General features: G+C 74.2%; 55 protein-coding genes and 1 pseudogene (1 of these 56 only partly in view). 24 read left to right on the top strand and 32 right to left on the bottom strand.

Annotated elements, in window-relative coordinates; translation table 11 throughout:
* From ABZS66_RS21550 to ABZS66_RS21540, 3 genes are all read left to right on the top strand, one after another.
* Positions 1-930, top strand: part of the annotated coding region (locus ABZS66_RS21550) for a glycoside hydrolase family 16 protein (protein ID WP_354760238.1) (this coding region is incomplete at its 5' end). 923 nt of the annotated region lie to the left of the window's left edge; 930 of its 1,853 annotated nt are in view.
* 9 nt (positions 931-939) lie between these two features.
* Positions 940-2,127 (top strand): NAD(P)/FAD-dependent oxidoreductase, encoded by a 1,188-nt coding sequence (locus tag ABZS66_RS21545; RefSeq protein ID WP_354760236.1) that lies wholly within the window; start codon positions 940-942, stop codon positions 2,125-2,127.
* Positions 2,128-2,188: 61 nt separating this feature from the next.
* Entirely contained in the window at positions 2,189-5,044 is a 2,856-nt protein-coding gene (locus ABZS66_RS21540; protein WP_354760234.1) for a LuxR family transcriptional regulator, read from the top strand.
* Between the two features lie 37 nt (positions 5,045-5,081).
* Here the strand turns inward: ABZS66_RS21540 and ABZS66_RS21535 are convergent, their stop codons facing one another.
* The gene (locus tag ABZS66_RS21535) at positions 5,082-6,014 is read right to left on the bottom strand and encodes an alpha/beta hydrolase (RefSeq protein WP_354760232.1); all 933 of its coding nucleotides are present in this window, start codon (positions 6,012-6,014) and stop codon (positions 5,082-5,084) included.
* 57 nt (positions 6,015-6,071) lie between these two features.
* The gene (locus ABZS66_RS21530; protein ID WP_354760230.1) at positions 6,072-6,761 is read right to left on the bottom strand and encodes an SGNH/GDSL hydrolase family protein; all 690 of its coding nucleotides are present in this window, start codon (positions 6,759-6,761) and stop codon (positions 6,072-6,074) included.
* 66 nt (positions 6,762-6,827) lie between these two features.
* Here ABZS66_RS21530 and ABZS66_RS21525 point away from each other — a divergent pair, with 66 nt between their 5' ends.
* Genes ABZS66_RS21525 through ABZS66_RS21515 form a run of 3 tightly spaced genes read left to right on the top strand, consistent with a single transcriptional unit; the run spans position 6,828 to position 9,849 of the window.
* On the top strand, positions 6,828-7,940 hold the full coding sequence (locus tag ABZS66_RS21525) for an alpha-hydroxy acid oxidase (protein WP_354760228.1): 1,113 nt from the start codon (positions 6,828-6,830) through the stop codon (positions 7,938-7,940).
* Positions 7,940-9,211 carry a PLP-dependent aminotransferase family protein gene (locus ABZS66_RS21520; RefSeq protein ID WP_354760226.1) on the top strand — a complete coding sequence of 424 codons (1,272 nt, stop codon included), beginning with the start codon at positions 7,940-7,942 and terminating at the stop codon, positions 9,209-9,211. The genes ABZS66_RS21525 and ABZS66_RS21520 overlap by 1 nt, the downstream gene beginning before the upstream one ends.
* A complete protein-coding gene (locus tag ABZS66_RS21515; RefSeq protein WP_354760224.1) occupies positions 9,208-9,849 on the top strand; it encodes a 4'-phosphopantetheinyl transferase superfamily protein in 642 nt (213 codons plus the stop codon). The genes ABZS66_RS21520 and ABZS66_RS21515 overlap by 4 nt, the downstream gene beginning before the upstream one ends.
* Here the strand turns inward: ABZS66_RS21515 and ABZS66_RS21510 are convergent.
* From ABZS66_RS21510 to ABZS66_RS21435, 16 genes are all read right to left on the bottom strand, one after another.
* Positions 9,813-10,592 carry a 2-hydroxy-acid oxidase gene (locus ABZS66_RS21510; RefSeq protein ID WP_354760222.1) on the bottom strand — a complete coding sequence of 260 codons (780 nt, stop codon included), beginning with the start codon at positions 10,590-10,592 and terminating at the stop codon, positions 9,813-9,815. The two genes, ABZS66_RS21515 and ABZS66_RS21510, sit on opposite strands and share 37 nt — an antisense overlap.
* Entirely contained in the window at positions 10,589-10,876 is a 288-nt protein-coding gene (locus tag ABZS66_RS21505; RefSeq protein ID WP_354760221.1) for a phosphopantetheine-binding protein, read from the bottom strand. Before ABZS66_RS21505 ends, ABZS66_RS21510 begins: the two co-directional genes overlap by 4 nt.
* A 21-nt stretch (positions 10,877-10,897) precedes the next feature.
* Positions 10,898-11,821, bottom strand: a complete 924-nt coding sequence (locus tag ABZS66_RS21500) for a 3-oxoacyl-[acyl-carrier-protein] synthase III C-terminal domain-containing protein (RefSeq protein ID WP_354760219.1) — start codon at positions 11,819-11,821, stop codon at positions 10,898-10,900.
* Positions 11,818-13,155 (bottom strand): condensation domain-containing protein, encoded by a 1,338-nt coding sequence (locus ABZS66_RS21495; RefSeq protein ID WP_354760217.1) that lies wholly within the window; start codon positions 13,153-13,155, stop codon positions 11,818-11,820. The genes ABZS66_RS21500 and ABZS66_RS21495 overlap by 4 nt, the downstream gene beginning before the upstream one ends.
* Entirely contained in the window at positions 13,148-14,776 is a 1,629-nt protein-coding gene (locus ABZS66_RS21490) for a class I adenylate-forming enzyme family protein (protein WP_354760215.1), read from the bottom strand. The genes ABZS66_RS21495 and ABZS66_RS21490 overlap by 8 nt, the downstream gene beginning before the upstream one ends.
* A gap of 22 nt (positions 14,777-14,798) precedes the next feature.
* A complete protein-coding gene (locus ABZS66_RS21485; protein ID WP_354760213.1) occupies positions 14,799-15,767 on the bottom strand; it encodes a transketolase C-terminal domain-containing protein in 969 nt (322 codons plus the stop codon).
* A complete protein-coding gene (locus tag ABZS66_RS21480; RefSeq protein WP_354760211.1) occupies positions 15,767-16,732 on the bottom strand; it encodes a thiamine pyrophosphate-dependent dehydrogenase E1 component subunit alpha in 966 nt (321 codons plus the stop codon). The genes ABZS66_RS21485 and ABZS66_RS21480 overlap by 1 nt, the downstream gene beginning before the upstream one ends.
* Position 16,733: 1 nt before the next feature.
* Positions 16,734-17,543: a DUF3050 domain-containing protein gene (locus ABZS66_RS21475; RefSeq protein ID WP_354760209.1), complete on the bottom strand. Its 810-nt coding sequence runs from the start codon at positions 17,541-17,543 to the stop codon at positions 16,734-16,736.
* A 19-nt stretch (positions 17,544-17,562) separates the two neighbouring features.
* Positions 17,563-18,477: a phytanoyl-CoA dioxygenase family protein gene (locus tag ABZS66_RS21470; protein ID WP_354760207.1), complete on the bottom strand. Its 915-nt coding sequence runs from the start codon at positions 18,475-18,477 to the stop codon at positions 17,563-17,565.
* Positions 18,474-19,565, bottom strand: a complete 1,092-nt coding sequence (hppD, locus tag ABZS66_RS21465) for a 4-hydroxyphenylpyruvate dioxygenase (protein ID WP_354760205.1) — start codon at positions 19,563-19,565, stop codon at positions 18,474-18,476. Before hppD ends, ABZS66_RS21470 begins: the two co-directional genes overlap by 4 nt.
* A gap of 21 nt (positions 19,566-19,586) precedes the next feature.
* On the bottom strand, positions 19,587-20,852 hold the full coding sequence (locus tag ABZS66_RS21460; protein WP_354760203.1) for a beta-ketoacyl-[acyl-carrier-protein] synthase family protein: 1,266 nt from the start codon (positions 20,850-20,852) through the stop codon (positions 19,587-19,589).
* Entirely contained in the window at positions 20,849-21,370 is a 522-nt protein-coding gene (locus tag ABZS66_RS21455; protein ID WP_354760201.1) for a hypothetical protein, read from the bottom strand. Before ABZS66_RS21455 ends, ABZS66_RS21460 begins: the two co-directional genes overlap by 4 nt.
* 82 nt (positions 21,371-21,452) lie before the next feature.
* The gene (locus tag ABZS66_RS21450; protein WP_354760199.1) at positions 21,453-22,592 is read right to left on the bottom strand and encodes a beta-ketoacyl synthase N-terminal-like domain-containing protein; all 1,140 of its coding nucleotides are present in this window, start codon (positions 22,590-22,592) and stop codon (positions 21,453-21,455) included.
* A complete protein-coding gene (locus tag ABZS66_RS21445; protein WP_354760245.1) occupies positions 22,589-22,792 on the bottom strand; it encodes an acyl carrier protein in 204 nt (67 codons plus the stop codon). Before ABZS66_RS21445 ends, ABZS66_RS21450 begins: the two co-directional genes overlap by 4 nt.
* Positions 22,793-22,839: 47 nt before the next feature.
* On the bottom strand, positions 22,840-23,118 hold the full coding sequence (locus tag ABZS66_RS21440) for a phosphopantetheine-binding protein (RefSeq protein ID WP_190249864.1): 279 nt from the start codon (positions 23,116-23,118) through the stop codon (positions 22,840-22,842).
* The gene (locus ABZS66_RS21435; protein ID WP_354760197.1) at positions 23,115-24,617 is read right to left on the bottom strand and encodes a class I adenylate-forming enzyme family protein; all 1,503 of its coding nucleotides are present in this window, start codon (positions 24,615-24,617) and stop codon (positions 23,115-23,117) included. The genes ABZS66_RS21440 and ABZS66_RS21435 overlap by 4 nt, the downstream gene beginning before the upstream one ends.
* A 597-nt stretch (positions 24,618-25,214) precedes the next feature.
* Here ABZS66_RS21435 and ABZS66_RS21430 point away from each other — a divergent pair.
* The 5 genes from ABZS66_RS21430 to ABZS66_RS21410 are packed head-to-tail and all read left to right on the top strand — an operon-like array spanning position 25,215 to position 29,299.
* Positions 25,215-26,120 (top strand): methyltransferase domain-containing protein, encoded by a 906-nt coding sequence (locus tag ABZS66_RS21430; protein ID WP_354760195.1) that lies wholly within the window; start codon positions 25,215-25,217, stop codon positions 26,118-26,120.
* A 2-nt stretch (positions 26,121-26,122) separates the two neighbouring features.
* The gene (locus ABZS66_RS21425; RefSeq protein ID WP_354760193.1) at positions 26,123-26,392 is read left to right on the top strand and encodes a phosphopantetheine-binding protein; all 270 of its coding nucleotides are present in this window, start codon (positions 26,123-26,125) and stop codon (positions 26,390-26,392) included.
* Positions 26,389-27,555, top strand: coding sequence for a glycosyltransferase (locus ABZS66_RS21420; protein ID WP_354760191.1), 1,167 nt, complete (start codon positions 26,389-26,391; stop codon positions 27,553-27,555). The genes ABZS66_RS21425 and ABZS66_RS21420 overlap by 4 nt, the downstream gene beginning before the upstream one ends.
* On the top strand, positions 27,552-28,316 hold the full coding sequence (locus ABZS66_RS21415; RefSeq protein WP_354760189.1) for an ABC transporter permease: 765 nt from the start codon (positions 27,552-27,554) through the stop codon (positions 28,314-28,316). Before ABZS66_RS21420 ends, ABZS66_RS21415 begins: the two co-directional genes overlap by 4 nt.
* A 23-nt stretch (positions 28,317-28,339) precedes the next feature.
* Positions 28,340-29,299, top strand: a complete 960-nt coding sequence (locus ABZS66_RS21410; RefSeq protein ID WP_354760187.1) for an ATP-binding cassette domain-containing protein — start codon at positions 28,340-28,342, stop codon at positions 29,297-29,299.
* Positions 29,300-29,361: 62 nt separating this feature from the next.
* Here the strand turns inward: ABZS66_RS21410 and ABZS66_RS21405 are convergent, their stop codons facing one another.
* Entirely contained in the window at positions 29,362-30,603 is a 1,242-nt protein-coding gene (locus ABZS66_RS21405) for a condensation domain-containing protein (RefSeq protein ID WP_354760185.1), read from the bottom strand.
* Positions 30,604-31,596: 993 nt separating this feature from the next.
* Here ABZS66_RS21405 and ABZS66_RS21400 point away from each other — a divergent pair.
* Complete coding sequence (locus ABZS66_RS21400) at positions 31,597-32,928, top strand: condensation domain-containing protein (RefSeq protein ID WP_354760183.1); 1,332 nt, start codon at positions 31,597-31,599, stop codon at positions 32,926-32,928.
* Between the two features lie 44 nt (positions 32,929-32,972).
* Here the strand turns inward: ABZS66_RS21400 and ABZS66_RS21395 are convergent, their stop codons facing one another.
* The 8 genes from ABZS66_RS21395 to ABZS66_RS21360 all read right to left on the bottom strand — a co-directional run bounded on the left by ABZS66_RS21395 (position 32,973) and on the right by ABZS66_RS21360 (position 41,361).
* On the bottom strand, positions 32,973-34,370 hold the full coding sequence (locus ABZS66_RS21395; protein ID WP_354760181.1) for an FAD-binding oxidoreductase: 1,398 nt from the start codon (positions 34,368-34,370) through the stop codon (positions 32,973-32,975).
* A 12-nt stretch (positions 34,371-34,382) separates the two neighbouring features.
* Complete coding sequence (locus ABZS66_RS21390) at positions 34,383-34,961, bottom strand: HD domain-containing protein (RefSeq protein WP_354760179.1); 579 nt, start codon at positions 34,959-34,961, stop codon at positions 34,383-34,385.
* The gene (locus ABZS66_RS21385) at positions 34,961-35,605 is read right to left on the bottom strand and encodes a hypothetical protein (protein ID WP_354760177.1); all 645 of its coding nucleotides are present in this window, start codon (positions 35,603-35,605) and stop codon (positions 34,961-34,963) included. Before ABZS66_RS21385 ends, ABZS66_RS21390 begins: the two co-directional genes overlap by 1 nt.
* Before the next feature lie 75 nt (positions 35,606-35,680).
* Entirely contained in the window at positions 35,681-36,025 is a 345-nt protein-coding gene (locus tag ABZS66_RS21380; protein WP_354760175.1) for a hypothetical protein, read from the bottom strand.
* 53 nt (positions 36,026-36,078) lie between these two features.
* Complete coding sequence (locus ABZS66_RS21375; RefSeq protein ID WP_354760173.1) at positions 36,079-38,097, bottom strand: SIR2 family protein; 2,019 nt, start codon at positions 38,095-38,097, stop codon at positions 36,079-36,081.
* The gene (locus ABZS66_RS21370; RefSeq protein ID WP_354760171.1) at positions 38,097-39,374 is read right to left on the bottom strand and encodes a YqgE/AlgH family protein; all 1,278 of its coding nucleotides are present in this window, start codon (positions 39,372-39,374) and stop codon (positions 38,097-38,099) included. The genes ABZS66_RS21375 and ABZS66_RS21370 overlap by 1 nt, the downstream gene beginning before the upstream one ends.
* 10 nt (positions 39,375-39,384) lie before the next feature.
* Complete coding sequence (locus tag ABZS66_RS21365) at positions 39,385-39,741, bottom strand: hypothetical protein (protein ID WP_354760169.1); 357 nt, start codon at positions 39,739-39,741, stop codon at positions 39,385-39,387.
* Positions 39,742-39,846: 105 nt separating this feature from the next.
* Entirely contained in the window at positions 39,847-41,361 is a 1,515-nt protein-coding gene (locus tag ABZS66_RS21360) for a CYTH and CHAD domain-containing protein (protein ID WP_354760167.1), read from the bottom strand.
* Between the two features lie 210 nt (positions 41,362-41,571).
* On the opposite strand from ABZS66_RS21360, the gene ABZS66_RS21355 reads away from it, so the two are divergent.
* The 3 genes from ABZS66_RS21355 (at position 41,572) to ABZS66_RS21345 (ending at position 44,743) form a co-directional block, all read left to right on the top strand.
* Positions 41,572-41,802: a hypothetical protein gene (locus ABZS66_RS21355; protein ID WP_354760165.1), complete on the top strand. Its 231-nt coding sequence runs from the start codon at positions 41,572-41,574 to the stop codon at positions 41,800-41,802.
* A gap of 62 nt (positions 41,803-41,864) precedes the next feature.
* A complete protein-coding gene (locus ABZS66_RS21350; protein ID WP_354760163.1) occupies positions 41,865-43,973 on the top strand; it encodes an alkaline phosphatase family protein in 2,109 nt (702 codons plus the stop codon).
* Positions 43,970-44,743 carry a methyltransferase domain-containing protein gene (locus ABZS66_RS21345; RefSeq protein WP_354760161.1) on the top strand — a complete coding sequence of 258 codons (774 nt, stop codon included), beginning with the start codon at positions 43,970-43,972 and terminating at the stop codon, positions 44,741-44,743. The genes ABZS66_RS21350 and ABZS66_RS21345 overlap by 4 nt, the downstream gene beginning before the upstream one ends.
* Before the next feature lie 16 nt (positions 44,744-44,759).
* On the opposite strand, the gene ABZS66_RS21340 is transcribed toward ABZS66_RS21345, so the two are convergent.
* Together ABZS66_RS21340 and ABZS66_RS21335 are read right to left on the bottom strand one after the other, a co-directional pair.
* The gene (locus ABZS66_RS21340; protein ID WP_354760159.1) at positions 44,760-45,350 is read right to left on the bottom strand and encodes a VTT domain-containing protein; all 591 of its coding nucleotides are present in this window, start codon (positions 45,348-45,350) and stop codon (positions 44,760-44,762) included.
* Positions 45,347-46,282 (bottom strand): MBL fold metallo-hydrolase, encoded by a 936-nt coding sequence (locus ABZS66_RS21335; protein WP_354760157.1) that lies wholly within the window; start codon positions 46,280-46,282, stop codon positions 45,347-45,349. The genes ABZS66_RS21340 and ABZS66_RS21335 overlap by 4 nt, the downstream gene beginning before the upstream one ends.
* A gap of 122 nt (positions 46,283-46,404) precedes the next feature.
* Here ABZS66_RS21335 and ABZS66_RS21330 point away from each other — a divergent pair, with 122 nt between their 5' ends.
* On the top strand, positions 46,405-46,644 hold the full coding sequence (locus ABZS66_RS21330) for a YlcI/YnfO family protein (protein WP_354760155.1): 240 nt from the start codon (positions 46,405-46,407) through the stop codon (positions 46,642-46,644).
* Positions 46,644-46,946, top strand: coding sequence for a type II toxin-antitoxin system PemK/MazF family toxin (locus ABZS66_RS21325; protein WP_354760153.1), 303 nt, complete (start codon positions 46,644-46,646; stop codon positions 46,944-46,946). Before ABZS66_RS21330 ends, ABZS66_RS21325 begins: the two co-directional genes overlap by 1 nt.
* A 1-nt stretch (position 46,947) precedes the next feature.
* Here ABZS66_RS21325 and ABZS66_RS21320 read toward each other — a convergent pair whose 3' ends face one another.
* On the bottom strand, positions 46,948-48,327 hold the full coding sequence (locus tag ABZS66_RS21320) for a condensation domain-containing protein (protein ID WP_354760151.1): 1,380 nt from the start codon (positions 48,325-48,327) through the stop codon (positions 46,948-46,950).
* Positions 48,328-48,447: 120 nt separating this feature from the next.
* On the opposite strand from ABZS66_RS21320, the gene ABZS66_RS21315 reads away from it, so the two are divergent.
* Genes ABZS66_RS21315 through ABZS66_RS21290 form a run of 6 tightly spaced genes read left to right on the top strand, consistent with a single transcriptional unit; the run spans position 48,448 to position 52,773 of the window.
* A complete protein-coding gene (locus ABZS66_RS21315; RefSeq protein ID WP_354760243.1) occupies positions 48,448-49,107 on the top strand; it encodes a response regulator transcription factor in 660 nt (219 codons plus the stop codon).
* Positions 49,104-50,447, top strand: a complete 1,344-nt coding sequence (locus ABZS66_RS21310; protein ID WP_354760149.1) for a HAMP domain-containing sensor histidine kinase — start codon at positions 49,104-49,106, stop codon at positions 50,445-50,447. The genes ABZS66_RS21315 and ABZS66_RS21310 overlap by 4 nt, the downstream gene beginning before the upstream one ends.
* A gap of 45 nt (positions 50,448-50,492) precedes the next feature.
* Positions 50,493-50,849 (top strand): hypothetical protein, encoded by a 357-nt coding sequence (locus tag ABZS66_RS21305; protein ID WP_354760147.1) that lies wholly within the window; start codon positions 50,493-50,495, stop codon positions 50,847-50,849.
* Positions 50,846-51,925, top strand: a complete 1,080-nt coding sequence (locus ABZS66_RS21300; RefSeq protein WP_354760145.1) for a hypothetical protein — start codon at positions 50,846-50,848, stop codon at positions 51,923-51,925. The genes ABZS66_RS21305 and ABZS66_RS21300 overlap by 4 nt, the downstream gene beginning before the upstream one ends.
* A 24-nt stretch (positions 51,926-51,949) precedes the next feature.
* Positions 51,950-52,351, top strand: coding sequence for a MarR family transcriptional regulator (locus tag ABZS66_RS21295; RefSeq protein ID WP_354760143.1), 402 nt, complete (start codon positions 51,950-51,952; stop codon positions 52,349-52,351).
* Positions 52,348-52,773, top strand: a complete 426-nt coding sequence (locus ABZS66_RS21290) for a hypothetical protein (protein WP_354760141.1) — start codon at positions 52,348-52,350, stop codon at positions 52,771-52,773. Before ABZS66_RS21295 ends, ABZS66_RS21290 begins: the two co-directional genes overlap by 4 nt.
* Here ABZS66_RS21290 and ABZS66_RS21285 read toward each other — a convergent pair.
* Positions 52,770-54,218, bottom strand: a complete 1,449-nt coding sequence (locus tag ABZS66_RS21285; protein WP_354760139.1) for an MFS transporter — start codon at positions 54,216-54,218, stop codon at positions 52,770-52,772. The two genes, ABZS66_RS21290 and ABZS66_RS21285, sit on opposite strands and share 4 nt — an antisense overlap.
* A gap of 84 nt (positions 54,219-54,302) precedes the next feature.
* On the opposite strand from ABZS66_RS21285, the gene ABZS66_RS21280 reads away from it, so the two are divergent.
* Positions 54,303-55,259: an Lrp/AsnC family transcriptional regulator gene (locus tag ABZS66_RS21280; protein ID WP_354760137.1), complete on the top strand. Its 957-nt coding sequence runs from the start codon at positions 54,303-54,305 to the stop codon at positions 55,257-55,259.
* Between the two features lie 272 nt (positions 55,260-55,531).
* Here the strand turns inward: ABZS66_RS21280 and ABZS66_RS21275 are convergent.
* Positions 55,532-55,760, bottom strand: a pseudogene (locus tag ABZS66_RS21275) (class E sortase); the annotation flags it as partial.

Below are 55,760 nucleotides of genomic sequence, written 5' to 3'. Positions count from 1 at the left end.
GCGACCGCCGCCAAGGGTTCGCCCGATGCCGAGGTCACCGTCCGGCTCGCGGACGGCACCGCGCCCCGCCTGCGCCTCGCGGGCGCGACCGACGCGCGGGCCCGCCACGCGGTCGTGCTCGCCAGCACCGAGGGCTCCACGGTCGCCGTCGCGGTCGAGGCCGCCAAGGGCGTCGGCGGCGTCTCCGCGATCAGTGCGATCTTCGCCCGTACCTCCACCGAGCCGCTCCACGAGGAGTTCACCGACGACTTCGCGGGCCCGGCCGGGCGCCCCGACCCGAAGCGCTGGCAGTTCCAGACCGGCGCCACCGGCTGGGGCAACGGCGAGCTGCAGAACTACACCGACCGGCCGGACAACGGCGGCCGCACCGGCGACGGGCAGCTCGCGATCGTCGCCCGGCAGGACGGCACCGGCTACACCTCGGCCCGGATGCGCAGCGTCTTCGAGGCGCGGTACGGGCGGGTCGAGGCCGAGCTGCGCGTGCCGTCCGGGGCCGGGCTGCTGCCCGCGTTCTGGATGCTCGGCGCCGACGTGGACCGCGCCGGCTGGCCGCAGGCGGGCGAGATCGACATCATGGAATCGCTGGGCGACGCCGAGCCCGGCATCGTGCACGGCGCGGTCCACGGGCCGGACGGAACGATCCGCGGCTGGGAACGCACGTGGATCGCGCATCCGTCGGGCGGTCCGGCCAAGGGCTTCCATCGGTACGGGCTGGAATGGTGGCCGGGCGTGCTCCAGTGGAGCGTCGACGGGGTGGTCCAGGGCGTGCTGCGGCCGGAGGACCTCGGCGCGAAGGAGCGCTGGGTGTTCGAGGCGCCGGCGTTCCTGCTGCTCAACCTGGCCGTCGGCGGCCGCTGGCCGGGCAACCCGCCGCCGGCCACGGTGTTCCCGCAGACGATGTTGGTCGACGCCGTGCATTGGTGGCGTTAGGGTACAAAGGTGACCTTCGATGCCATCGTCGTCGGTGCGCGCTGCGCCGGTTCGCCCACGGCCATGCTGCTCGCCCGCCAGGGCCGGCGCGTGCTCCTGCTCGACCGCGCCGGCTTCCCCAGCGACGCGCTGTCGACGCACCTGATCCACGTGCCCGGGATGGCCTACCTCAGGCGGTGGGGCCTGTACGACGCGGTGGTGGCGACCGGCGCACCGCCGCACGAGCGGTTCACGATGGACTTCGGCGCCTTCGTCATCGACGGCCCGCCTCCGCCGGTCGACGGGGCTTCCCAGCCGTACTGCATCCGCCGCATTGTTCTGGACAAGATCCTCGTGGACGCCGCCCGCGCCGCGGGAGCTTCAGTTCGCGAACACTTCACCGTCGACGGGCTGCTGCGTGACGCGGACGGGCGGGTCACCGGCGTGCGCGGCGAGGGAGAGGAGCTCGGCGCGCGGATCGTGATCGGCGCCGACGGGCTGCACTCGACAGTGGCCCGCGAGGTGGGCGCCGGCACCTACGACGCGACGCCGGCGCTGACCGCGGGCTACTACGCGTACTACCGGGGCGTGTCCGGCCCCGGCGCGGAGATCTACCAGCTCGGCGACCGGGCCGTGGTCGTGTTCCCCACCAACGACGATCTCGCCTGCGTGTTCGTCGCCTGCCCGATCGCGCAGTTCCACGACTTCCGCCTGGACGTGGAGGGCAGCTACCGCGCGGCGATCGACCGGGTGCCGGAGTTGGCCGCCCGGGTCGCGGCGGGCGAGCGGGCCGAGCGCATCCGCGGCACGGCCGACGTGCCGAACTTCTTCCGCGAGTCGGCGGGCCCCGGCTGGGCGCTGGTCGGCGACGCCGGGTACCACAAGGACCCGTGCACGGCGTCGGGCATCACGGATGCGTTCACCTGCGCGTCGATGCTGGCCGCGGCGGTGCACGACGGACTCGCCGGCGGTGATCTCGACGGGGCGGTCGCCGGCTACGCCCGGGCGCGCGACGAGCGGTTCCGCCCGGCGCTGGGCCTGACCTGCCAGCTCGCGTCGATGGAGCCCCCGGCGCCCGAGATGGCCGCGCTGCTGGCCGCGGTGGCCGCGTCGCCGGCCGAGACGACGCGGTTCTTCGGCATGATGCAGGGCAGCACGCCGGTGCCGGAGTACCTCTCGCCGGCCAACATCGGGCGCATCATGTCGGGCGCATCCTGATCGGGTACTTCCCTTTCGTGTTACTTGCGCGTAACACTGGGGCATGGTTTCTGCATCGAGAGTGCCGAAACATTCGCTTCGCGGCCGCGACCGCGAGCTCGCCCTGGTCCGCGCGCTGCTCAGGGCCGCCGCCGACGGCCACGGCGGCGCCCTGGCGCTGACCGGCCCGCCCGGCTCGGGCCGCTCGGCGCTGCTGGCCGCCGCCACGATGCCGGGCACCACCCGCCTGACGGTGACCGGCTGCCCCGCCGAGACCACGCTGCCCGGCGCCGCCGTACACCGCCTGTTCCCGCCCACCTCGCCGCCGGGGCCATCGGCGCCTGCCTCTGCCGGGCGATCGACACCCGCCTTCGCCTGGCCATCGATGCTCGTTTCCGCCGGGTCGTCGACGGCTGGCTCCGACGGGCCGTCCGTCCTCGCCGAGCTGCGCCGGCGGGCCGCCGACGGGCCGCTCGTGTGCTGTATCGACGACGTGCAATGGTTGGACCGGCCCTCGCTGGCAGCCCTTGCCTACGCGGCACGGCGGATCGGCGACGACCCGATCGCGCTGCTCCTCGCCGGCGACCCCGGCGACGACCCCGTGCTGGACGACGTCGAGCAGGTGCCCCTCGAACCGCTCGACACCGCCACCGCCCAGCGCCTCCTGCGTGACCTGGTGCCCGACGGGCTGCAGGGTGACGTCGCCGGCGTACTCGTCGAGGCGGCCCGCGGCAACCCGGCCGCGCTGGTCGCCCTGGCCGGCGCGCTCACCGCCCCGCAGCGCCGCGGTGAGGCCGAGCCGCCGATGGAGCTGCCGGCCGACAGCCCGCTGCGGGTCAGCCACCGCCGCGCCCTGGCCGCGCTACCGCACCCGACCCGGTCCGCGCTGCTGCTGATCGCCGCGGACGAGTTCGTACTGCCGGAGCGCCCGGTGCCGGTCACCCGCTGCGTGGCCGCGGTGGAGGCGTCGGGCCTCACGGTGGACGCGCTGGAGCCGGCCGAGCGGGCCGGCCTGGTGCGGGTGGACGCCGGCGCCGTACGGTTCCCACGCCCCCTGTTCGGCGCCGTCGTCTACGCGGACGCCACGCTCGCCGAGCGCCGGTCCGCCCACCGCACGCTGACGTTCGCGTCGCCCGCGTGGGAGGCCTGGGACGCCGAGACGGTACTGCGCGAGACCCTGCACCGGGCCGCCCTCGCCGACGGCCCGGACGGAAAGCTGGCGATGGAACTGGCCGCCGCCGCGCCGCCCGAGCACGCCCTCGCCGCCCGCGCGCTGCGGCGGGCCGCCGAACTGGCCGCGGACCCGGTGGACGCCGCCCGCCACCGCGTCGCCGCCGCCGGGCACGCGTGGCGGGCCGGCTTCCCGCACCGGGCCCGCCTGCTCCTACGACCGGGACCAGCGGGCCTCCCGGCCACCGCGCCGATGCCAACCCCCGCGGGCCAGCCGACGACCGACGGCGTCGCTCAATCGCCACCGGGCCCGTCATCGGGCGCGGCGCAGGTTGTGGTGTCGGCGGAGCGGGAGTTCCTGCTCGCCGAGATCGAGCTGCGGGCCGGCGTGGTCGCCGACGCGTACCAGATGATCCGCACCTCGGCCGAGTGCACCGACGCGGCCGTCGCGCCCGGGACCGTCATGCTCGCGGCCGAGGTGCTGTGCGCGTCCGGGGCCGGGGCGCGGTTCGCGGGTGTGCTGCGAAGGGTCGCGCCGCACCATGAGCCCTGCGTCGCCGAGCTGCTGAGCCGGCACTTCGACGGCCTGTCGGCGATGTTCGGGGGCAACCCGGCGGCGGCGGTACCACCGCTGCGAAAGGTTCTCACATTGGCCGGGCGGATGCGTGATCCCGCGGTGCTGCTGCGGGCGGCCGTGGCGGGGCTGTTCATCGGGGACGACGCGCAGGCGCACCGGCTGGCGCACCGGGCGGCCGGGCTCGCCCGCGACGCCGGGGAGCTGGCGACCGTCCCGCAGGCCCTGGAGATCGCGGCCTCCGCCGACCTGGCGCTCGGGGGGTTCGAGGCCGCGGTGTCGACCGGGCTCGAAGGGCTGCGGCTGGCGCGGACCACCGGGCAGGACAACCTCGCCGACAACCACCTCGGCCTGCTGGCCGTGCTGGCCGCCATGGTCGGCGACCGGGCCGGGTGCGTCGCGCGGGTGCACGCCTCCCGGGCCCGCTCCGGCGTCGACGTCGACAGCCCGTCGTGGGCGCTCGGCGCGTGGGCGCTGAGCCTGCTCGACGTCGCCGACGGGCGGCACCAGGCGGCGCTCACCCGGCTGGCCCGGACCGAGGTGGGGCGGGGCAGCCTGGTGGTGCAGGCGGCCGGGGTACCGACGCTGGTCGAGGCCGCCGCCGGTGTCGGCCGCCCGGAGCTCGCCGCGCACGCGCTGCGGGTGTTCGAGGTGTGGACCGCGTGCACGGCGAACCCGACGTGGCTCGCGCTGGCCGCCCGCTGCCGGGCGCTGCTGGCCCCGCCCGGCGAGGCCGAGGCCCACTACGCCGAGGCGCTGCGGCTGCACGTCCTCGGTGACAGCGACTTCGCCCGCGCGCGCACCGAGCTGCTGTTCGGCCAGTGGCTGCGGCGCGGCCGCCGCCCCGCCGCGGCGCGCCAGCACCTGGAGCGGGCGCTGGAGACGTTCGAGCAGTTCGGCGCGGCGCCGTGGGTCGAGCGGGCGGGAGCCGAGCTGCGGGCCGCGGGTTCGCCGGTCGCGAAGGGCCCGCCGGCCCGCGCCGACGCGGTGCTCACCGCGCAGCAGCGGCGCATCGCCGGCCTGGTCGCCGACGGCGCGACGAACCGCGAGGTGGCCGCGGCCCTCTACCTGAGCCCCCGCACGGTCGACCACCACCTGCGCAACATCTTCGTCCGCCTGGGCGTCCGCTCCCGCACGGAGCTGGCGAAGATCTGCCGCACCGGCGACTTCACCGATGCGACCCCGGGCCGCTGAGGGTGCGGGGCACGCCCATTGCAGCGCCCGGCCCGGGTCAGGTGCCGAAGAAGCTCCGCAGCTGCTTCGCCGCCTGGGCCTGGGCCAGGCGGGCCGCGTCCAGCGTCCCCGCCATCGTGAAGAAGCCGTGGGCCATGCCTTCGTACCGGGTCACGGCCACCGGCACGCCCGACTCGGCCAGCCGGCGGGCGTAGCGTTCGCCCTGGTCGCGCAGCGGGTCGTACTCGGCCGTGATCACCAACGCCGGCGGCAGGCCGCGCAGCGTCTCCGCGCGCAGCGGGGACGCGAGCGGGTTGAACGCGTCGTCCGGGTCGGTCAGATAGTGCGAACGGTACCAAGCCACCGAATGATGGTTGAACATGTACCGATCGTCGTTCTCCCGCATCGAGTCGTCCTCGGCGGCCTGGTCGGTGTTCGGGTAGATCAGCAGCTGGCCGGCCAGGACCAGGTCGCCCGACTCCTGCGCCATCAGCGTCAGGGCCGCGGCCAGGTTGCCGCCCGCGCTGTCGCCGCCGACCGCGATCCGCGCCGGGTCGGCGCCCAGCGCCGCCGCGTTGTCGTGCACCCACTCGGTCGCCGCCCAGCAGTCCTCGATCGCGGCCGGGAACGGGTGCTCCGGCGCCAGGCGGTAGCCGGGCACGGCCACGATGCAGCCGGCGGCGTTGGCCAGATGGCGGGCCACCCCGTCGGCCGTGTCGATCGCGCCGAGCACCCAGCCGCCGCCGTAGAAGTACATCAATACCGGGAGACGGTCACCAGCCGGTCGGTACACGCGCAGCGGAATCGAGCCGGCCGGGCCCGGCACGACATGCTCGGAGACGGCGTGGACCGGCTCCGGGGCGCCGCCCGAGGCCCGGATCGACGCCAGGTCCGCGGCCCGCGCCTCGGCCAGCGACATCGTGTACAGCGGCGCGACCCCGTCGCGCTCCTTCTGGTCGCGAATCGCCTGCAGCTGCGGGTCGAGTGGCATGCGTCCTCCTTCAGCCTTCCGGCCGGGTCCGGAGCCGGCAGGCCCCGACCAGGTCGGTCAGGTAGCTCGGGCCAGGCGACGGACCACCTCCGCCGCCGCGATGGCGTGGCTGCGACCGTTGCCGTGCAGACCGTCGGAACCGGTCAGGACGTCATCGTCGCCGATCGCCGGATGGTTGGCCAGATCCACGTGGATCGTGCCGAGCTCCAACGCCAGCGCCGAGAGCCGCCGGCCGAGCAGCGCCATGCGGCGGGAGAAGGAGGGACCCAGCCACGACGGCAGCGACGGATAGACCGGCATCACGAACAGCGACACCGTGACGACCTCCGCGCCGGCCCGCTGCAACGGGCGGACGATCGCGGTCAGGCCGGCGTCGACCGCGTCGGCGCGGGCCTCGTAGCCGGGGCGCATCGCGTCGTTCGCGCCGCAGATCACCATCGCCAGGTCCGGCGCGAACGCCAGCGCGGCTGAAAGTTGCGTAGCGTGCACCTCGGCCACCCGCAGGTTGCGCCGCCCGAGGTTCAGGTAGGCCAGCTCGGGCCGCACGGCCGCCAGCTCGGCCCGCACCCGGTCGGGGAACGCCAGCGGGTGATACCCGTCCACCGGGTCGGTCAGCCCCTCGGCCACGCTGTCGCCGAGGACCGCGAAGCGCCGCCAGCGGTGCCGGGCGAGCAGGCGCGCGGCCTCGCCGTCACGAAGGCAGTGCGGGTCGAGTGACTCCAGTGTGTGCGCATATTCCGGTGCCATGTAAGCCTTTCGGCTCATGTGTTCGTCGCGGGGTACCGATAGGCTAACGCCTATGGGGCGGCTGCGGTGACACAAACTCGGACCGGACAGCCGTTCACCGCAACGGATTATCAGCAGCTCGCCCGTGACCTCGTCGATCCCGACGTGTGGGACTTCATCGAGGGCGGCGCCGAGGCCGAGCGCACCGTCGCGGCCAACCTCGAGGCGTTCGACCGGGTGCGGCTGCGGCCGCGGATGCTGGCCGGGGTGTCCGAGGTGGACACATCGGTGGAGCTGCTCGGCACGCGCTACGCCACACCGATCGGGATCGCGCCGACCGCCTACCACCGCCTGGTCGACGTCGAGGGCGAGGTGGCCACGGCGCGGGGCGCGGGAGCCGCCGGCGCGCTGTTCGTGGTCGGCATGTTCGCCAGCCGGACGCTGGAGGAGATCGCCGAGGCGTCCTCTTCGGAGCTTTGGATCCAGTTGTACTGGCTGCGGCGGCGCGACGTCATGGAGGCGCTGATCGGCCGGGCCGAGCGGTGCGGGTACGGCGCCGTGATGCTCACCGTGGACGTCCCGCGGATGGGGCGGCGGTGGCGCGACATGCGCAACGGGTTCGCCATCGGCGGCGACGTCGCGGCGGTCAACATCGACCCCGGCGTGATGGCCTCCGCGCACGAGCGCGACGCCGGCAGCTCGGCCCTGGTCCGGCACACCGCCCAGCAGTTCGACGCAAGCGTCACCTGGGCGGACCTCGCCTGGCTGCGCGGCCGGACCCGGCTGCCGCTGGTGCTCAAAGGCATCCTCACCGCCGAGGACGCGCGGCTCGCGGTGCACCACGGCGCCGACGCCATCGTGGTCTCCAACCACGGCGGCCGCCAGCTCGACGGCGCCGTGGCCGGCCTCGACGTGCTCGCCGAGGTGGTGGACGCGGCCGGCGGCTGCCCGGTGCTGTTCGACGGCGGGGTCCGGCGGGGCGTCGACGCCCTCGCCGCGCTGGCCCTGGGCGCCCGCATGGTGCTGCTCGGCCGCCCGCCACTGTGGGGGCTGGCGGCCGGCGGCGCCGACGGCGTGGCCGGGCTGCTGCGCACGACGACCGAGGAGCTGGCGCACGCGATGGCGCTGGCCGGCCGCCCGGCGCTGGGCGCCCTCGACCGCTCCGTCGTGCGGATGTCGACGATCGCAGGAGGCGCCTGATGGTGGAGCTGGCCCGGGATTCTCTGCACGTGTCGGTCGTCGACCCGGTGTCGGCGTCGATGAACTTCCTCAACGAGGTCGCCGGCCGGTTCCCCGACGCGATCTCCCTGGCGGCGGGCCGGCCGTTCGACGAGTTCCACGCGGTCTCCGACATCGACAAGCATCTCCAGGCGTACCTCACGCACCTGCGCGAGCGGGGCCTCGGCCCGGCCCGCAGCCGGCAGCTGCTGACCCAGTACGGGCGGACCAACGGCCACGTCGGTGACCTCATCGCCCGCATGCTCGACGTCGACGAGAACATCCAGGTGCCGGCGGCCGCCGTGATGGTCACGGCCGGCTGCCAGGAGGCGATGGTCGTCGTGCTGCGCGGCCTGTGCGCGCGCCCCGGCGACGTGGTGCTCGCCGCCGAGCCGTGCTACGTCGGGCTGACCGGGGCGGCGCGCATCCTCGGCATCGAGGTCGTGCCGGTGCCCGAGTCGGCCGACGGGCTGCGCCCGGAGACGGTCCGCGAGGTCGCCGCGCAGACCCGGGCGAGCGGTCGCGAGCCCAAGGCGCTCTACCTGGTGCCCAACTTCGCCAACCCGTCCGGCGTCTCGCTGCCGGTCGCGACCCGCCGGGCGCTGCTCGACGTCGCCGCCGATGCCGGCCTGCTGATCCTGGAGGACGACCCCTACGGCCTGTTCGGCCTCGACGACGAGCCGCGCCCCACGCTCAAGTCGCTCGACGCCGACCAGCGCGTTATCTACCTGGGCTCCTTCGCCAAGTCGTACTTCCCGGGCGCCCGCGTCGGGTTCCTCGTCGCCGACCAGCCCGTGGTCGACGCCGCCGGCCGGCGCACCCTGCTCGCCGAGGAGCTGTCGACGGTCAAGAGCATGCTCACCGTCAATACCTCGGCCCTCTCGCAGGCCGTCGTCGGCGGCATGCTCATCGACAGCGGCTTCAGCCTGCGCGCCGCCAACCAGGCGAAGATCGCCTTCTACCGGCAGAACCTGCGCACCCTCCTGGCCGCGCTGGAGCGGGAGTTCGCCGGCGGCCCGATCCGCTGGAACAGCCCCAGCGGCGGCTTCTTCGTCGTCGTCGACGTGCCGGTCGACGCGAGCGAGGACCTGCTGGAGGTCTCCGCCCGCGAGTACGGCGTGCTGTGGACCCCGATGCGCTTCTTCTACGTCGGCGGGGCCGGCACCCACGCGATCCGGCTGTCGTGCAGCGCCCTGGAGCCGTCCCAGATCGAGGAGGGCGTCCGCCGCCTGGGCGCCCTGCTGCGCGGATGACGACGGTCGAGCTCCACCTGGTCGACGCGGCGACGACCGCGACCGACCTGGAGCTGCTGGACGAGGCGGAGCTGCGGCGGTACGAGAGCATGCAGCACCCGGTCGACCGGCACCGCTTCGCGGTCGCGCACGCCGCCGTCCGCCGGATCGTCGCCGTCCGCCTCGGCGTCGATCCCGCCGAGGTGCGCTGGACCAGGGGGCCCAACGGCAAGCCGGAGCTGGACGGCGGCGCGGTGCGGGTCAACCTCTCGCACTCGGGAGACCTGATCCTGGTCGCGCTCACCGCGGCGCGGGCCGTCGGCGTCGACCTCCAGCAGGTGCTGCCCACGCTCGACGTGGCCGCGATGGCGACCCGGTTCTTCCCGCCCGGCGAGGCGTCGCTCGTGGCCCGGGACGGGCCGGAGCGGTTCGCCGAGCTGTGGGCCCGCAAGGAGGCGGTCGTGAAGGCGGCGGGGGACCGGCTGACCCGGGGCCTGAGCCTACCGGTCGCGGGTGACCCGCCGCCGGTGGTCGAGCACGACGGCCGCCGGTATACGCTCGCCGACGTCGCCGCGCCGCCCGGCTTCCGCGCGGCCGTCGCTCTCGCCGGTCAGTCGCCGTTTCAGGTCGCGGCCCCGAACACGCTCACGCACAGGTAGCGCAGGAACGGGTCGTAGTCGGCGACCGCGATCCGGCCCGCATCGGGCGACCACACCTCGGCGAGGGTCGACCAGACCCCGGTCATCGGCTGGTCCGGGTCGGCGTGCAGGACCTTCTCCGCCTGGACGTCCACATCGGACAGCCCGCCGCCGAGGATCACCGTGGCCGGGGCGAGCCGGTCGAGCTCGGCCAGCACGTCACCGGGTGCCGCGCCGGGCCGCAGGACCGTCTCCACACCATCCACAGTGGACGCGCCGAGCGTCAGTGCGACCCCGGTGTGCGTCGCCGGGCGGAGCACGGGCACGCCGGGGTCGTACGGCAGCTCGGCCTGCTCCACCACGAGCAGCACCGCCCGGGCGTGGCCGCGGAGCAGGCGCAGGCCCGTGTAGGCGCCCGCGCGGCCCTGGTCGGAGACGGCGAACGCCATCGGGTCGCCCGGGCAGACGTGGCTCAGGTAGGTCGCGGTGGCCCGGCCCGGCTCGACGTCCGGGATGTCGTACGCGAGCACCAGCGCGTCGGCGAGCGCGTCGTCCCCGAGGTCGGCCAGCAGCGCGACCGCCATCTCCCCGTACGACTGGCCGGCGACGGTGGCGGTGCCGAGGGCCAGGCCGTACGGGGAGAGCAGGTCGGTCAGGTAGGTCGCCAGGCGGCCGGCGTGCGCCGGGTCGGCGGCCACCGCGGCCGGCGCCGGGAACCGGCGCGCGACCGCCCGGCGCAGACCCCAGCCGGCCGGCGGCGTCATTCGTCCTCCGCCAGCAGGTTGCCGGCGACGTAGTCGGCGAGCGTGCCCACGGTCTCGAAGTTGTCGCGGCCCAGGTCCTCGACGCTGATCTCGCGCTCGAGCCGGTCCTCCAGCTCCAGGACCAGCTCCAGGCCGGTGGTGGAGCTCATGCCCAGGTCGTCCATGAGCGTGGTGGTCTCCGACGCGCCGGCCACCTCGCGCTTGAGCACGCGGGGGAGCAGGTCGCAGATCGTCTCCACGACCTGCTCGCGCAGGACGGGGTCGATGGTGGCGGTGTCGGACATGCGAAAGGCCCCTTCCAGGACTCAGTGTTCGAAGACCATGGCGGCGAACGTGGCGCCCCGGCCGGCCCCGGCGGCGGCGACCACGTAGCGGTCCCCGGGCCGCAGCAGCCCCCGGGCGACGGCGGTGCGGTGGTTGACGAACGCGTCGGCGCAGAACACGTGGCCGTAGTCGGCGACGTGCTCCAGCAGCACCCGGTCGAGCGGGTAGCCGATGCGCTTGCAGGTGCGCTGCCACGCGACCACGTTGACGTTGTGCGGCAGGATCACCGCGATGTCGGCCAGCTCGAGGCCGGCCTTCGCGACGGCGGCGGTGACGGCCTCGCCGAGCGCGTCGTGGTAGATGCGCTGGAACTCGCCGGCGACCTCCTCCAGCGCACCGTCGAACTCGCCGCGCAGCCGCGCCACGTAGGACAGCAGCCGGTCCCGGTCGCCGGACGCCGACACCAGGCAGGCGGCCGCGCCCTCGCCGAACATCGACGTCTCCGGCACGAACTGCGCCTCGCCGGTGAACGCCTTCTCCCCGGTGAGCACGACCGCCAGGGACGAGGGGTCGTCGGCGAGGAGCCGCCCGGCCAGGTCGATCGCGAGCAGCCCGGACGCGCAGGCCTGCTGGCCGACGGCGAACGCCTGCGCGTGGCCGAGGCCGGCGTCGCGGCACACGTCGTGCAGCGGGTTGTGCGGGTACGGCACCACGACCGGGAACGTGCGCGCGTAGAGCACGTACCGCACCCGCGCCGCCTGCTCGCCGGTCAGCGCCAGGTCGGCCAGCGCGGCCCGCAGCAGGTCGGTCAGCGACGACCCGGGCGCGTGCGCGGCCTGCCCGATCTTGTGGTACCGCCGGAACACCCGCACCTGCATCGGGGTCAGCTCGAACCGCTCCGCGAGCGCCTCGACCGGTACCCGCCCCTCCGGCACGTGGGTCCCCACGGCCACCAGCGAAGTCATGCCAATGCCTCCCGGATCGCCAGGGTCTCGGCCGTCCGCACCAGCGCCTCGGCGCCGTCCGTGCCGAGCCGGGCCGTGTCGGTGAAGACCGTCAGCAGCCAGGCGCCGCCCGGCGCGTCGTCGACGTCGACGCTCAGCGGGTCGAACGGGTCGTCCTGGGCCACGGTCCACCGGAAGTCGCCGCCGGGCGCCGCCCGCAGCGCCTCCGCGGCCGGCAGCCCGCCGGAGAAGCCCTGCCGCGTGGCAACCCGCCGGTCGTTGAACCACAGCCCGGCCTCGCCGTCGACCGCCAGCTCGGCCGCGAGGGCGGTCACGCCGTCGGGGTCGAGGTAGGCGTACTTGTAGGCGCCCACCGCCGCCGAACCGACCCGGCGCAGCGCGTCGGCGAACGGCACGCCCGTCACGTCGGCGGCGCAGATGCCGCGCTGCGCGACCATCGCGACGACCGTCTCGAAGCCGCGCCGGAACCGGTTGCTCACCATCGGCCGCAGCACGACCGGGTCGCCGCCGGACTGGGCCAGCGCGAGCGCCAGGAACGTCATGAGCACCTGCGACGAGTCGGCGCCGGTCCGCTCCGAGACCACGTGGGTGGCCAGCGGCAGGGCCGTGGACCGGAACTCCCCCCGGCGGAACCGTGGGCCATCCACTGTGGACAAGACGGCGGGCGGGGGGAGCCGGCGCATGATTCGCCCCCAGTGCCGCAGCGCGGCGGCGTGCTGCCGCTGCCCGGCCGGCGACGCCTGCCAGCGGGCCTGATCGAGCGGCTGGGTGCCGGTCAGCGGCGCCGCCGAGGCGGGGTCGGCGGCCTCGCGCAGGAACAGCCGCCCGCCCAGCCCGTCGGTGACCAGGTGGCACATGACGGTCGACAGGTGCGTCGGCACGCCGCGGTGGCGCACCACGCCCATCCGCACCGGCCAGTCCTCGACCGCGTCGTAGGGCCGGGACCGGTCCTGCGCGTCGATCGCGACCACGAACGCCGACGGGTCGGCGCCGTCGGGGCAGTCGTAGACGTCGAGCCCGATCGTGCCGCGGTCGGCGACCGCCTGCAACGGCCGCCCGTCGTGCGTGTACCGCAGCCGCGTGCGCATCGGCTGGTACCGCCGCATCGCCCACCGCAGCTCGGCCGCCACGTCGTCGAGGGTCGTGCCCGGGGCGAGCCGCGACCAGCCGCCGATGGGCAGCCAGGAGCGCTGGCGCACCATGGTCCGCCAGATCTCGCGCTGCCCCCAGGACAGCTCCCCGGTCCCCGCGCCGTCGCCCGAGAACCGCACCGGGATCCGCGCACTCGGCCGGATCCCGGTGTCCGCGAACGGCGGCGTCGCCGTGTCAGGCATTCGCCAGCTCGGCGAGGTGGCGCTGCCGCATGAGGAACTTGCGCACCTTGCCGGTCGGGCCGACGACGATGTCCTCGTCGGGGAACACGACGACCTTGCGCAGGGTCGCGGCGACCGCCGGGCTCAGCGCGCCGCGGACCGCCTCGGTGTGGTCGCGGGACGGGTCGGCGCCGGCGTGCAGCGACAGCAGGACGTCGGCGACGACCGTGCCCTCCGGCGTCGTCACCGCCACGACCGTGCAGTCGCGCACGTCCGGGATCGCCCGCAGGATCTGCTCCTCCGACATCGCCGTGTAGAGCCAGTTGCCGCCGCCCAGGTCGACCGAGTCGACGGCCCGGTCGACGTGGTAGTAGTAGCCCTCGGCGTCGCGGAACATGAGGTCGCCGGTGAGGTAGTAGCCGCCGAGCCGGTTGCGGTAGGTGTTCACGTGGTCGTTCCAGTAGCCGGGCGCGAGGGTCGGCGACTTGAGGCCGAAGTGGCCGACCGCGCCGACCGGCACCTCCTTGCCGGTGGCGGTGTCGAGGAGGGCGACGTCGGCGAACACGTGCGGGACGCCGACGCACCGGCCGTACCGCTCGGTGTCGGGCCGGTGGGTGATGTGGAACGCGGAGTGGCCCATCTCGGTCGAGCCGAGCCCGTCGACGAAGTGCGAGCCCTTGACCCGCTTGACACCGTCGCGGGTGACCACGTTGCGGGAGCCGGCGTTCACCAGGTGCCGGATGTGCGGCTCGTGGGCGCAGTCGCCGGTGTTGAACCACAGCGACACCGACGCCAGGTCGTGCTGGTCGAAGTCGAAGCGGGCCAGCTCGGCCCAGGTGACGGCGAAGCCGAACACGCCGGTCGGCTTCCACCGCTCGATCGCTTCGAGCACCGCCGCGCCGTCGTCCTGCCGGGACAGGAACAGCAGGTCGGAGCGGTTGCTCAGGGCGTGGTTGATGGTCATGATGCCGGCCGCGTGGGGCGCCGGCAGCGCGCTGAGGATGCGCTCGGTGCCCTGCGCCCGGGGGCCGCTGAGCCGGATCCGGCGGGTCGCGTGGAACAGGCTCGCGTGCGAGTGCACGACCGCGGTCGGCATCCGGGTGGTGCCCGACGAGTGGGTGATCGCGATCGGGTCGTCCGCGTGGTGGCGGAACGGGGCCGGCGCGGTGGCCGGGTCGCCGGTGCCGGTCTCGGCCACGTCGTGGACCGCGATGCCGAGGTCGTGCCCGGCCAGCCGCTCCAGGTGGGCGGCGTCGGCGAGCAGCGCGACGCCGCGCAGCTTGCGGATGTACTCGGCGGCGATGTCGCCCGGGATGTTCGGGTTCATGAGCGCCGGGATCGCGCCGAGCCAGGTCAGGCCCATCCAGTTGAGGAAACAGTCGGCCGCCGTCGTCACGTAGATCGCGACCGGGTCGCGGCGGCGGATGCCGGCCGCGTGCAGCCAGGCGGCCCGGGCCGCGGCCCGGTGGTACAGCTCGCCCAGGGTCAGCCCCTGCCAGGCCGGGAAGCCGTCGACCGGCGTGTCGAACGCCATGCCCGGCCCGTCGAGCGGCGCGCCGTGCTCGATGAGCTTGTGCAGGACGTTGCCCGCGCCGACGCCGGGATCGGCGGCGAGCGCCGCCCGGATGCTCGTGGACGCCATGGATGTACTCCCTCTGTGTCGGTCAGGACTTCGCGACGGCCTCGACGGCCGCGCGGATCTGCTCACGGGTCGGCTGCAGGGCCAGGTCCAGGTCCCGCGCGAACGGCAGCACCGCGCCGTCCGGGCGGGTCACCCGCTTCGGCGGGGCGACGAGCCGCAGCTGCTCGGCGGCGGTCGCGAGGATCTCGCCGCCGATGCCGCAGGAGCGGTTCGAGTCGTCGACGACCACGAGCCGGCCGGTGCGCTCCAGCGACGCGCCGAGCCCGGCCCAGTCGAACGGGTGCAGCGTGCGCGGGTCGAACACCTCGACCGACACGGTGCCGGCCAGCTCCTCGGCGACGGCGAGCGCGTCGTGCACCAGGTGCCCGACGCCTACCAGGGTGACATCCTCGCCGGCCCGGTGCACCCGGCCCACGCCGAGCGGCACGGCGTCGAGCGCGGCCAGGTCGAGGTCGGCCCGCACGCCCACGGCACCGGCCGGGGCGAAGACCACCACCGGGTCGTCGTCGCGGATCGCGGACAGGAGCAGCCCGTAGGCGTCCTCCGGGGTCGCGGGCACCGCGGTCTTGACGCCGACGTGGGCGAAGATGCTGTACGGGTGGTCGGAGTGCTGCCCGGCCCAGCCGCCGCGCGACCCGGAGCTCGGCAGCAGGTACGTGACCGGCACCCGCACCTGCCCGCCGGTCATGAGCGAGAACTTGTGCGCCTGGTTGGCGATCTGCTCGAAGGCCAGGAACAGCAGGGCCGGGATCTGGAACTCGACGACCGGCCGCAGCCCGGCCAGCGCCGCCCCGGTGGCGAAGCTGGTGAACGCCTGCTCGGAGATCGGCGTGTCGACGACCCGTTCGGGGCCGAACTTCTTGAGCAGGCCGGTGGTCACGTTGCTGACCCCGACCCGCACGTCCTCGCCGAACACGCAGACCGCCGGGTCGCGGGCCATCTCGGTGCCGAGCGCCCGGTTGAGCGCCTTGAGGTACGACAGGTTCGGCATCAGGCCACCCCCGCCCGGGCCCGCAGGCCGTCGGCGTAGAGGTGGTCGAGCGCCCCGGCCACGTCGGGGAACGGGCTCTCGCGGGCGAACCGCACCGCCTGGTCGAGGATCGTCTCGATCCCGGCGTCGATCGCGGCCCGGTCGCCGGCCGGGATCCGGGCGCCCTGGATCTCGACCGGGTCGCGGCGCATGCCGGCCGCCACCTCCTCGTCACTGCGGTAGCGGGGGCGGGCCGAGTGCTCCCAGGTGTGGTGGGCGTCGAAGCGGTACACCTGGCACTCGATCAGGGATGGGCCGTCGCCGGCCCGGGCCCGCGCGACCGCCTCCCGGGTGGCCGCGAGCACCACCGCGGGGTCGGCACCGTCCACCGTGGACGCCGGGATGCCGAATGCGGCGGCCCGGCCGGTGACGGTGCCGGCGACCGCGTCCGCGAACCGGGTCGTCGTCGCGAACCCGTTGTTCTCGCACACGAACACCACCGGCACCCGCCACAGCGCGGCCAGGTTGAACGTCTCCAGCACGACGCCCTGGCTGACCGCGCCGTCGCCGAAGTACGTGACGGCGACCCGGTCCAGTCCGGCGCGCCGCGCGGCCCACGCGGCGCCGGCCGCGATCGGCAGCGCGGCGCCGACGATCGCGTTGGCGCCGAGGATGCCGAGCGAGACGTCGGCGGCGTGCATCGAGCCGCCGCGGCCCCGGTTCAGGCCGGTCGCCCGGCCGGTGAGCTCGGCCATGGTGCGGGCCGGGTCGGCGCCCTTGGCCAGGACGTGGCCGTGCCCGCGGTGGGTGCTCGTGATGACGTCGTCGGGCCGCAGCGCGGCGCAGGTGCCGGCCGCGATCGCCTCCTGCCCGAGGTACGGGTGGATGCCGCCGAGGATGGTGCCGTCGCGTACGAGCTCGACGGCACGCTCCTCGAAGCGGCGGATCAGGCGGACCGTCCGGTACAGCCCGGCGGCGTCGGTCACGTCAGGCTCCCTGTACGGCCGGTACTGCGGCGTCGATCTCGGCCAGGATGCCGCTCCACAGCTTCGCGCGGGCGGCCAGGGCGAGGTTGATCGTCTCGGCGCACTCGTTCCACTTGGCCTCGTCGTCGCCGCACAGGTCGGTGACCATCTGCATGGCCATCGGCGTGTGCTCCTCGCCGTCGACCTCGATGTGCCGGGCCAGGTAGTCGACGAACGTGGTCAGGCTGCCGACCTGCTCGTTGACCTTGATGACCTGCTGGAACATGTCCGGGATCAGGTCCTCGCGGCCGAACGCGAACGCGGCGGCCTGGCAGTGGATCGGCGCGCTCTCGATGAGGTGCCAGGTGAGCCGGACGAACTCGGCGGCGGCCTCGGGCACGCCGGCCTCGGCCATCGCCGCCGGCACCGGGTTGCGGTCGCGCAGCAGCCCGATGAACGCGTCGACGACCGTGCGGTCGGCGCCGGCCTCGGTCATGCCCTCGAGGTACAACTCGAAATGGCTGATGAAGCCGCCGCGCAGCTCGTCGCTCTCCTCGACCAGCACGATGTCGTTGATGAGCCGGCGGCTGCCCGTCGGGCCGGTCGGGATCCACGGGACCTCGACGCAGGTGAGGTTGCGCTGCAGCGACTTGAGCAGCGACATGAAGTCCCACACGGCGAAGACGTGGTGCTCCAGGAACGTGCGGATGGCCGGCAGGCTGTCGAGGCGGGCGTAGATCGGGTGGCCGACGACCTCGTTGCGGGCGTCGGCGATCAGCTCCTCCAGCCGGTCGATGCCCGGGTGGCGCTGACCCCAGTCGTAGCGGGACACGGTACCTCCATCAGGTGTGCTAGTTCCGCCACAGGACGGGGCAGAACTCGGGATCGGCATAGTCCGGCCGGTCGTCGGCCGTCCGGCGGACCAGGACGTCGTGGTTGTAGGCGACGGCGTCCCCGGTGGACAGCCGGAACGAGCGGTGCTCGTTGTCGCCCGGCTGCAGGTGGAAGGAGATGGCCCGGCGGGGGTCGGAGCTCACGTTCGCGCCGCTGCCGTGGTAGGTCCGGCAGTGGTGGAAGCTCATGTGCCCCTTCGGGATGACCATCGGGATCTTGCGTACCTCGACGTGGTTGTGCGCCGCGTTGTCGGCGAGCATCCGGTCGAGGTCGTTGTTGTCGCGCTCGGCGAAGTGGCGCGTCGTGGTGTCGTCGGCGCCGATCTCCTCCCAGCGGTGGCTGCCGTCGACCATCGTGATCGTGCCCATCTCGACACCACAGTCGTGGAACGGGATGAACGCGGTGAGCATCTCCTCCGACGTGCAGGCCTGCCAGTAGTGGCGGTCGAAGTGCCACGGCACCACGTTCGACGGCTCGCCGGAGATCGGCGGCTTGTAGATGAGCGTCGACTGCCAGATCCGGATCTCGTCCGCCTTGGCCAGCCGGGCGGCGACCGCGCCGATGAGCGGCTTGCGCAGGATCCGGGCGACGGCGTCGCTCTCGTAGTGGATGTAGTCGTTGTGCCGCTGGACGGCGCCCTTCTCCGGCTCCCAGTAGGCCAGCCGGGGCGGGCGGACCGGCAGCGTGCGGGAGCGCTCGCCGGCGTAGAAGCGCTCGCTCGCCGCGGTCAGCTCGTCGACCTCCGCGTCGGTGAGCAGCTTGCGGGTCAGGTACCAGCCCTGCCGCGCGTACGCCTCGACCTCGTCGTCGGTCGGCAGCAGCGCCTGCTCCTCCTCCGACAGCGCGAATGCGTTGGACACCGAGGTGGTCACGATGCCGTCCCTTCAGACATGGTGGTCTCGCGGATCGCCGCGAGTTCGCGTTCCTTCGCCGCGTAGAGCGCCGGGATGTTGCTGGTGCCGAACGTGCGGGCCCCGTGGCGGTCGATGAGCTCGTTGAAGTACGTGCGCCGGATGTGGGTCGACTTCGCGAAGATCTGGTACATCTGGCCCCAGTGGTCGCGGTCGACCAGGATGCCCAGCGGGCGCAGCCGCTCCACCGGCACGTCCACCGCGCCGAGCCGGGCGTCGAGCATGTCGTAGTAGCTGCCGGGGGTCTGGGCGAACTCCACGCCCCGGTCGCCGAGCGTGCGCACGGCCCGCACGATGTCGTCGGTGCTGAACGCGATGTGCTGCACGCCGGCGCCCTCGTGCCAGGCGAGGAAGTCGTCGATCTGCCCGGCGCGGCGGCTGATGTCCGGCTGGATCAGCGTGAACGTGACGCCGCCCGACGGGCTCTGCACCACCTTCGACTGCATGCCCTGCTCGCCGACCTCGATGTACTCCTGGAAGATCATGCCGAAGCCGAACACGTGCTCGTAGTAGCGCACCGTCGCGTCGAGCTCGCCGGCCGGCAGGCAGATCGCGGCGTGGTCGATGGTGTGCAGCAGATCCTCCGCGTCCGGCTCCGCCATCGCCACCTCGTCGAGCGCGCCCGGCAGGAAGGCGTCACCGGACCGCTGGACCAGCCGGTGCGTCACGTCGCCGAAGCCCGACACCTCCGCGGTGACGACCGTCTCGCCGGCCCGCTCGTACCGCCGCGGCTCCTGCACCGCCGTCGCGCCCCGGGCGACCGCCTCCTCGAACGCCGCACCGGCGTCGGCGCACCCGAACGCGACGATCGCCACGCCCTCGCCGTGCTGGGCGACGTACCGGCTCGCCCGGTGCCCGCTGCTCAGCCCGGAGGTGAGCAGGATCCGGATGTCACGCTGGCCCAGCAGCACGCTGCGCTGCCCGGCCAGGCCGGTCTCCGGGCCACCCTGCCCGATGACGTGGAAGCCGTACGTCGCGCACAGCTGGCCGGCGGCCTGCCACGCGTCGCCGACGTACATCTCGATGTGGTCGGTGCCGAGGATCTCCATTGCCTGCTTCCCTTTCGCGGCCTATCCGGCCTTGGTCACGTCCTTCGACAAGGCGGACGTGGGTGGCCCGAAGACGAGGCTGACGTTGTGCCCGCCGAACCCGAACGAGTTGGACAGGACGTGGCGCACCTTCGCCGGACGGGGTTCGGTCAGGTGGTCGACGTCGCAGGCCGGGTCGGGCTCGTCGAGGTTGTGCGTCGGCGGCAGCAGCCCGCGGCGCAGCGCCTGCACCGCGACCGCCGCCTCGACCACCCCGGACGCGCCGAGCATGTGCCCGGTGACGCCCTTGGTCGAGCTGACCGGCGGGGTGGCGGCACCGAACACCGTGCGGATCGCCGTGGCCTCGGCCACGTCGCCGAGCTTGGTGCTGGTGCCGTGCGCGTTCACGTAGCCGATGTCGCCCGGCTCCAGGCCGGCGTCGGCGACGGCGCGGACCATGCAGGCCGCGGCCGCCGAGCCGTCGGGGCGGGGCGTCGTCGGGTGGTGGGCGTCGTTGGTGGCACCCCAGCCGAGCAGGTCGGCGTAGCGGGCGGCGCGGCGCGCCTCGGCGTGCTCGGCGCGCTCCAGCACGAACACGCCCGCGCCCTCGCCGAGGACGAGGCCGTTGCGGCGGCGGTCGAACGGGCGGCTCGCCTCGGTCGGGTCGGCCCAGCCGCGGGCGAGCGCGCGGGCGTTGCCGAACGTCTCGGCGAGCGTCGGGAACAGCGGCGCCTCGCTGCAGCCGCAGACGACGACGTCGGCCTCGCCGGCGCGCAGCAGCCGCAGGCCCTCGCCGATCGACTGGGCGCCGGCCGCGCAGGCGGTCCCGATCGAGCTGCTGTACCCCTGGAAGCCGTACTTCATGGCCACCCGGGCGGCGCCCATGTTCGGCAGCATGCCCGGCAGCAGGTACGGGCTGACCCCGAGGCGGCCCTTCTCCGCGCGCAGCACCGCCTGCGCGTCGAGGGTCGCCAGGCCGCCGGTCCCGGACAGGATGACCGCGACGCGGTAGGGGTCGACGTCCCGGCCGGCCACGATCCCGGCGTCGGCGAGCGCCAGCTCGGCCGCGCGGAGGGCCATGATGATGTACCGGTCGACGACGCGAGTCTCCGGCGCCGGCAGGACGCTCACCGGGTCGATCGGCGGGGCGAGCGCGGCGACGTCCGCCGACCCGGCCAGGGGGTGCCCCTCCGGCGGCCGGACCAGGCCGGAGCGGCCCTCGCACATCGCGTCGAAGACCGCGGCGGCGGTCTCGCCGACGGACGTCACCAGCCCGATGCCGGTGACCGCGGCGCTGCGGTTGGTCATGCCAATCCTCCTTGCTCTGCCACCACGACCGCGGTGGCGGTCTCGCGGCCGGCCGTGTCGTGCCGCAGCTCGACCAGCAGGGCCTCGTCCGCGTCGCCGTCGGCGAGCAGCAGCCGCGCCACGTCGAGCCCCGCGGCGGTGTCGCCGACGCAGACCACCGGTCCGGTCAGCGACCAGCGCGCGGCGACGTGGCCGGCGACCGCGTTCGGCACGGACTGGAAGAAGAACAGCGGCCCGACCCGGCCGCCGTGGTCGACGGCGCCGGCGACGTGCGCGGCGCTGGCCGCGTCGCCGACGGCGCTCACGAGGACGACGGCGGTGGTCGCGGTCCGTGTGGGAGCGCTCTCCCGGTGGCGCTCGATGCAGCGGCCGGAGACCGCCGCGACGAGCGGGTTGAACGCCGAGTGGACGAACCCGGCCAGGGCCGGCGGCGGGCCGTCGCCCGGCTCGGGCCAGGCGGCGGAGGCGGCGACCGCGAGGCCGGCGCGCTGGGCTCCCTCCACGAGACGTCGGTTCATGCGCCCTCCGCTCCGCTGCGGGCGCACGAACTCCACGCTGCGCTCATGATGAGCGGCCTCCTCCGCTTCGCTCCGGAACCGCTCATGCAGCACCGACCAGGAGTGCGGTGTTGGCGCCGCCGAACGCGGCGTTGAGGGTCAGCGCGTAGCCCGGATCGCCGGTCCGGGGTTCGAGGACGAGGTTCAGCCGGCAGCCGTCGTCGGGTCCGGTGTAGCCGGCGTTCACCGGCAGCCGGCCGGTGCTCAGCGCGTGCACGGTCACCGCGAGCTCCAGCACGCCGGACGCCTCCAGGGCCTGGCCGTGCAGCGCCTTCGTCGACGACACCGGCACCTCGGCCGCGTGGCCGCCGAACACCGCGTAGAGCGCGGCCGCCTCGGCGGTGTCGCTCTGCGGGGTGCCCGAGCCGTGGGCGTTGACGTAGCCGACCGCCTCGGGCGCGACGCCGGCCCGCTCCAGCGCGGCGGCGATCGCGCGGGCCATCCCGCGGCCCTCCGGGTGCGGCTGGCACGGGTGGTACGCGTCGCCGGCCCGGCCCCAGCCGGCCAGCCGGGCGAGCACCGGCGCGCCCCGCTCGCGGGCGGCCGCCGCCGACTCGACGACGAACGCGCCGCCGCCGTCGCCGAGCAGCAGCCCGCGCCGGCCGGCGGAGAACGGCCGCACCTGCCCGTCGACCGCCAGCGCGCGGCCGGCGTCGAACAGCGCGAACTGGTCCGGCTCGACGAGGTAGGCGCCGGCGACGACGATCCGGTCCACCTCGCCGCGGGCGACGAGGGCGGCGGCGTCGGCGATCGCGGTGCTCGCCGCGACGCAGGCGGTGGTGTAGGCGCGCACGGCACCGCCGAGCCCGGCCGCGACCGCGAGGGCCACGGCGAACGCGGTGCTGCCGTGCCGCAGGCGGTCGGCCACCGGCACGCGGGCCAGCTCCGGGTCGCCGTGGGTGGCGAGGAACAGCGGGGCGGCGGCGCGTTGGGCGGTGCTCAGCTTCGCCTCGTCGCACGCCTCGTCGAGCAGGTCGGCGAGCTCGGCGGCGAGGACCGGCGCGCCGGGCGTGGCCGCGGCCACCCCGACCCGCCGGCCGCTCACGTCGAAGCGCTCGACCGGCCCGAACGCGGGCCTCCCGGCGTCGAGCCCGGCCGCGAGGGCGGTCATGCCCCGGCCGAACGCGCTCAGTGCCGCGGCGCCGGTGAGCACGACGTCCTCGGTTCCCCGCCGCGCGGTCATCGCGGGCTCGTCCCGGTCCTCAGGCCCGCCAGGACCTCGACGGCGCCGCTCACCGTGGTCATCCGGGCGAGCTCCTCGTCGGACAGGTCCAGCGGCGTGCCGTAGTGCTGCTCGAGCTGGTGGACGAGCCAGGCCAGCTCGAGCGAGTCGATCCCCTCCGCGACGTCCTCGACGCGCCGGTCGCCGTAGGTGGCGAGCATGGCGAGGACCTCGTCACGGCCCGGTGCATCGGGTGCCACGGCGGCGCTCAGCTGCCCGCCGTGGCGGCGGCGGCCCGGCGCTCGGCGACGGCGGCGATGAACTCGCCGACGGTCATGCCGGCCAGCTTCTCGGCCTCGTCGTCGTCGAACCGGACGCCGAAGCGGTCCTCGACCCGCACCGCCAGCTCGGCGAGCGACAGCGACTCCAGGTCGGCGCCGGCCGGGCCGAGCGCGGTGTCGTCGTCGATGTCGTCGGTGCTGTAGTTCATCTCGGTCAGCGAGTCGAGCAGGAACTGCCGGATCTCGGCTGCGGTGGCGTCGTTCATCGCGTGGTGCTTCCTTCCTGGACGGATGCTGTTGCCGGTACGGCAGCGCCTTGATGGCCGTCGGTCACGTCTGTTGCGGCCCGCTGCGCGGGCACGGCGGGCGCCGGGTGCGCGGGCGCCGGGTCGGCCGCGGCGACCAGCAGCGCGCGGTCGCGTACGAGCTTGCCGGTGGCGGTCCGCGGCAGCTGCTCGACGACCTTGAGGACCCGGGGGCGCTTGAAGCCGGCCAGCCGCTCGGCGAGCTGCGCCTGCACGCCGGCCGCCGAGGCGCCGTCCTGCAGCGTCACGTAGGCCTCGATCGCCTTGTCGTAGGTGACGACCGCGGCGGTGACGCCGGGCAGCGCGGCGAGCGTGTGCTCGACCTCGGTGAGGTCCACCTTCAGGCCGCCGACGGAGACCTGCGAGTCGCGGCGGCCCTGGATCCGGAAGCGGCCCGTCGCCGGGTCGGCGACGCCGGCGTCCTTGGTGCGCAGCCAGCCGCCGGACCACCGGGCCGGGTCGACCAGGCCGAGGTACGGCGAGGCGGCCAGCGACACCAGCAGCTCGCCGCCCTCCTCGCGCACGCGCAGCCCGGGGGCCGGGGTGAGGAAGGGGCGGTGCTCGCCGAAGAGGTCGGTCGCGATGACCCCGACCTCGGTCATGCCGTACATGTTGCCGAGGCGCACGCCGTAGCGGTCGACGAAGCCGGCGTACACCTCGGGGCGCACCAGCTCGCCGCCGGTCGTCATGCCGGTCAGCTGCGGCAGGGGCGGCGGGGCCTGCACCGACGAGAGCAGCTCGATGTGGAAGGGGACGCCGAGCAGGGTGGTCGGCTCCGGCCCCGCGGCGACGGTGGCCAGGATGCCGTCGGCGGTCATCCGCGCCGGGATCACCACCTGGGCGCCGATGTGGAGTCCGTACAGCAGGCCGCCGACGAGCCCGAGCACGTGCACCATCGACGCGAGCGAGACGATGCGCTCGCCGGCCCGGGGCACGCCGGCGCCGATCGCCGTGTACCGCTCCAGCTCCTCCACGAGGCTCGCGGCGGTGCGGGCGATGACCTTCGACGGCCCGGTCGAGCCGGAGCTGAGCTGGATCAGCGCGTGCGGGGTGTCGGCCGGGCGGCCGGGGTAGGTGGCGACCCGCTCCTCGATCTCCTGGAACCCGCGCAGCGGCCCGCCGGAGGCGTGCCCGGCGGTGACGACCACCTGCGGCGCGAGGCGCTGCAGGGCGTTGTCGACCTCGAACGGGGTGAGCCGGTGGTCGAGCAGGGCCGCCCGCGCGCCGAGCCGCCAGGAGGCGAGCAGGTTGGCCACGAAGGCGAGCGACGGCGCGAGGCACAGCGCCACCGAGCCGCCGGCGCCGAGCCCGGCGCTGGACAGCACCGCCTGCTTCGCCGAGACCAGGCGGCGCAGCTCGGCCCGGGTGACCGGGGCCACGAGCACCAGGGCCACCTGCTCGTCCGGGCCGGCCAGCAGGACCTCGTCGACCCACCGGGGGTCGAGCGCCTCGTCGGTCACCGCAAACCCCTTTCCGAATCCGCGCAGGGTTGAGCGGCTGACCGCCGGCCCGCGTTGGCCGCCGATCAGCGTGCGCACAACCCCCGATGAACACGCTGCGAAGGTCGAGGGCGTCCAAACGCTCACAAGCACAAAGAGCAGGAAATAGGCACCTCGACTAGCCATAGACCTTACGCAATCAAAGAGGTTTTACAAGCCTGTGCAACCCGAGCGTTGATCCGGATGTCCGATGTGTCCCGCGAACTCCCGCATCCAATCGTTTGGATCGATACGACTGACGTTTTGCCAACGACCGAGTTCAGCGGCGGTTCGGGGGACATCCGAGCATTCCCTGGGATCCGGACATTCGCCGCAGGAGCGGGCCTATCGGGGCAGGGGATTCTCAACGGTTTGCAAATGCGATTGCGAACGCGTGCCCACAGGTCCGGCGATGCATATACCGCTGCCGCAGGTATGCCTGTGAGATGGCGAACCTTTGTGCACCCGCCGTGCACTGCATTGACAACCGTTGGCGCAGCGCCCATACAATGGCCGGGCTCGCGCCACCCATTGTGGGCACGTTCCCAAGCCGGTGATCCCATTCGGAGATTTGCGCCTGTGAAAGCGAATAGCACTTCTGCATACCCGTCGGCGCCGACCGGGCCGGGCCTGAACGCGGCCGTCGAGCGGTACTACGACACCACCCTCGACCTCTACGAGGACCTCTGGGGCGAACACGTCCACCACGGCTTCTGGGACGCCGGCGAGCGCCCGGGCAGCGACGAGGAGCGGCACGCCGCCACCGACCGGCTGGTCCGCGAGCTGGTGACGTTCGCCGGGGTGCCGCACGGCGGGCACGTGCTCGACGTCGGCTGCGGCATCGGCGGCCCCGCGCTGTACCTCGCCGGCACCCTCGGCTGCTCGGTCGAGGGGGTCACCCTGAGCGCGGCCCAGGCCGCCCGGGCCAACGAGAAGGCGGCCGCCGCCGGGCTGGCCGGCCGGGCCCATTTCCACCAGCGCGACTTCTCCGACAACGGCTACCCCGACGCGTCGTTCGACGCGCTCTGGGCGGTCGAGAGCCTCATGCACATCGCCGACCGGGTGGCCTTCTTCGCCGAGGCGATGCGGCTGCTGCGCCCGGGCGGGGTGCTCGCGATCGCGACCTGGTCGGTCCGCGACGGCGAGCTGACCCCCGAGGAGTACCGGGTCGTCGACCAGATCCTGCGCCACCAGGTGATGCCGAGCTTCTCGTCCCTCGAGGAGCACGAGCGGCTGGCCGCCGCGGCCGGCTTCACCGCCGTGGCGTCCGCCGACTGGAGCGCCAACGTCGCCAACTCCTGGGAGCCGACGTTCGCGCAGGTCCGCGAGCTCGACAACGGCCGCTCGATGATGCGTGACCTGGCCCGCGACCGGGGCGTCGACGTCCTCGGGTTCTTCTACGCCGGCCCGCTCATGCTCAAGGGCTTCGAGACCGGCGCGATGACCTACGGCGCCGTCCGGGCCACCAAACCGGTTGGGGATTGATCATGGAGACCGCGGCGCAGCGGGCGGTCGCCGAGCTGCTGCGCGAGGTCACCGGCGAGGACGCGGAGTGGCTGGCCGGCCTCGGCCCGGCCACCCGCCTCGACGGCGACCTGTTCCTCGACAGCGTCGAGCTGGTCGCGCTGAGCGAGGCGCTCGCGGCCCGGTTCGGCCCCGCCGTGGACCTGGCCGGCCACGTCGCCGGCCTCGACTTCGACGCGCTGCTCACGCTCACGCTGGCCGACGTCGCCGACTACGTGACGGCCCGGGCATGACGAGGTTCCTGTTCGTCTCGCTGCCGCTCACGGGCCACGTCAACCCGATGGCGGCCGTCGCGCGGGCGCTCACCGGCCGGGGCCACGACGTGCTGTGGGCCGGCTCCGAGTCGTTCCTGCGGCCGCTCGTCGGCGACGACGCGCAGATCCACGGCATCCCGCTGCGGGCCCACCGCGGCATCGCCGAGCGCGGCCTCGACGCCACCCGCTCCCGCTGGGACGGCTACATCCTGCCGCACGCCAAGAGCACCCGCAAAGGCATCGATGCGGCCGCCGACGCGTTCGCGCCGGACCTGGTGGTCGTCGACCAGCACGCGATCGCCGGCGCGATCGTGGCCACCGCCCGCGGGCTGCGCTGGGCGAGCGTCGCCCCGACGACGATGGAGCTGAGCCGGCCCTTCCGGCGCTCACTGCCGGGCGTCGAGGCCTGGATCGTCGGCCGGATGGGCGCCGCCTGGACCGCCGCCGGGCAGCCCGGCGATCCGCCGCACGACCTGCGCTTCTCGCCGTACGGTGTGATCGCCTTCAGCGCCGGTGCCCTGGCCGGTCACGATCTTCCCCCGGGCGCGGTCCTCGTCGGTCCGGCGCTGGCCGCCCGCGCCCCGGACCCGGACTTCCCGTCCGACTGGTTCGACCCGACCCGCCGCCACGTGCTGGTCACCGTCGGAACCCTCGGGCTGGACCTTGCCAAGGACTTCTACCAGCGGATGCTCGCCGCGCTGGAGCCGCTCGGCGACCGGCTCCAAGCGGTGGTCGTCGCGGCCGAGGGCACGATCACCGAGGCACCCGCGCACGTCCTCGTCCGCCGCCGGGTGCCGGTCCTCGACCTGCTGCCCCACCTCGACGCCGTCGTCTCCCACGGCGGGCTCAACACCGTCTCGGAGGCGCTGGTCCACGGCGTGCCGCTGCTCGTCGCGCCGATCAAGGGCGACCAGGCGCTCAACGCCGCGGCCGTCGCGGCCGCCGGCGCCGGGCTGCGGGTCTCCTTCGACCACACCCCACCCGAGCGGCTCCGCGCCGCCCTGCTCGACCTGCTCGCCGCGCCGTCCTACGCGGACGCCGCCCGCGAGCTGGGCGCCGAGCTCACGGCCGGCGGCGGAGCGGAGGCGGCCGCCGACCACCTCGAGCGACTGGCACAACTCAACGATTGCGAGACACCGTGAAAGTACTGCGCGACACCTGGCTGATCTTCCAACGACACATGCTGCTGATGATCCGCTCGCCGCTGTGGGTGTTCCTGGGCATCGCGCAGCCGGTGGTGTACCTGATCCTCTTCGCGCCGCTGCTCAAGCCGGCGCTCGCCACGCTCGGCGCCGACTCGATGATCGACGCCTACCGGGTGTACGTGCCGGGCATGCTGGTCGCGCTGGCCATCGGCGGCGGCCTGTACGTCGGCTTCGGCCTGCTCGGCGACCTCGCCAACGGCGTCATCGAGCGGTCCCGGGTGACCACGGTGAGCCGGGTCGCGCTGCTGCTCGGCCGCTCGCTGCGCGACGTCGTCACGGTGATCGTGCAGTCGATCCTCATCACCGTGCTGTCGCTGCCGTTCGGCCTGATCACCAACATCGGCAACATCCTGCTCGGCTACGCGATCCTCGCCCTGATCAGCCTGGCCGCCGCGTCGATCTCGTACGGGATCGCGATCAAGGTGAACAACCCGAACGTCCTCGGGCAGGTCATCAACAACGTCGCCCAGCCGCTCATGCTGCTGTCCGGCACCCTGCTGCCGCTCGCCCTGGCGCCGCTCTGGCTGCGCACGATCGCCGACTGGAACCCGTTCAACTGGGCCGTCACCGGCATGCGCGCGCTCTACGCCGGCGACCCGGGCGACGCCAGCGTCTGGAAGAGCCTCGTCATCTGCGGCGGGCTCGTGGTCGTGGCGGTCGCGTGGTCGGCCCGCCTGTTCGCTCGTTCGGTTCGATAGTTGCCGGTTCGCTAGGAGATCCCATGATCAAGACCAAGGGGCTGAAGAAGTCCTACAAGACGCGGCACAAGCGGCAGACGGTCAGCGTCGACGCGGTCAAGGGCATCGACCTCGACGTCGCCGAGGGCGAGATCTTCGGCTTCCTCGGCCCGAACGGCGCCGGCAAGACCACGACGCTGCGCATGCTGGCGACGCTGATCCCGCCCGATGACGGCGAGGCCACCATCGCCGGCAACGACCTGCGCAACGACCAGGCCGCCGTCCGGCGCAGCATCGGCTTCGTCGCGCAGGGCGGCGGTACCTCGGACGATGTCACCGCCCGCGAGGAGCTGATCCTCCAGGCCCGCATGTACGGCCTCGGCAAGGCGGAGGCGACCCAGCGGGCCGACGAGGCGCTCGCCGCGTTCGACCTGACCGAGTACGCCGACCGCAAGTGCAAGACGTACTCCGGCGGCCAGCGCCGCCGGGTCGACATCGCGCTCGGCATCATCCACAAGCCGCAGGTCCTGTTCCTGGACGAGCCCACGACGGGCCTCGACCCGCAGAGCCGCGCGCACATGTGGGACGAGATCCGCCGCCTGCGCGCCGAGGGCATGACGGTGTTCATCACCACGCACTACCTCGACGAGGCCGACGCGCTCTGCGACCGCATCGCGATCATCGACCACGGCGAGATCGTCGCGGAGGGCACGCCCGACGCCCTGAAGCGCGAGATCTCGGGCGACGTGGTGACGGTGGGCGTACCGCCGGAGCTGGCCGACAAGGCCGCCGAGACGCTGCGGGACCAGCCCTTCGCCCGCGGTCTGGAGCAGCGCGAGGACGGCGAGCTGTGGCTCACCGTCGACGCGGGCGACACCGCGATCCCGCAGATCATGCGCACCCTGGAGGGCGCGGGGATCACGCTGTCGACGATCGAGCTGCACCGCCCGACCCTGGACGACGTCTTCCTGACCAAGACGGGCCGCTCGCTGCGCGAGTCCTGACGCATGCACCAAGGGCGCGGCGCGTCTCGCGCCGCGCCCACAAGCGCGCGGAGATCGGTGCGTCAGAGGGGGTGGCCGCCGAAGGACTCGGCCAGCGTCGACTGCATCCGCACCAGGAGATGGTCCAGGGACTGCGCGGTCCAGCCCGGGCGGTGGACGCGCACGATGAGGTCCAGGCTGGTCAGGCCGCGGGCGATGACGTAGAAGCCCGGGCCCGTCGAGCGGGCCGGCTCGTAGTGCTCCAGTGCCGGCGCCGCCACGGTGTCGTCCGACGGGAAGCCGGGCGGGGCCAGGATCGGGTTGTAGTAGTAGCCCGGGTCGCCGCCGGCCTGCTCGTGCTCCGAGCGGGTCGTCAGGATCGCGTCCGGCGAGCACACGCCGTGCTTCAGGGCGTTGAAGCTCTTCCAGTGCACCTTCGTGAGCAGGTCGCCGAACGGCTCGTCCAGGTCCAGCAGCAGCGGCGTCCACTGGTTGAGGCTGGTGACGACCGCGGCGTGCTCATCGTCGTAGCGGTTCGACGACATCGGGTACAGCAGCTGGGCCTGCTTGCCGGTGACCTCGCGCAGGGCCGTGTAGTAGGCCGCGAGGATCAGGCTGGCCGCGCTGACCTCGTGCTTCGCGGCGCCCTCGTGGGTGAGCGGCATCGGGATGCCGGTGTGCAGCGTCGCGCCCAGTGGCGGGCCCTGCGGTGTGCCCGGGGCCAGGCGCGGCGCGGCGTCGAGCGTGCGCCGCCAGTACCGCTCGGCAGTCCGCAGCCGGCCCGACCCCGCACCCTGCTGGTCGAGGGCCATCTCGAGGGGGCCGCGCGCTGGCGGCAGGGTCTCGCCCCGCAGCAGCCGCTCGAAGTCGTCCCGCATGAGCAGCATCGCCGCGCCGTCGGCGGCCATGTGGTTGACCACGACGAGCACCTGCCGCGGCGCGCCGGCCTCGGTGAGGATCCAGGTGCGCCAGGGCAGCTCGGCGGTGGCGTCGACGGTCCGCTGCAGCTCGGCCGTCTCCATCGCCTCCCGCTGGCTGACGTCGGCCGTGCCCTGGCGGACGGCGTCGCGCACCTCGGCGGCGGTGCCGGCGGCGAGGCGCTGGCGGGGCAGTCCGCCGGCGTCGATGTCATACGTGGTGCGCAGCGACCCGTGCCGCATCCCCAGCCGCCCGAGGGCGTCCCAGATCCCGTCCTCGGTCCACGCCCCGGCGGGCAGGTCCCAGACGAACACCAGGTTCGCCTCCCAGCGCCGCTCCGGCGGCATCTTCTCGATGTCGCGCCACACCGACAGCTGGCCGACGGTGGCCGGATACGTCTCGTGCACGGCAGCCTCCAGGGACGGAACGGATCGCGGGCGGCCGGCGGTTGTCGCCCGGCCGCCCGCGCTCCCGCACCCGGAACGCACGGGGATGCGTCCGGCTACGGGGGTGACCCGCGCTGCGAGCCGAGGGAGATCACAGCGCGGAAGGTGCGGCCGGAGCCCGGCCGCGGTGATCAGCGCCACGGTCCGCGGGAGCGCGGTCCGTGACCCGTGCGGCCGGCGCCCGGCCGCGGCGATACAGCGTGCGGCCGGCGTCGGCCGCGGTGACTACGAGGTTCAGCCCGAGACGACCCGACGGCCCGAGACGACCCGCCCGGACACCACGCGCCCGGAGACGACGCGGCCGGAGACCACGCGGCCGGAGACCACGCGCAAAGCGGCGTTCGACATGTTCACCTCCTCATATCAACCAATCCATCCGCGGCGCGTTATGAATGGCGCACCGCAGGCGGCAACAGGCCATTGGCAACGACTTCGATCAATGGCCGCCAAAAGCATCACCCGCACCGTTCGGGCTGTCAACCACTCAGCAAACTCGACGACAGCTTTCAATGCGTTTCAGTGCGTTCGCGAGAAATCGGGCAAACCGTCGCCGAATTGGACCGAAGAATCTACTGATTTGAAGTGATCAATGCGAAGACCTTTCGGCAGAGCGGTTCCTGTGGTTAGGCTCGCCGCGGAGTCCTAACGCCGCGACTGCGCCCGCCGGATCGGGTAGGTCGCCGCGTGACGGGTGGAGGACACCACGACCGTCAGTCTCCAAACGATTCAACGCCATGACAACGGTCGATCCACCCTTTCCTGGACCCTGCCGGTGACCCGACGCGAGGGAGGTGCGACATGAAGAACGCTGCTCTGCGGAACGCCGCTTTGCGCAACGCCCGGCTCTGAGCCGGATCACCGAACGGCGGCCGGCCAGGGACACCTCTGCCGGCCGCCACCGAACACGTCACGAACCCGAGCGCTTCCCGAACACGAGGCCGAACACGAGGTCACATGCTGGACACTGCAACGGCGCAGCGCATCGCGGTCCGGTTCGCCGGCGACGGCGCGGGCGTCGAGGAACTGACCTGGGGCCAGCGGGCCGCCTGGGGATCCATGCGCATCAACGGCGAGGCCGACTGGGCCGGCGGCACCATGCCGCTGCGCGACGGGCAGACCGTGGACGAGCTGGCCGCGCTGCTCGCCCGGGTCATGAGCCGGCACCAGTCGCTGCGGACCCGCTTCGTGCCGGACGCCGACGGCGAGCCGCGCCAGTCCCTCGCGGACGGGGGCGAGGTCTGCCTCGAGGTCGTCGAGGCCGGCGACCGCGACCCGGAGACCGTCGCCGAGGCGGTCCGCGAGCGCCTGGAGACCGCCCCCTTCGACCCCGCCGAGGACTGGTCGGTGCGCTGGGCGGTGATCTGCCGGGACGGGGTGGCGTCCTGGTTCGTCGCGCTCTACACGCACCTGGTCCTCGACGGCTACGGCATCGAGGCCCTGACCGCCGACCTGACCGATCCCCCCGACGAGGTGCCGGGCGTCCCGCCGTTCGAGCAGGCGCGCCGGCAGCGGGGGGCGACCGCCCGGCGGCAGCAGGCGGCCTCGCTGCGGCACTGGGAGCAGCACCTGCGCACCATCCCGCCGGAGCGCTTCCCGCCGGTGGCCGCGCCCGCCGAGCCGCGGTGGTGGGACGTCAGCTACGACTCACCGGCGACGTACCTCGCCCTGCACGAGGTCGCCGCCGGCACGAAGGTCCACAGTGGAACGGTGCTGCTCGCCGCCTACGCGGTCGCGCTCGCCCGGATCTCGGGCGATTCACGCACCGTGCTGCGGACGCTGGTGAGCAACCGCTTCCGGCCCGGCTTCCGCGAGACGGTCGCCCCCGTCGCGCAGAGCGCGCTGTGCGTCATCGACACCAGCGGGGAGACGTTCGACGAGGTCGTCGCCACGGCGTTCCAGAGCCAGCTGTCCGCCGGCCTGCACGCGTACTACGACCCCCGCGAGCTGTGGGCGATGATCGACCGGGTCGGCACCGAGCGCGGCGCCGCGATCGACGTGAGTTCGTACTTCAGCGACCGCCGCCGGTCGTTCGCAACGTTCCCGGACGGCATGACGGTGACGCCCGACGACGTCACCCGCGCGCTCGACCGCGGCCGGCTGCGCTGGGGCCGCCGCTCCGACAGCCCCGACACCACCTGCTTCCTGCTCGTGAACCCGGTGCCGGACACGATCGACCTCACCATCCGCGCCGACACCCACCGCCTGTCGCCCGACGACATGGCCGGCTGCCTGCGCGCGATGGAGGAGATCGTCGTCGCCGCGGCCTTCCCCGCCGCCACCACGTGACGGCATCGTCGAACGCCGTGGAGGCGGCCGACGCCGGCGAAGGCCTACGGCAGGCGGATCGACTGCGGGGTGTGGAAGACGTCCCGCGGGTCGTAGGCCGCCTTGACCTGCTGGAGGCGGGGGTAGTTCGCGCCGTGGTAGGCGGTCTCCCAGCCGGTCAGGTCGCGGTCGGCGTAGTTCTGGTAGACCTCGCCGGTCAGGTGCGGGCGCAGGTCCTCGGCGAAGTCGTCGACCCAGCTGACGTTGAGGTCGGTCTCCTCGTCGCCCTGCCACTGCGCGATGACCGAGACGTAGTGCAGGCTGTCGCGGTGCGCGAACGCCGTCGCGTCCGCCGGCACCCGGGCGATCGCGCCGCCCGCGAGCAGGTCGAAGCGCACCATCGAGAAGCCCGACGGGCTGCGCCGGAAGTGGTCGACCAGCTTCGCGAACGCCGGCTCGTCGAAGCCGCCGGGCGCGAAGTACCCGCCGAGCCACTTCGACTGGAGGCCGTAGACGATCTCCTCGCCCATGCCCTGCATGAGGTCGAAGTACGACACCTCGCCGAACGACGTGAACATCGGCTCGCCGAGCGCGCGGATCGGGGCGAGCGCCTCCTCCGCCTCCTCCGGCGGGCCGACGTACATGCCGTAGAGCGCGACGACCGGCTCGCCCTCCGGGTAGGGCTCGGTGGTGAGCAGCAGGCACAGCGCCAGGCGCTCGTCGGCGCGGTCGTGGTAGAGGTCGCGGTACGCGCGCAGGACGTCGAGCGCGCGGTCCAGCGGCCAGGCCGCGATCCCGCCCACGACGGTCTTCGGCAGCGGGTTGAGCCGGTAGGTCAGCGAGGTGACGACGCCGAACCCGGCCCCGCCGGCGCCGCGCAGCGCCCAGAACAGGTCGGCGTGCTCGGTCTCCGACGCGCGCAGCAGCCGGCCGTCGGCGTCCACCATGGACACCTCGACCAGGTGGTCGCAGCCGAGCCCGTACGTGCGCCCGAGCGGGCCGTAGCCGCCGCCCAGGCTGTAGCCGGCGTTGCTCACCGTCGGGCACTCGCCGCCCGGGCCGGCCAGCCCGTACTCCAGGCCGTCGGGGCCGGTGAAGGAGTGCTCGACGTACGTCACCCGGTCGATGTCCCGCCAGCCCACGCCGGGGCCGACGGTGACCGTGCGCGCGGCCGGGTCGAAGTCGATCGACCGCATCCCGCCGACGTCGACGACCACCCCGTTCTCCACAAGGGACAGTCCGCTCGCGTGGTGCCCGCCGCCGCGCACCGACAGCGGCAGCTCGTGCTCGCGGGCGAAGCGGATCGCCGCCGCCACGTCGTCCGCGTCCGCGCACCGGGCAAGCAGCGCCGGGCGGGTGCGCACGCGGGTGTTGAACAGCACCCGGGCGCCCTCGTAGCCGGGGTCGTATGGGGTGATCAGCGAGCCGCGGAAGGACGCGAATCCGGAGAGGTCGAGACGCACCCGCGAATCTTGTCACCGCGGCTGGGGTACGGCAAGCTCCGTGAACTCGGCGACCAGGCGGCGCAGGCGGGCCACCACCGGCCGGTCGCCGAGCCGGGTGGCGAGCAGGCCGAGCACCTCGCGGTAGTTCCACAGCAGTTCGTCGGCGGTGCGGGCGCTGGTCGCGAACAGCGCCGGGCCGAACCGGTGCAGGTCGTCCACAAGGGACTGCAGGCTGCACACCTTGTCGGCCGCGATCACGAGCAGCGACGCGTCCGGCGCCCCGCCCATCCGCCCCAGGTGCGCCCGCTTGCGCTCCCACCAGGTCAGCCGGGTCCGCTCGTCGGCGTCGGCGTCGGTGCAGTCGTGCACGATGCGGTACACGTCGTCGCCGAACGCCTCCCGCAGCTCGTCCCGCGACGTCGGCTGGTCCTCCAGCACGTCGTGCAGGAGCGCGCCGATCGCGGTGGTCTCGTCGCCGCCCTCCTCGAGGACGATCGCGCAGGTCGCGAGGAGGTGGGAGACGTACGGCGTGTGCGTGTTGTGGCGGACCTGCCCGGTGTGCCGGCGGGCGGCGAAGGCCAGCGCCTGCTCGAACCGGGCGGACAGCATCAGCCCACCATGGCCGCCACGTCGGCGAGCTGCCGGAGCACCTCGGCCCGGTCGAGCCGCCGGCCGAACTGGAGCCCGCCGTGCGGCGGCGGCTCGCCGGGCCGGTAGTACACCTGGGACCGGGTCTTCTCCCGCGGCCCGCGCAGCACGAGCGTCGCGCAGGGCGCGTCCCGCTCGGTCACGGCCTGGTGGACGATCGTGGAGGTGGTCGCGTACGTCCCGGCGAGCGGCCGGCGCGCCACGGTCCGCACCGGCACCAGCAGCGTGTCGCCGGTCCGCGCGACGAGCGCGACCCGGCCGCCGAGGTACGGCCGGTAGGTGAACCGCGTCCATGCCTCACCGCCGGCGGTGCGCTCCTCCAGTTCGACGAAGTGCTGCCGCCCGCCGAGGAGCACGGAGGTGAACGCGAAGCGGTGGTCGTGCGGCCGGGAGACGTCGGGCGCCTCGCCGGGGGCGGCCGGCCAGTAGTGCAGCGTCAGCCGGGAGCCGTCGCCGTACAGCGCGGCGACGATCTTCGTGAACCCGTTCACGTGCCGGTACGGCGCACCGTGCGGCCAGTTGCCGCCGCGCACGGTCGCGAGCAACCGGTCGACCACCCCCGCGAGGTCGTCGCGGGAGGTCGCGAGGAGGAGAGGGTCAGCCATGGGAGCCGCTCCGCATACCAGCAGCGTGTCACGCCCGTACCCCGTATACATAGCAGGTCGGGGGTGCGGCGGGTGTTACCGCCGGGTGAATCGTTCGGCGGCGTCGACGACGCGCTTGACGGCCTCGCCCGTCGCCTCGCGCAGCAGGCGGGCGGGGGAGCGGCCGGCCACCCCGGCCGCGCCGACCTCGCGCAGCCAGCCGGCGGCGGCGCCGAGCCGGTTGGCCCGGGCGAACGTCTCGGCCACGTCGGCGGCGCCGCGCAGGCGCTCCTCGATCTCGCGGCGGTGCCGGCGGTCGGCCCGCCACCGCTGGAACTCGCCGACGCTCGCCGCGCCCGCGATGTAGGCGGTCAGCTCCTCGCCCAGCAGCGTCAGGCAGCGGTCGACCCCACCGCCGGCCCGTAACGCCTGCACCGTCATGCTCATCACGCTACCTGCCGCACGCCCGGTTGGCACGGGCCGGACGACCTGCGTCACGAGGGTGCGGGGAGGTAGAAGGCCGAGACGTCCTCCGCGAGCAGGTCCAGCACCGGGGCGCCCTTGTCCAGGGCCGCCGCGAAGGCCACCCACGAGTCCAGGCGGTAGCCGCCGAGCTCCGGGAACTCCGCGCGGGTCAGGTAGCGCGGCAGCAGGAAGGCGTTCTGGACCAGCCAGTGCACGTAGCCGCCCTCCTCGCCCCACCCGGGCAGCTCCCGGGTCGAGGCCAGGTACTCCCGCAGCTCCGCCGGCGTCGACCAGCGCACCATCCGGGACTCGTTGGTGAGGTGCCGGATGTACGGGTTGTACAGCAATGTGCCACCCAGCCCGAAATGCTCCCGGAACTGCTCCCACAGCAGCCGCTCGTCGCTCCCGGCGTACGCCATCACCTCGGCGGCCGGCTCGGTCTCCAGGAGGTGGTGGAGGTACGCCCACGTCGTCAGCGGGGTGAGCAGGCGGTTCGCGTCCTTGCTCAGCAGCGTCTGCACGATCGCGGCCGCGTGCTGCTCCAGGTCGTGCAGGGCCAGGTGCGGGACGACCTTGATCGCGGCGAGGACGCTGTACAGCGACGGGTTGCGCTCGCCGTAGAAGATCCGGGCCACCGACCACGGGTCGGTCGGGCGGAGCAGGCTGGGCTCGCGCTGCGGGTCCTCGATGTAGTCGTGCAGCGAGACGACCGCCGGGCCGGCGGCCGGGTCGACGCGGCGCATCCAGCGGCGCAGGTCGTCCGCGAAGGCGGCGCCGAGCTCGGCGCGGTCCGTCACGCCGAAGTCGTCGAGGCAGATTACGACCCGCACGCCCCGCTCGCTGAGCGCGGCGGCGCCGAGGGCCTGGACGGCGTTGATGAGCGACGCGCGGCCCCGCAGCCGGACCGGCCAGAACAGCAGGCGCGGGGGCTGCGGGTCGCCGGCCCAGTCGACGCCCCAGCCGTACCGGCGCTCGAGCTGGCGCAGCAGCGGCAGCACGCCGTCGGGGACGACGTTGCCGGGCTGCGAGAAGAGCTCCCGCTCCCAGTCGAGGTGCCGCACCCGGCGGCGCGGATCGGGGCGCGGGACGGTCGCGGGCACCTGGAGCCGGTCGGCGAGGCCGGTGAACAGCTCGTCGGCGTCGACGCCCGGGTAGAACGTGACCAGGTCGCCGACCCGCGCGGCCAGGTCCGGCGGGGGAGCGTCGTCCTGCAGGGCCCAGAGCACCCGGACCGGCCGGACCGCGCGGACCGCCCGGAGCGCGCCGGTGATGACGTCGTCCCAGCCGCTGTACCCGACCACGACGACCCGGTCGCCGGTGATCAGCTCGGCGATCGCGCGGGACGCCTCGAAGGACTCGACGGACGGCGCCGGGTCGTGCAGCAGCGGCGAGCGGTCGGTCTCGTTCACCGGCCGCCAGAACCCGTGCAGGTGGATGACCTGGACGGTGCCGTCGCCCTCCGGTCGGCGGTCGGGGCGGCCGGCCGCGTCGACCGGCACGCTGACCGCCTGGCGGCCGGTGAGCCGGACGGCGACCTCGACCAGCGGGTCGACGTTGGTGGTGAGCACGACGCCGTTGCCGAACTCGTCGGGGCGCCAGGCCAGCAGCCGACCCACCGCCCGCACGCCCGGCGGCAGCTCCCACCAGTCGAGGCTGTTCTCGACCCGCTCGCCGAGGCGCAGGTCGACCCGCTGCCAGATGCCGTGCGTGGCCAGCGGCGTGGTGGCCAGGTCCGGCGCCCGGTAGCCGGCCAGGACCGCCTGCTGGGCGACCACGTCGAACTCGCCGGGGGAGCGGCGGGCGGTGAAGACCCGCCGGTACGCGAGGTACACCTCGATCGGCGCGGCCCGCGGCCCCAGCTCCTCCCGGGCCTGGTGCAGCGCCTGGGTGAGCTCCCCGTCGTCCCCGAGCCCGGCCGCGTACCGGTCGGCGAGCTCGACGATCCCGGTGAGCCCGGGCACCGCCGGCTGGGTCAGCCCGGCGCCCAGGATCAGGGTGATCTGCGCACCGCGGCCGATCGCGCCGGCGATCTCGTCGAGCAGCGTCATCAGGTGTCCCCTCGTGCGCGTGCGTGCAGGGTGGTCCACAGCTCCCGGGGCCGGCTGGACAGCACCTCCCGCACGTCGGCGTCGCTGAGCAGCAGCAGCCCGCCGTCGATGTCGGCCTCGAGCTGCTCAGGGCCCCAGCCGAGGTAGCCGGAGAACAACCGCAGCCCGGCGATCACCGGGGTGAGCGGCTCCGGCTCGGCCGACAGCGCGACGACCCCGAGCCGTTCCCGGACCATCCGGTACCGCAGCGGCGGCTCCACGTCGGGCCGCAGCCGGGCGACCGCGATGAACCCCTCGGCGCGGCTGAGCGGCCCGGCGTCGAAGATCACCGCGGGCGGGGTGAGCAGCCGCCGCCAGCCGCTCTGGATCTCGGCCGGCAGCGGCGCGCTGGTCGGCGCGTTGATCCGCACGCCGACCGCGCCCCGGGCCCGCTCGTGGCGCAGGATGAGCACGACCGCCTGGCGCAGGTCGCGGTCGTCGACGGCGGCGGTCGCCACCACGATCCGGCCGACCAGGTCCCGGTGGTGGCGGGCCGCGTTGCGCACCAGCACCAGCTCGTCGCCGGCGTTGCCGGCCCGCAGCTCGGGCAGCTCGAACCCGCGCTCGCGCAGCCGCGCCGTCACCTCCCGCCACACGGTGCGCACGTCGAGCAGGGCCGGCCGGTCCGGCAGCCCGCCGCGCAGCACCCGCAGCAGCTCGCCGGTGAACGCCGTGTAGGGCTCGCCGGGCGGGGCCTGGGCGGTGCGGTTGCGCGGCGCGGAGACCAGCAGGCAGGTCTCGTCGGTGCCGGCCTGGTCGGCGACGACCTGGGTGCCGGACTCGCCGGCGGCCATGTGCCCGGCCGCCCGGCCCGCGTAGCAGCAGTCCAGGATCACCAGGCGCCGGCGGGCCCGGCTGCCGGCCACCGCCCGCCGCAGGTGTTCGAAGGGCAGACCGGCCTCATGTGGTACCGCCGGATCCGTGTCCCGCAGCGCGAGCACCAGGCTGCCGTCGACCGGGTCGACCAGGCCGTGCCCGGCGTAGTACACGACGAGCATGCCCTCCGGCTGGGCCTCGTCGGCCGCCCGGCGCAGCTCCCGGCTGACCAGTCGCGGGTCGTCGTGGTCGGCGAGCACCGTGCAGTGCTCGGGCGCCAGGCCCCACAGGTCGGCGTCGGCGAGCACCCCGCTCAGCCCGGCGAGGTTGCGGGTCACGGCCGGCACCTCGGGCAGCGCCCCGTAGCGGGCGCCGCCGATCAGCACGGCGCGCGAGGCCCGCGGATCGGCTACTTCCGCCATGGATCCGTCATCAGCCGTCGAGCGCCCGGGCCGCGGCCGCGACCGCCTCGGGGTCGGACGACTCGATGCGCACCGAGACGCCGTCGGGGTCGGTGCGGGTGAGCACGACCGCCGGTGCCTTCGGGCGGGCGCGGCGCCAGTTCGAGATCGCCAGCAGCAGCTGCCCGACCGACAGGCCGGTGCCGAGCACCAGGCTGATGATCTCCACCGCGGCGCCGAGCTCACCCGGCCGGCCCTCGGTCGTCAGCCCTATCTCGGACTGCACGAGCCCCGGCTCGCCGACCAGCCACTGCTGCAGCGAGAGGAGTGTGTCGATGTCCGGTGCGGGGCTGCCGCCGGATGCTTCGAGGTGGAGCTGCAGTTGCACTGGGTCAACCCGGGGTCCGAAGGGGCGAGGAACTTCGAACAGTATCGAACCCGTGCACCACTTGTCATGTGCGCGGAAGGTTGTCCGGGACCCCGCCCGCGACGCCTAATAGAGCTTGCGGGCCGCCTTCGCCGCCCGGCGGCGGACCTTCGGCAGGTCGTTCAGGACGAGCAGGCCGTGCTCGTGCTGGCGGGCGTGCAGCAGGCCGTACGTGAACGCGTTCTCGCCGGCCGCGTAGGCCTGCACGGCCAGCTCGCGCAGCAGCTCGCCGGTCACGATCGAGTCCTGGTGGGCGCCGAGCACGTCCTGGAGGTCGGTGAGCCGGTCGGCGAGCTTCGTGGCCTTGGCGCCGGCGATGGGCGCGACGAGCTCGGCCGCGTACCGCGCCCGCTTGTACGCCTTGCGCGCCTCGTGCATCCGCTCGTCGCGGGTGGCGTGGCCCGGCAGCGCCGGCGCGTCCGGCGGGGTGTGCTCGGCGGCGGCCAGCCGGCGGTCGGCACGGCGCAGCGCCCGGTGGGCCAGGCGCATGAGCTGCTTGCGGGCGACCTGCCCCGCGGCGGCGTCGACGAAGGCGTCCAGCTCCACCAGCAGGCCGGTGTACCGCTCGCTGTCGAGCCCGGCGATGAGCCGCTCGCGGGCCGCCGCGGTACGCCCGGCGAGGAACTGTTCGACGCGGGCCGCGACCGGCCCGAGGACCAGCTCCGGCGGCTCCGCGGCGACCGCGGTGGTCAACCGCTCGCCCATGACGTCGCCGTCGCGGACCTCGCCGAGAATGCCGGTCAGCCACTTGATCTCGTCGTGCAGCCGGTCCAGCGCCCACCCGCTGTCGGTGACCGCCGGCAGCAGCGGGGCGAACGAGCGGATCGTGGAGCGCAGCCGCCGGGTCGCGACGCGCATCTTGTGCACCGACTCGACCTCGCCGTCGCGCGCGCCGGGGTCGTGCTCGATGATCGCGTCGCGCTGGTCGCGCACGTACACGGCGAGGGGCGAGGGCTTCGTCGGGCTCGGCGGGGCGGCCGGGTAGTCGTCGCCGAGGGCCTGGGCCAGCTTGGACGGGCTGGCCGCCGGCCGGGCGCCCGCGGCGCGCAGCGCGGCGTCGAGGTCGTCGAGGGCCGACCGGGACCCGTCGACGAGCTCGATCTCCAGCTCCCGCCACTGCCGCTCGGGCCGGCTGCCGTGCAGCGACTCGGTGTTCACGCTGTCCTCGGCGACGAGCGCGACGGTGCTGCCGTCGGCGGCCCGCAGCGCCCGCTCGATCCGGTGCGTGCGGATCCGGGCGACGGGCTGCAGCGCCTCGCCGCGCGACAGCGCGCGGACCTGGGCGGTGACGGCCGCCGGGGGTTTGGTCTGCCGGCTGCTGGTGGCGGGCACCTGCAGCTCGCTGCGGTCGCCGCCGGCGGGGCGCTTGAGGTGCCAGCCGGCGTCGTGGCCGCCGGTGCGCCGGCGCAGCGTCACCCGTCCTCGGGCCAACCGCAGCGTCGGGGTGTCGTAGTAGGTGGCGTCGAGGCGCAGGTCGTCGGCGTCGCCGACCGACGCGACCCCGCCCACCCCGGCGAGCGGCGGCAGGGTGAAGTCGGCGGGTACCTCGTACTTGCGTTCCACTTCCAGTTTCCCGGCCATGGGTCAAGTTTTGCAGTGAACGAGGCCCGGCGAAACCATGAACGGCGGATAAACAAATCGCTACCGTGAAGCGGGGAAGGAGGCTCCCATGGCGAAGAAGTCCAAGAAGGGCAAGAAGAAGAACAAGAAGAAGTAGGTCGATGTGTCCGCCCTCGCGCGCACCGTGCGGGGGCGGCCTCCCATCCCCGTGCTCAGCCCGGAGGCCGCACCATGCACCACGACATCATCGACCTGCTCGACAGCCACCTCGAGGAGCTGCGGACGCTGCGGATGCGGCTCGCCGCGCCCCGGCCGGTCCGGCCCGGGGAGCGCCGGGCGGCCGCGGTCGAGACCGCCCGCTCCGCGGAGCAGTACGCGGCGGCGGTCAACGACCTGCTCGGCCTGGCCGCCCAGCCGCTGCCCGCGCCCGCACCCGCCGAGTCCGAGCTCACCCCGGCCTGAGGGTGCGACGTCACCCTCGCCGGTGATCGGGGCATCCGGCCGGACAGACGTAATCTTGGGCAGTGAGCCCCAAGGTGAGCCCCAGGCCGATGCGCGCCCTGGCGGCCTCCGTCGCGGCCCGGCGCATCCGCTTCGGGGCTCGCCTGCTGCGTGACTGGCGGCTCACCGTCGCGTGGGGCAAGTCCCTGCTGCGCAGCGGCCTCACCAGCTTCGCCGTCCTCGCCGCCACCTTCTGGCTGCTGCCCGGCGTGACGGCCAGCGGCGGCCCGGCGGCGCTCGTCGAGCTCACCGTGGTGCTCGCCGTCATCGGCACCCTCATGCGGCTGGTGCTGCTCGGGGTGGCGGTGGTCGTCGGGGGGCTGGGGGTACTGCTGCTCGGCGTCGTCATCCAGGCCGTCGTCATGTTCACCGCCCTCCAGGTCACCGAGGGGGTGAGCGTCGGCAGCTTCGTCGACGCCTGGGTCGCCAGCTGGGTCGCCGCGATCCTCACCGCGCTGGTCAACTGGCTCGCCGACGCGGGGAGCGAGGACGTCTTCCTCGGCCAGGCGCTGCGCCAGATGGCCCGCCGGCACGATGACGAGCCGGCGACCGAGCCCGGCGTGCTCTTCGTGCAGGTCGACGGGCTCTCGGCGCCGCTGCTGAGCTGGGCGGTCAAGGCCGGAAACCTGCCCAACCTCGGCAAGTGGCTGCGCACCGGCACGCACTCGCTCGTGCCCTGGCACACCGGGATGCCCGCGACCACCCCCGCCAGCCAGGCCGGCATCCTGCACGGGTCGGAGGGCCAGATCCCGGCCTTCCGGTGGTACGAGAAGGAGCAGGGCCGGCTCGTCGTCACCAACCGCCCGAAGGACGCCGCCGACGTCGAGGCCCGCATCTCGACCGGCCGGGGCCTGCTCGCCGACGGCGGGGCCAGCATCAGCAACGTGTTCAACGGTGACGCGCCCACGAGCCTGCTCACGTTCAGCAACGCCGCCCTGCCCGGCCGGTCGGCGCGCGGCTACCTGGCCTTCGTCGCGAGCCCCTACGGCTTCGCCCGCGCGCTCGTGCTGTCCGTCGGCGAGATGCTCAAGGAGATCCAGCAGGCGCGCCGCCAGCGGTTTCGCAACGTGTACCCCAGGGTGCCGCGCACGGCGGCGTACGTCGCCCTGCGGGCGGTCACCAACGTGCTGCTGCGCGACCTCAACGTCTCGCTGATCGCCGAGCAGATGAGCAAGGGCACGCCGGTGATCTTCTGCGACTTCGTCGACTACGACGAGGTCGCGCACCACGCCGGGCCGCTGCGGCCGGAGGCGATGCAGACGCTCGAAGGACTCGACCGGGTGCTCGGCACCCTGCACCGGCTGGCGAAGGTGGCCGGGCGGCGGTACGAGATCGTCGTACTCTCCGACCACGGGCAGAGCCAGGGGGCGACGTTCTCCCAGCGGTACGGCGTGACCCTCGAACGCCTCGTGGACGACCTCGCCGGCGGCGTGACCACCGCGGTGCAGGGCGGGACCAACGACGAGGACTGGGGCCGGGCGAACGCGCTGCTCGCCGGCGTCTCCAACCAGACCCGCTCGTGCGGCCCGGTGACCGCCGGCCCGAGCGGTGAGGTGGTGACCGTCGTGTCGGGGAACCTCGCCATGCTGTACCTCACCGGCGTCCCGGGCCGGGCCGATCTTGATCAGATCGAGGAGGAGCGCCCCGGGCTGATCGACGGCCTGGCCAAGCACCCCGGCATCGGACTGGTCGTCGGGCAGTCCGCCACCGACGGCCCGGTCGCGATCGGGGCCGGCGGCCGGCACCGGCTGCGCGACGGCACGATCGACGGGGCCGACCCGCTGCTGCCGTACGGGCCGCACGCCGCGGCCGACCTGCTCGCCCACCAGCGCACCGCGCACGTCGGCGACCTGGTGCTGGTCAGCCGGGTCGACAGCGGCACCGAGGAGGTGGCCGCGTTCGAGGAGCTCGTCGGCTCGCACGGCGGGATCGGCGGCTGGCAGACCGAGGCCGTGCTCGTCCACCCGGCCGACTGGCCGGTCGACGACCCCGCGCCGGTCGGCCCGGTCGCGATCCACCGCCAGCTGCTGCGCTGGCTGGACGACCTCGGGCTGCGCCGACCGTCCCTTGTGGATCACCATTCGACGTGGTTGGATACTTTTTCCACGTCGCGAAGGGATGGGCCGCCATGATCGCCGATCGCCCCTGGAACTGGGAAGATCCGCAGGAGCTCGCGGCCACCGTCGACCTCTTCACCGAGGACCTCGCGAAGGTGGAGAAGATCTCCACGGTGCTGTCGGCGCCCCGCCTGACCGCCGGGCACCTCGCCGGGCTGGGGATCACCGGCGTCGAATTCGCCGCCTTCAAGACCGCTCACCCGCAGGCCCTCGGCACCGACCTCGTGTCGCTGACCGACGCGAGCGGCACCCGCACCGAGCCCGGCCACGTCTACCGGGTCGACGACGCCGCGTACTTCGCCGAGATGGACATCGCCGGGCCGCTGCCGGTCGACGACGCTGCCGTCGACTGGGTGTTCGCCGAGCACCTGGTCGAGCACGTGTCGCTCGCGGTCGGCATCGCCTGGCTGACCGAGGTGCGGCGGATCCTCCGCCCGGGCGGCCTGCTCCGCCTGACGACCCCGGATCTCAAGGTGTACTGCGAGAGCTACGTCAACGGCGACGGATTCTTCGGCAAGCACCGCCGCCGGATGAACCGCGCGCTCACCGGCGTCGCCCCCGCGATGCCGCCCCGCGGCGCGTTCATGTTCAACCAGCTGTTCTACGTCTACGGCCACCGCTGGCTCTACGACGAGGCCGAGCTGCGCCACGCCCTGACGTCGGCCGGCTTCGCCGACGAGGCGATCACCGTGCGCGCCTACCGCGAGGGCGCCCGCCAGGACGTCGCCGACCTCGACCAGGTGCTGCGCAACGACGAGTCGATCTACGTGGAGGCGGTGGCCTAGGCGCTCTGGCCTAGGGTCACGTCACGTCGCTCGGGAGACGGGCCTCGCGGCGGCTGCGGACCCAGCCCGCCGCCTGCGTGACGACCAGCACGATGACGATCGCGGCGACCACGCCCTGCCACGGCTGCGGGAAGACGCTGCGGCCGAGCAGCCCGATCGCCGCGTAGGTCGCCGACCACAGGGCGCACGCGGCGACGTTCGAGACGATGAAGGCCCGCCAGGACAGCCCGACGATCGCCGCCGTCAGCAGCACCGGGATCCGCCCGCCGGGCACCAGCCGCGACACGAGCAGCGCCGTCACCGGCCGGCGGTGCAGCCGCTCGCGGATCGACTCGGTGAGCCGCAGCGGCTGGCGCAGCATCCGCAGCCGCCGGGTCAGCGCCTCCCCGCCGGCCCGGCAGACGGCGAACGTGACGGCGTCGCCGCAGTAGGCCCCGATCGCACCGACTGCGACCACGGCGAGCAGCGCGAGCGGGCTGCGGTGCGCGGCCACGACGGCGGTGGCGCTCACTGCCGCCCCGGTCGGCAGCACCGGCACGGTCGACCCGGCGGCCACGATCCCGAAGAGCACGGCGAGCCCCGCGACCAGTTGCTCGAACGTGGTCACGCGGCCGGCCCCGACGGCTTGTCCCCGGCCGTTGTTCCCGCGGCCGATCTGCCTGCGCCCGGGTTGTTCACGGCCGGCTTGACCGCGGCGGGCTTCTCCGCGGCCGGCTTCTCCGCGGCCGGCTTCTCCGCGGCCGGCTTGTTCGCGGCCGGCTTGTTCGCGGCCGGGTTGTTCGCGGGCTTCTCCGTGAGGGACAGCCGCTCGCCCGGCGCCAGCACGTCGACGACGGTCCGCGGCGCGGCCTCGGCGGTGAACGCGGCGAACTCGTCGCCCGGCCGCAGGAACCGGTCCGGCCGGACCCGCGCGCACCCCATCGGCCACAGCGTGCCCCAGTGGATCGGCACCGCCCGGGCCGGCCCGACCCGCCGCATCGCCTCGGCCGCCCCCGCGGGGTCGAGGTGCCCCGGCCCGAGCGTCCAGCCCCACCCCCACACGGGCACGAGCGCCAGGTCGACCGGCCCGATGTCCTGCATCTCGTCGAACAGCCCGGTGTCCCCGCCGAACCAGGCCGACCGGCTGCCCTGCACCACGTACCCGACCGCGATCGCCCGGACGCGTGACTTCGGCGTCCGCCCGCCGTCGTGGTTGGCCGGCACGGCCCGCACGGTGAGCGACCCGACGCTGGTCTCGTCCCCGGGCGCGAGCTCGACGACCGGCCGCCCACCCCCGGTCCGCGCCGAGACGAACGCCCCGGCCCCCTTGGGCACGATCAGCGTGGTGGTCACCGGCAGCATCCGCAGCGAGGGAAGATCACAGTGGTCCCCGTGCAGGTGCGAGATCACGACGGCGTCGGGCGCCGCGCCGAGCACGGGCCGCGCCCCCCGCCGCCGGTACAGGTGCGCGAGCCGGTTCCGCAACACGGGATCGGTGAGGACGGTGGTCCCCCGATCCCGGATGGCGCAGGTAGCGTGCCCCCACCACGTGACGTCCATGCAGCCATCTTGCCCGCTCCCGATCACCCACCACACACGACTTGCTATTAGGGCCACATGGCCCATAGGTTAAGGACATGACTTCGCTACCGTCTTACATCCCACCCCGATACCATTTCGGTATGACGACGCAGATCGCCGTTCGCCTGCCGGATGAGCTCATCGAGTACGTGGACGCCTTGGTTGCCTCGGGTGCGGCCCGGAGCCGGGCAGCGGTGGTGCTCCGTGCGCTGGAGCGTGACCGCCAAGAGCACATTGCGGAGAAGGACGCACGGATCTACGCCGCGCTTCAGGGTGACGATCCGGACGACTTCGACGGCATGGCGGCCTGGGCTGTGCGGCAACCCATGGACATCGACTGATGCGGCCCATCCATCTCCTGCAAATGGACAAGGTCAGGCCGGTGCTCGTCCTGACTCGGGCGGCGATCCGGCCGCACCTGCGGCGGATCACGGTCGCGCCGATCACGACAAACATTCGTGGGTTGTCATCCGAGGTCGCTCTCGGGCCACGGAACGGTCTTGAGCGCCCGTCCGTCGTATCGTGCGACAACGTCGAGACCGTGCCGCATGCGGATCTGGGGCGCCTGATCGGACATCTCCATGCGGACCAGGAACCCGACCTGGCCCGAGCGATCATCGCCGCATACGGGCTGCGGCTCTGAGTCAGCCGACCGGCGCCGTCGTGGAGGCGGTGGCCGGCTGGCCGGCGGCCGCCACGGTGAAGGTCTCCATCTCGCCCAGCAGGGCGTACAGGTCCTCGATCGGGAGTGACCAGGTGTCGATCTCCGTGGTGATCTGGGTCGTGTCCGGGACGTCGTCCACGTTGAGCATCAGCTCCTCGTTGAAGAACGGGAGCGCCTGCTCGTCGACGACCCGGGACGCCTCCGGGAGCTCGTCGGGGGCGGCCGCGGGGGGCACGTTGCCGCGGCGGTCGTTCCACAGGACGCCCAGGGCGACCGGCTCGCCGCGCTCGCGGGACACCCGCTCGATGAGCGCGGCGCGCGGGCCCGGGGCGTAGTACGCGTACTTCGAGGCGCTCATCGACGCCTGGCGGGCCCGCTCGACCGCCTCGGCGGCGGTGGCGCCGGCGACGTCGATCACCACCAGGCCGTTCTGGGCCAGGGGGCTCACCACGTCGGCCAGGCCGGGGCGGAAGCGGTTGCCGACGATCACCTGGGTCACGAACGGGCTGGCGCCCGTCACCCGGCCGAACGCCATCGCGAACGCGGCCAGCAGGACCGAGCCCGGGTCGGTGCCGAGGGCGGCGGCCACGCGGTCGGCGGCCAGGTGCAGCGCGCGCGACTGCCAGACGACCCGGCGGAACCGGGGGCCGGGGCGCTCGCCGTGGGACGTGAAGCGGCGGGCCGGTATGGAGCGCAGGTGGCCCTCCCAGTACCGCAGCGCGTTGTCCGACTGCCGCTGCGCCGGCCGCGACGCCTGGGTGGCGACCAGGTCCAGCGGCTGCATCCCGGCGTGGGGCGCGGCGGGCTGACCGGTCGCCGGGTCGCGCTCGCCCAGCTCGCGGATCATCGTCGCCAGGCCGGCCCCGTCGGTCGCCAGGTGGCACACGAGCACCACCACGTGCGTCACCGCGCCGGCGGCGCGGACCACCGCCATCCGGATCGGCCACTCGTTCGCGTAGTCGAAGATCCGGCTCCGCCAGGCGGCCAGCAGGTCGGCGGCGACCGTGGCCGGGTCCTCGGACGGCGCGGCGTCGTGGACCTCCAGCGTGGCCTCGCCGCTGCCGAACACCTCCTGGGTGACGGCCCCGTCGGGGCCGAAGCGCAGCAGTGCGCGCATCCCGCCGTACCGACTCAGGAAAAATCGCAGCTCCTCGGCGAAGTCCCGCACCGTCCGGCCGTCCAGGACCGGCACGACGCCGCCCATCGCCATCGATGTCCCGAGCTCCGTCATCGCCTGCCAGACCTGCTGCTGGCCCCACGCGAGCTCGCCGGTGCCGGCGCCGTCCCCCTCGAACCGGACGCGAATCCGCTCCACCAACCCGGCCTCCCGACCCTCGTGGCGTGCCCCGCGCACGCTCATCGACGAGGATCGTATCGATGATCACCCCACGTTTGCCGTGGCCGGGCGGACGAGGGGGGCTAGGTCGTCCGGACGACCGCAGGCGGCGGGCTGGCCTGCGTCCGATAGCGTGGCCGCGTGGTGCACGTACTGGTCGTGGACGACGACGAGCCGATCGCCGCCTCGGTCGGCCGGGCGCTGCGATACGAGGGGTACCGCGTGACGCTCGCCCACGACGGCCCGGCCGCCCTGGACGCCGCGGCCGCCGGCCCGGTCGACCTGGTCGTCCTCGACCGCATGCTGCCCGGGCTGGACGGCCTGGCCGTCTGCCGGCGCCTGCGCGCGTCGGGCGGCGGCCCGCTGGTGCTCATGCTCACCGCCCGCGACGCCCCGGCGGACCGCGTCGCCGGCCTGGACACCGGCGCCGACGACTACCTGGTCAAGCCGTTCGACTACGACGAGCTGCTCGCCCGGGTCCGCGCCCTGCTGCGCCGCGTCCCCGCGTCCGACGTGCTGTCGTTCGCCGACCTGGTCCTGGACCGCTCCGCCCACGAGTGCCGCCGCGGCCCGCGCCCGGTCGACCTGACCGCGCAGGAGTTCGCGCTGCTGGAGCACTTCCTGCGCCACCCGCGGCAGGTCCTGCGCCGCGCCGCCCTGCTGGCCGCGGTGTGGGGCCTGCCGGCGGCGACCGCGAGCAACGTGGTCGACGTCTACGTCGGCTACCTGCGGGCCAAGCTGGAGTCGGGCGGCGAGCCCCGGCTGCTGCACACGGTCCGCGGCGTGGGGTACGTGCTGCGGTGACCATCCGCCTGCGCGTCACCCTGTTCGGCCTGGTGGTCGTGAGCCTGGTGCTGGGCGCCTTCTGCACGGCGGTGTTCCTGCTGCTCGCGGCGGGTGCGAGCGCCACGCAGGACACCGCGCTGGCGGCGCGGGCGGAGGCCGCGGTGCCGGGCCTTTCCGACATCTCAGGCTTGTCCGGTAAGCCGGCCCCGGCCGCGCTCGACCTGCGCACCGCGAGTGACATCGTGATCGCGGTCTACGACAGCTCCGGGCGCCCGCTGTACAGCACGGGCCACATCGACGGCAGCATCCCGCGCGTCGCCCGGTCGGCCGACCGCAGCACCGTCGCCGTCGCGCCCGGGGTGCCGGTGCGGGTCGCCGTCCGGCCGGTGAACGGCGGGTACGTCGCCGCCATGCAGACCACCCAGCGGGTCCGCGACGACCGGCGGGGGCTGTTCGTGCTCGTGTGCGTCTACGCGGTGCTCGCCTTCCTCGCCGCCGCCGGCGCGACCTGGCTCGTCACCGGCCGCGCGCTGCGCCCGCTGCGGCAGCTCACGACGCTGGTCGGCGAGGTCGGCGCCGACCCGTCCCGGCGGCTGCCCCCGGCGCCGGCCGGCGACGAGGTCGGCCGCCTCACCACCGCCTTCAACGCGATGATGGACCGGCTCCAGGGCAGCCTCGCCGCCCAGCGCCGGTTCGTCGCCGACGCGTCGCACGAGCTGCGCACCCCGCTCACCACCGTGCGCAACAACGCCGGCTTCCTGCTGCGCCACCCCGACGCGGCCGAGGCGGACCGGGACGCGGCGCTGCGCGACATCGAGGGCGAGAGCGCCCGCATGAGCCGGCTCGTCGAGCAGCTGCTGACATTGGCCCGCGCCGATGCCGGGCAGCTCCCGGCGATGGCCTCCGTCGATCTCGGCGCCCTCGTCGACGACGTGTGCCGGCAGGCGCGCACGCTGCACCCGGCGCGGGAGATCCACTGCGCGCTCACCCCCGCCCCGCCGGTCCGGGGCGCGGCGGACGCCCTCGCGCAGCTGGTCTGGATCCTCGTCGACAACGCCGTCAAGTACGCCCCGGACGGCGGCAACGTCTGGGTCACCGTCACCCAGCGCGGCCCGTCGACCCAGCTCAACGTCGCCGACGACGGCCCCGGCATCCCGCCCGGCGCCGAGCGCCACATCTTCGAGCGCTTCCACCGCGCCGACGAGTCCCGCAGCGGCGCCGGCGCCGGCCTGGGCCTGGCCATCGCCCTGTCGATCGTGCGGGCGCACGACGGCACCATCCTGGCCGCGAACAACGCCCGGGGCGGCGCCTCGTTCGTCGTCGACCTGCCGGTCGCCGGGCTCTCATCGACCTCTTAGGAACGGCTCACGGCGGTCTCATCGACGGCGCCCACGCTGGTCGTCATGGCAGCCATCGTGCGGTCGCTGCTGGTCCTGCAGGCTGCCTTCGCCCTGACCGCGACGCTCGGCCTGGTGGCACTGATGGCCTTCAACCCCGCGTACGCCGTGGTCCCCGCCCTCTCCGCCGCAGCCCTGTTCACCCTGGCCGCGCTGGTGCCCCGCCGCTGGGCCCTGTGGACCGTCCTCGCCGTCGAGGGCCTGGCCCTGTGCGGCTTCTGGCTCCAGCAGGTGGCCGCCCTCCTGCCCCAGCTCGGCTCGACGGTGAACCTGACCGCCGTCCTGACCACGATCGCCCTCCCCGCGGTGGTCCTGGCCCTCACGCTGCGCCTCCTGGCCGCCCCGGCTCCGGTCGCCCGATGAACGACTTCTGGCCGGGCATCGCCCCCGAGCACCGCGCCGCGCTGGCCGCGCTGCTGGTGGCGCCGCTGCTCGCCGGGCAGGCCGCGCGCATCGTCGCCGGCCACGCCGGCCTGGGCCAGGCGTGGGCGCTGCGGCTGCGGGACGGCTGGCGCGCGGCCGATCCGCTGACCCGCACGGCGGCCGCCGTGCTCGGCGCGGTCGCCGCGCTCCACCTCACGATGTCCCCGCTCCTCGCGGCCGCCGCCCTGGTGGAGGGGTGGCTGGCGCTGCGGGCCGTCCGCGGGCGGGCCTGGCGGCGCGGCCTGGCCTTCACGACGCCGATCGTCCTCATCGTGTACTGCGGGTGGGCCGCCCGCGGCCCCGTCGGACCCGACCAGGTCGGCATGGCCGCCGCGATCCTGCAGCTGACCGCGCTCTCGCTGGCGGCCCGCCGGTTCGCCGCCCGGGCCGCGACGGTCCTCGTCGTCATGCTGTTCGGCACCGCGATGTGGCTGGTCGGCTTCGCCCGCCACGACCACCACGGCCCCGACCGCCTCCAGGCCGGCGTCGTACAGCGGGAGGCCGGCCCGCCACCGACCGCGGCCCAGCTGGCGGCGGCCCGCGACCTGGCCGAGCGGACCCGGGCCGCGACGGCGCCCTACCGGGACCTGGCCGCGGCCCTCGCCGCCGGCTACCGCCCGGCCGGCCCGGCGGAGGGCCCGCAGGTCCACTTCGACCACAAGGCCCACCAGGCCGACGGCCGCACGCTGGACCCGCAGGCCCCGGAGCAGCTGGTCTACGCCGTGCGCGGCGACCGCGCCCTGCTGCTGGGCGTGGTGTACCAGGTCCCGGTGGCGGGCGCGCCCGGCCCGGCGATCGGCGGCGCGACCACCCGCTGGCACGCGCACGACGTCTGCGTCGGCCTGCTGCCCCCGGGCTTCGGCGTGGTCTCCCCGTACGGCGGCTGCCCGCCCCTGACCATCTCCGTCACCGCCGCCGAGATGATGCACGTCTGGGTCGTCGACCCACCCGGCGGCCCGTACGCCGAGCACCTCGACGACGCCTGGGTCGAGGCGAAACTCGCTGGCGGGCAATAGTACGGAACCGTATAGTCCGAAACCGTGATACTTGAGCTGCAACGCGCCACCCATGCGACCCTGCAGTCGCTCACCGCCGACCTGGTCGACCTGGACCTGACCCCGTCCGACCTGAACGCGCTGGCCAACCTGGCCGACGGCGCACCCCGGACCGTCTCCCGGCTGGGCGCCGACGTCGGCACCCGGCCGACCACGCTGACCGGCATCCTGGACCGCCTGGAGCGCCGCGGCCTGATCACCCGGGCGATCCGCCCGGGCGACCGCCGATCGGTGCAGATCGAGCTGACCGAGGCCGGCGCCGAGACCGCCGCCCAGGTGCGGGCCGCGATGGACAAGCTGGAGCGGCGGGCCCTGGCCGGCCTGCCGCCGGAGACCCTGGCCGCGGCGCTCACGGTGCTGGCCGCCCTGACCGAGGCCAACCGGTGACGGCCCCCGAGTTCGGCGCGCTGCTCGACGAGGTGATGGCGGGCGCCGAGCGGTTCGGGCACCGCGAGCACGTGCACGTGACCTGGCTCGCGGTCCGGCGGGCCGGCATGCCGGCGGCGATCGACGTGGTGAGCGAGGGCATCCGGCGCACGGCCCGCTACGCGGGCGTCCCGCAGAAGTACCACGTCACGATCAGCCGGGCCTGGGTGGAGCTGGTCGCCGTGCACGCCTCGGATGTTGCTGAGGACTTCGCCGGGTTCCTGGCGCGGAACCCGGCGCTGCTGGACAAGCGGCTCCTCGCCCGCTTCTACCGCTCCTCCACCCTCGCCTCCCCGGCCGCCCGGACCGGCTGGGTGGAGCCCGACCTGCGGCCGCTCCCGCCCGCCCACTCGGTGGGCCGGGAGCAGGCCCCGGCCGGCTAGTGCGCGGCGGCCGGCTCCTGCGCCGTCTCGCCGGCCGGCCGCTCGCCCGCCGGGGCCGTGTGGGTCGCCGCGTGGGTCGCCGGGGCCGGGCGGCGCAGGAACAGCAGGACCAGGGCCGCCGCCGCCAGCGCGGTCAGGCCGGCCACGGTCACCGTCAGGTTCACCGCGTCGGCGGCGGCCGCCCTCGGATCGGCCGCGCCCGTCAGGCGGTCGCTGAAGACGGCGCCGAAGACCGCCACGCCGAGCGCGAACCCCAGCTGGCGGAAGGTGTTCACCGCGCCCCCGGCCATGCCGCTGCGCTCATGCGGCACGGCGGACAGGGCCGCCGAGGCCAGCGTCGGCAGCACCGCCGAGACGCCCAGGCCGACGAGGATCAGGCCGGGGATGAGGGCGGTGCCGTCGCTCGCCGCGTCGAGGCGCGCCTGGAGCAGGTCGCCGGCCGCGACGAGCAGCAGGCCGGCGCCGATCGTCCAGCGCGGGTCGACGCGCTGGAGGAACCGGCCGGCGAACGCACCCGCCACGAAGGCCGCGGCACTCATCGGCAGGGCGCCGAGCAGGCCCGCGTCCACCGGGCCGTTCCCGAGGAACTGCTGCAGCCACACCGTCGTGAACGGCAGGTACGCGAACGCCGCGGCCTGCGCCAGTACCGCCGCCACCATCAGGATCGCGAAGGAGCGCTGGGTGAGCAGGCGCAGGTCCAGCATCGGGTGGTCGCCGGCGCGTTCGACGACGACGAAGACCACGAGGGCCACGGCGCTCACCGCGAACGCCGACAGCGTCAGCGGCGCGGTCCAGCCGGCCTCGCCGCCGCGGATCAGGCCGAACGTGACCGCGCCCGCGGCCAGGGTGAACGTCAGCGTGCCCGGCAGGTCGAAGCGGGCGCCGGCGCGGCCGCGCGACTCGGTGACGCCACGGACCGTGAACCAGATCGCCAGCAGGCTCACCGGGAGGTTGACCAGGAAGATCCAGTGCCAGCTCAGGTGCTCGGTGAGCAGGCCGCCGGCGATCGGGCCGGCCGCCGCGGCGGCGCCGTTGACCGCGCCCCACACGCCGAACGCGACGCCGCGGTCGCGGCCGTGGTACGCGACGCTGAGGATCGCGACCGTCGTCGCGAACATCGCCGCGCCGCCGACGCCCTGCACGAACCGCGCCGCGACCAGCAGCCCGGCGTTCGGCGCGAGCGCGCACGCCAGCGACGCGACGGCGAACAGGGCGGTCCCGGCGAGGTACAGCCGCTTGCGGCCGTGCCGGTCGGCGAGCGCCCCGGCGCCCAGCACCAGCGCGGCCAGCGCGAGGGCGTAGCCGTCGAGCACCCACTGCAGGCCCTCCGGGGTGGCACCGAGGTCGGCGGCGAGCGCCGGAAGGGCCACGACCACGATCGTGACGTCGACGAGCAGCATGAACGTACCGATCGACACCGCGATCAGGGGAAACCATTTGCGCATGCCGTCGAAGGTGCCTGCTCCGGCGGTCAGGCCATAGCTACGAGCCTGGCCCTGCCGGATTCCGACACGAGTTACGTTGTGGTGGTGGAACTCGACACGCTCGACCACCGCATCACCGACGCCCTGCGCATCGACGGCCGCATCCCGTTCAGCACGCTCGCCGCCGTCCTCGGCGTCTCCGACCAGACGGTGGCGCGCCGGTACCGCCGCCTGCGCACCGACGCCGGCCTGCGCGTGGCGGGCCTGCCGGACGGCGTGCGTCTCGGCTACGACATGTGGATGATCCGCCTCCAGGCGACCCCGGACAGCGCGGCCGCCATCGCCGACGCGCTGGCCCGCCGCCCGGACACGTCGTGGGTCACCCTCGCATCCGGCGGTACCGAGGTCACCTGCCACATCCAGAACCCCGACCCGGCGGACCGCGAGCAGCTGCTCCTCCAGAAGCTCCCGCGCACCCCGCGGGTGGTCGCCGTCCGCGCCCACTGCCTGATCCACCACTTCGCCGGCGGCCCGGTCGGCGGCGAGGCCCGCGACTCGTCGCTCACCGCGGACGAGATCGCCGCGCTGCGCGCCGGGGTCCCGCTGCAGGACGGCGCTGAGCTCCTCCCGTCGGACCGCCCGCTGCTGGCCGCCCTGAACCGCGACGGCCGCCTCGGCCACCCGGAGCTGGCCCGGGCCACGGGCTGGTCGGAGTCCACGGTCCGCCGCCGCCTGGACCAGCTGCGCCGGACGGGCGCCCTGTTCTTCGACGTGGAGATGGACCCGTCCCTGTTCGGCTACCCGGTGCGCGTCATGCTGTGGCTCACGGTCGCCCCGGCACACCTGGCGACGGTGGGCCAGGCCCTGGCGAGCCACCACGAGGTGGTGTTCGCGGTGGCGACCACGGGCGAGACGAACCTGTTCGCAACGGTGATCTGCCCCGACATGCACGCCCTGTACGAGTACCTGACCCGCCGGGTCGGCCCTCTCCAGGGCGTCGAACGCGTGGAGACGGCCCCGACCCTCCGCCACGTCAAGCAGGTCGGCGCCCTCTCCCCATGAGAAGGGACCCGAACGACCGGGCGGCCCATGATCCTGGGAAACACATGGCTGCTATGACAACCAGATGTTTCCCATGATCATGGGCGACGCCGCCCCAGCTTCGCGCCGAGACAGGCGACGCTGCCTCCCGGAGGCCGGCCACGAAGGTCGGCTGGGTGCTGCCCGGTGGCCGCGATGCTCGGCCCGCGCGGCGGACGGTCGGCAAAGTGCGGCGGCGGCAAGGCGCGGTGTTCGGCCCGGGGCTGCGGTGGCGTCGGGTCAGTGAGCGTCGCTCAACGCGGGCGGCGGTGCGTGCCGGGCGGCGGCGCGGGCTGGGTGGCGGTGCGGGCTGGGTGGCGGTGCGGGCTGGGTGGCGCGGGTGGCAGCGCGGGCTGGGTGGCGGCGCGGGCTGGGTGGCGCGGGTGGCGGTGCGTGCTGGGCGGTGGCGCGGGCGGTGGTGCGGGCTGGGTGGCGCGGGCGGTGGTGCGGGCTGGGTGGCGCGGGCGGTGGTGCGGGCTGGGT

It is taken from the genome of Dactylosporangium sp. NPDC005572, assembly GCF_040605515.1.
In the GTDB taxonomy this organism is placed as follows: Bacteria; Actinomycetota; Actinomycetes; order Mycobacteriales; family Micromonosporaceae; genus Dactylosporangium.
The sequence above is the reverse complement of the archived record's forward strand: the minus strand, read 5'-3'. Positions and strand labels throughout refer to the sequence as shown.

Coding starts and splice junctions, on each gene's coding strand:
- ABZS66_RS21535 (WP_354760232.1), bottom strand. CDS start 6,014: ATGCCACTCGACCCGCAGCTGCAGGCGATTCGCGACCAGAAGGAGCGC.
- ABZS66_RS21530 (WP_354760230.1), bottom strand. CDS start 6,761: ATGGCACCGGAATATGCGCACACACTGGAGTCACTCGACCCGCACTGC.
- ABZS66_RS21520 (WP_354760226.1), top strand. CDS start 7,940: ATGGTGGAGCTGGCCCGGGATTCTCTGCACGTGTCGGTCGTCGACCCG.
- ABZS66_RS21515 (WP_354760224.1), top strand. CDS start 9,208: ATGACGACGGTCGAGCTCCACCTGGTCGACGCGGCGACGACCGCGACC.
- ABZS66_RS21510 (WP_354760222.1), bottom strand. CDS start 10,592: ATGACGCCGCCGGCCGGCTGGGGTCTGCGCCGGGCGGTCGCGCGCCGG.
- ABZS66_RS21505 (WP_354760221.1), bottom strand. CDS start 10,876: ATGTCCGACACCGCCACCATCGACCCCGTCCTGCGCGAGCAGGTCGTG.
- ABZS66_RS21500 (WP_354760219.1), bottom strand. CDS start 11,821: ATGACTTCGCTGGTGGCCGTGGGGACCCACGTGCCGGAGGGGCGGGTA.
- ABZS66_RS21495 (WP_354760217.1), bottom strand. CDS start 13,155: ATGCCTGACACGGCGACGCCGCCGTTCGCGGACACCGGGATCCGGCCG.
- ABZS66_RS21490 (WP_354760215.1), bottom strand. CDS start 14,776: ATGGCGTCCACGAGCATCCGGGCGGCGCTCGCCGCCGATCCCGGCGTC.
- ABZS66_RS21485 (WP_354760213.1), bottom strand. CDS start 15,767: ATGCCGAACCTGTCGTACCTCAAGGCGCTCAACCGGGCGCTCGGCACC.
- hppD (WP_354760205.1), bottom strand. CDS start 19,565: ATGGAGATCCTCGGCACCGACCACATCGAGATGTACGTCGGCGACGCG.
- ABZS66_RS21460 (WP_354760203.1), bottom strand. CDS start 20,852: ATGACCAACCGCAGCGCCGCGGTCACCGGCATCGGGCTGGTGACGTCC.
- ABZS66_RS21455 (WP_354760201.1), bottom strand. CDS start 21,370: ATGAACCGACGTCTCGTGGAGGGAGCCCAGCGCGCCGGCCTCGCGGTC.
- ABZS66_RS21450 (WP_354760199.1), bottom strand. CDS start 22,592: ATGACCGCGCGGCGGGGAACCGAGGACGTCGTGCTCACCGGCGCCGCG.
- ABZS66_RS21445 (WP_354760245.1), bottom strand. CDS start 22,792: ATGCTCGCCACCTACGGCGACCGGCGCGTCGAGGACGTCGCGGAGGGG.
- ABZS66_RS21440 (WP_190249864.1), bottom strand. CDS start 23,118: ATGAACGACGCCACCGCAGCCGAGATCCGGCAGTTCCTGCTCGACTCG.
- ABZS66_RS21425 (WP_354760193.1), top strand. CDS start 26,123: ATGGAGACCGCGGCGCAGCGGGCGGTCGCCGAGCTGCTGCGCGAGGTC.
- ABZS66_RS21420 (WP_354760191.1), top strand. CDS start 26,389: ATGACGAGGTTCCTGTTCGTCTCGCTGCCGCTCACGGGCCACGTCAAC.
- ABZS66_RS21410 (WP_354760187.1), top strand. CDS start 28,340: ATGATCAAGACCAAGGGGCTGAAGAAGTCCTACAAGACGCGGCACAAG.
- ABZS66_RS21400 (WP_354760183.1), top strand. CDS start 31,597: ATGCTGGACACTGCAACGGCGCAGCGCATCGCGGTCCGGTTCGCCGGC.
- ABZS66_RS21390 (WP_354760179.1), bottom strand. CDS start 34,961: ATGCTGTCCGCCCGGTTCGAGCAGGCGCTGGCCTTCGCCGCCCGCCGG.
- ABZS66_RS21385 (WP_354760177.1), bottom strand. CDS start 35,605: ATGGCTGACCCTCTCCTCCTCGCGACCTCCCGCGACGACCTCGCGGGG.
- ABZS66_RS21380 (WP_354760175.1), bottom strand. CDS start 36,025: ATGACGGTGCAGGCGTTACGGGCCGGCGGTGGGGTCGACCGCTGCCTG.
- ABZS66_RS21375 (WP_354760173.1), bottom strand. CDS start 38,097: ATGACGCTGCTCGACGAGATCGCCGGCGCGATCGGCCGCGGTGCGCAG.
- ABZS66_RS21370 (WP_354760171.1), bottom strand. CDS start 39,374: ATGGCGGAAGTAGCCGATCCGCGGGCCTCGCGCGCCGTGCTGATCGGC.
- ABZS66_RS21360 (WP_354760167.1), bottom strand. CDS start 41,361: ATGGCCGGGAAACTGGAAGTGGAACGCAAGTACGAGGTACCCGCCGAC.
- ABZS66_RS21355 (WP_354760165.1), top strand. CDS start 41,572: ATGCACCACGACATCATCGACCTGCTCGACAGCCACCTCGAGGAGCTG.
- ABZS66_RS21345 (WP_354760161.1), top strand. CDS start 43,970: ATGATCGCCGATCGCCCCTGGAACTGGGAAGATCCGCAGGAGCTCGCG.
- ABZS66_RS21335 (WP_354760157.1), bottom strand. CDS start 46,282: ATGGACGTCACGTGGTGGGGGCACGCTACCTGCGCCATCCGGGATCGG.
- ABZS66_RS21330 (WP_354760155.1), top strand. CDS start 46,405: ATGACGACGCAGATCGCCGTTCGCCTGCCGGATGAGCTCATCGAGTAC.
- ABZS66_RS21325 (WP_354760153.1), top strand. CDS start 46,644: ATGCGGCCCATCCATCTCCTGCAAATGGACAAGGTCAGGCCGGTGCTC.
- ABZS66_RS21320 (WP_354760151.1), bottom strand. CDS start 48,327: ATGAGCGTGCGCGGGGCACGCCACGAGGGTCGGGAGGCCGGGTTGGTG.
- ABZS66_RS21305 (WP_354760147.1), top strand. CDS start 50,493: ATGGCAGCCATCGTGCGGTCGCTGCTGGTCCTGCAGGCTGCCTTCGCC.
- ABZS66_RS21300 (WP_354760145.1), top strand. CDS start 50,846: ATGAACGACTTCTGGCCGGGCATCGCCCCCGAGCACCGCGCCGCGCTG.
- ABZS66_RS21285 (WP_354760139.1), bottom strand. CDS start 54,218: ATGCGCAAATGGTTTCCCCTGATCGCGGTGTCGATCGGTACGTTCATG.